Genomic DNA, 57,671 nt, shown 5'->3' with positions numbered 1-57,671 from the left:
TCATGGTTGATATATCCGAAGTATCCAAGACTGCTTTCCATGAAGTTGAGGATAACCTGCAATACTTCAGCATACATTTCATCATCCGGAATAGTGAGAAAAATATCAGCGATTTTGTTCCGGACAATCAACTCCTTCTTGGATTCCTCAAGCGCTTTTTCTGCCTGCCTGAGCACGGCAACATCTTGCTGTAATTGATTATTCATCCAATTACACAGACGATGATTGATAACATACTGGATGATAAAGAGAAAGGTGAGAACTGTCAGAATCGGTGCCGTGAGATGCCCTACCAGATAGATGATGACAACAGCCCCGATGAATGACAGCATGCTAAAAGGTTTGATAAAAATTTTACTAATCCTGTGGTTGTTTCCGTGGTCTTTTTTCATTGGTAAATTTCTGTCTTATGAGCCACACTTGAAATTCATCGAAGTCAGGAGCTTGATGAGCTTTTCTTTATTGATCGGTTTAACCATATAGTAATTAGCCCCCTTCCCGTTGATTGCTTTAACCATGTTATTTACATCATCGATTGCGGTAACCATAATCACTTTCACCCTGGACGGTTTTTTAATTCCCATGAGAGCTTCAAGCCTCCGTATCTGGCTGAGGGCTTCCATACCATCCACTTTTGGCATCATGATATCCATGCAGATCAGATCATATGGCTTATTTTCCTCCCAGGAGAGCCGGAAAGCCTGGACTGCTTCATCACCATCGACGGCAATATCACAACCGCCATATGGGGCAAGAGATTCTTTAAGAATGTGACGGCAAATAAAGTCATCCTCAACAATCAGCATCCTCATGATCCTGTATTCCTCCCTCTGCTTGATGCTTCCGGCACAGATTAACGGCTGTCCGGTTCAAAGTCCATATCCATCAGGGCATCGTCAGCGTGAATATGGTGGCCATTCCCTCCCTTTTGTTCTGCCCCTGTATTCTGTTCGGTACAAGCAGAGCTGATCTCCTGTACCAATTCCGCAGTTTTTTGATTGTCCGGCACAAGCGTGGTGACTATCCAATATGAGCGACAGGGGTTAAGGGATAATCTTCTCTACTCCCCGGGATCTTCCTGAACAACTGGGCATTGGCAGTCACCTTTTCAAAGAGGCGGGAAACTTCCTCCGGCAGCTTCTGGGTCTGTTCAGTTGCGAAGTAACCTCCCGGTGCCAGTGCCTTATGGAACATTTTTATCACTTCCACCCGCTCGGCATATTGAAAATGAAGCAGCACATTCTTGCATAAGATCAGGCTAAAGTCTTCTCCGATGGGCTGCAAAGAAAGCAGATCATGTTTCTGGTAACAAACCCGGCTTCTGATAGAATCAACGACTTTAAAATATTCAGTCTTTCCGGAAGGTTGAAAGTATTTGTCGAAGAATGCCTTCGGCATCCTTTGCAACTCCTTGCCTTGATAGAGACCTTCAGAAATAAGAGCCCCGAAGAGATTGCTGCCATCTACATCCGTTGCATCTATGTGGAGATTTCTGAAGGCAAAATGGCCCATGTTTTCAGCAAACATCATGGCCAGAGAATATGCTTCCTGACCCGTGGCACAGCCTGCATCCCAGATTCGGACGCGACTGCGGCCCCTGGCCCAGGGGGTCATGCACCTGACGATAAGTTCCAGGGTGTGCATATCCCGGAAAAAGTAGGTAAAAGCCATAATTCAGGTCAACACCTCATCTCCTCAGGTACAAAGGGGCAGAGGCAAGACAACTTTATGCCTTGCCCCTCTGTGCCTATGAGCGATTTACACGAACTCAAAATCACGGTCGGCAGGGTCTTGATGATGACCGTTTCCATTGGTCTGAGTGCCGGGGCTGATGGGGGGTGAGTGCTTGCCATTATCAGCCGATGCATATGCAGCGAAACTGGCATGAGGTGCATGAGCGGCACCGGGCTTATGGGAACCGGCAGATGCTTTATAAGCACTGCCAATATTGCTTTCCCTGCCTTCAGTCCCCATCCTGGCTGTATTACCGATCTTGAAAAAATTGACGGTGTTCCGAAGCTGCTCGGCCTGCGCGGCCATTTCTTCGGATGTGGAAGCCATTTCCTCGGATGCTCCGGCGTTCTGCTGGATCACCTGATCGAGCTGCTGGATGGCTTTATTGATCTGGGAAGCACCCGTATTCTGTTCATTGCTGGCTGAGCTGATCTCCTGGACAAGTTCCGCAGTCTTTTGAATATCCGGCACCAGTTTGGCGAGCATTTCACCGGCTCTTTCCGCCACTTCCACACTCGACGAGGACAGTTTGCCGATTTCACCTGCCGCTATCTGGCTTCGCTCGGCCAGTTTGCGTACCTCAGAGGCTACTACGGCAAAGCCTTTTCCGTACTCTCCGGCGCGTGCTGCCTCGATGGCGGCATTGAGGGCCAGAAGGTTGGTCTGTCGGGCTATCTCCTCGATGATCGAGATCTTGCCGGCGATATCTTTCATGGCAGTCACGGTTTCAGCCACAGCATGGCCGCTCTCTTTGGCATCATTGGCGGATTTGAGGGCGATTCTTTCGGTCTGCTGGGCATTTTCGGCATTCTGCTTGATATTTGCGACCATCTGCTCCATTGAGGAGGATACTTCTTCGGCCGAAGAGGATTGTTCGGTTGCCCCCTGGGATATCTGCTGCGTGCTGGAGCTCATCTGCTGGCTTGCGGATGCGACCTGCTCGGCAACTCTTTGGGTATCGAGGGCAAAAGTGGTCAGGTTATCGATCATTGTATTGAGGTTATTCTTGATCTCGTTGAAATCACCCCGGTAATCGTCGGTAATCTTTGCCGGGATATCACCTTTGCTGATGCGGTCTATATATTCGGCAGCCACATTCAACGGGCTGATCACTGCATCGAGAGTATCGTTGATACCCTGGATGATCCCCCTGAACTCGAAGTTAATCCTGTCAGTATCTCCACGGGCGTCCAATCGTCCATTGACCGCGGCTTCGGTTAACCGGCTGGATTCGGACAGGAGTGCCTTGATTATACCGGCAATGCTTCTGGCAAAGAACAGCCCAAGTAAGACCGCTATAATAGTGCCGATGACCATTGTCCCTATCAGGTACTTCCGAGCGGATGCCATGACATCATCAGCTTCTTTGGACGCTTCTTCGCCCTGCCGCAGATTTATGTCAATGAGTTTATCGAGCATGGCATGCACAGAAAGAAAGGATTTCCGGTTCTGAAGGTAAACCTCAAGTAACTGATTATCAAGCTCACCCACTTTCGAATTGTTCAGATCAACACCCCCGGCAACCAGTTTGTCCTTGGCTTGTGATAAGTCCATGAACTTCAGATGACCGCTCTTCCACTGGTCCCATTCCAGCATGAGCTGTTTCCACAGGTTATCCTCTTCCTGAGATTTGGGAAGGGAGTTATAGGCCTTTATGGCTTCATCGGCCTCTTTCCATGCCGTTTCAATCTCTTCGTAGGCAGCCCTGCGGATTTCAGTATCTGCCAACCTGCGGTTGATCAATGCAAGCTCTCCCTTGGCAATCCCTTTCTGTGCCTCGATCATGAGGAATATGTGCTCCACACTGGGCAGGCAGACATCCGCAAGTTCGTCCGTGCCTTCCATAACGTTATTCATGCCCCGATAGCCTGCCACGCCGATTATTATTGCAATGGCAATAATCACACAAAAGCTGATGACGATTTTCACTCCCAGTTTTACGTTCTTCAACATGGTTTCTCCGCTCCTTATGAAGTTTCCTGCACCCCACCCATCAGGCACATCCATTTACCAGAGCTCTCCAGCGCACCATCAGCTCTCATCCCCCCAGAACTGTCTCTTCCTAACTGCCTAAATACCTCCAGCCTATCTACCTGGGTATTTCCTCACTCAGCGCCTGCGCCAGCGCCTGCCGCCTCGCCCTGCGGCGCTGTCCCCTCTGCTGCATCCCTGGCAAACTGGAGTTCACTGCTGGAGAGCACTTTATCCATATCCAGAATCATCAGGAATTTGTCTCCCTGTTTACCCATCCCCTTCAGGAATTCCGTATCGAGGCCAAGCCCTATTTTGGGAGGGGGCTCGATCTGGTCCTGGGGAAGATCGAGGACTTCCTCAACCGAGTCAGCGAGACAGCCGATGGTAACCTGCTCTCCGCTGAGCTCTGTCTCGACAATAACCACGCAGGTGTCTACCGTTCGTTCGGTGGGTGTCATACCGAACTTGAGCCGCATATCGATCACCGGCACCACATTGTCCCGCAGGTTGGTGACTCCCATGAGGAAATCGGGCATGCGCGGCACCCTGGTAATAGTGGGGAAATCCAGAACTTCACGAACCTTGGCAATATCCGCGGCAAACAGCTCATTTCCCAGCGTAAAGGTAAGGTATTGATTGGAATTGCAGATAGTAGCCTGACTCATTGGTTTTTCCTCCCTGGTTCTCCTGGTTAGCTGATAACCTCTTCAAATTGACGAACAAGTTCCTGATCGAGCAATCCACGGGCAGCTTCATTTTTCAAGATATCAAAGGCCTCTTCCCTGGTTAATCGTTTCCGGTAGGGCCGGTCAGTGGTCAAAGCATCATAGATATCCGCTATGGCCATGATTCTGGCCACCAGGGGAATAACATCCCCTCTCAGGCCACTGGGATAGCCTGAGCCATTGAGCTTTTCATGATGATAACGGATAACGGACAAGGCGTCTCCCAACCTGTCCTTGAGGGGCAGGCAAATGGTAAATCCGACCTCCGGATGTTTTTCAATAGCTTTCCGCTCCGAAAGGTTCAGGGGGCCGGGTTTATTCAATATCGACTCCGGTACGCCGATTTTACCGATATCATGAAGAAAACCGCCGACCTTCAGGGCATTGAGCCCGGTGTCATCCAGGGCAATCCGCTTTCCCAGCAAAAATGCGTAGTTAGTGACCCGCTCATTATGGCCAATCGTATATTTATCTTTCGCTTCGATAGCCTTGGCTAAAGAGAAAATCACGTTTTCCTGGTTTTCCAGGTGATCGTTGAGATACTTTACCCGCAATAAGGATTTAACCCTGGCCACCAGTTCCGCTTTCTGGAAAGGTTTCCGGAGGTAATCGTCGGCTCCGACCTCAATTCCCGTTATCTTGTCCTGAAGCGTGTTCAGCGAGGTAATCAGAATGATGGGGATAAGCCGGGTCTTCTCGTCTCCCTTTAACCTGCGGCAGACTTCATACCCATTCATGTTGGGCATCATGACATCCATCAGGATCAAATCCGGCTTCTGACGCTGAACTATGGAGAGGGCCTGCATTCCATCTGAAGCTCTGAGGAAGAAATAGTTCAAGGGAGCCAGAACTTCCTCCATATAGAGGATGTCACATTTCATATCGTCAACCATAAGAATGGTTGCCTGGTGTTCTTGCGGCAGGCTGATGGAGTCCGTAAAAAGATGGCACTGATTCTTGCCCCTGATTTTTGCCTGAGACAGAGCTTTTTGGGCCTTGATAATCAATTCATCCCCGCTACCGCAATCGACAGGAAACGAGGCAATCCCTCCGCTCAGGGTAATGGTTTGTTCTCCTTTGGGACCTAAACCCTGGGACACCCGGTACCTGATTTCATCCATCAACGACAGTGCCTGCTGAGGGCCCATCTGCGGAAGAATGACAGCAAACTCGTCTCCTTTGTACCGGCAGGCGATATCGGTATTTCGAATGCCATGCCGTATGATCTCACCGGTCATCCTTAAAAGGGAGTCCCCCTGGAAATACCCATAGGCCATGTTATAAGATGAAAAGCCATTGAGGTTCAAGAAAGCCAGCGAGAGAGGATAATTGCCGGTTTTCGCTTTTCTTACTTCCTGATAGAGGATTTCCTGAAAATATGCATGGCTAAAAAGACCGGTCAGGTTATCGACTATATATCTGGTAAATGAGATCCGCTCTTGTTCTTGATTCATGGATACTCCTCTTTTCAGTCAGGAGTCAGGAGTCAGGAGTCAGGAGTCAGGAGCCAGAAGTCAGGAGTCAGGAGTCAGGAGCCAGGAGTCAGGAGTCAGGAGTCAGGAGTCAGAAGTCAGGAGTCAGGAGAAACAGTAGTCAGTGGTCAGTGGCCACTGATCAATAGTCAGCTACCGACAGCCAAGTGAATAAAGCAGCAATCCTGCCCTTTAACTTCAGGCTCTTAGGCTCCATTCTGAATTCTGACTCCTGACTCCTTTCTTCCTCAAAACAGCTCCACATTATCCCCCAGGGATTCCTCCTGACTTCCTGGAGCCTGCTCCCCGGCTTGATATTGGCTTTGAATCTCGTTCTGGTCCTGTTCCTGCCGGTTTTGAGCCTGGATATGGCCCTCGTTCTGATCCCGGCCATTGGCCCGCTGCTGGTCTTCGGCCTGCCGGTGGTCCTGCTGGTTTCGATCTTGATTATATTCGAATAATGTTTCCTGTAATGTTTCCTGCGAATTCTCTTTTTCCACACTGGCACCGAGGATTGCCTGCAGGTGGATCTGTCTTTCCTTTTCCATCGTGTAGTGATCATCGACCAGTTCCGTATCCGCAGTCTGGCCTTCCCGCCCGGATTGCTGAATATCCATGACAAAGTCCTGAATTTCGTTCCGGATGTTTTCCAATGCCTCCGTGCACAGCATGATTGTGGTCCGGAACATTTCATCAAACCGGATATCCCGGGCTACAGCCACAAGCCCGGAGGCAAGCTGGCTGTTCTTTTCACCAAGGAGCGAGATAAGTGCACTCAACTCGCGGTTCAGAGACTTCAGGCTGTGAGCATTGTCCATGGTCAGCCGGATGATCGAGGCTGCTTCATTCTTTTGTTCACTGAAAAGATTCAATGCCTTATCCATGTATTCGCTCTCTTTGATCAGGCTGGATATTTCCCGGCAGGCTTGTTCCGACAATTCACAGGAAAGGATGGCCTGCTGGTGGATTTCTTCAGCCAATACGGCAAAGGTCTGGCCTGATTCAAGGTTTTGGGCTGACTTGATGAGGGCATTGAGAGACAGGAGATTAATCGCATATCCCACCTTTTCCATTTCCTTCATGGATTTTTCAACCTGGACCGCAGATTGAATGGTTGGTTTTAACGCCTGAGATATTTCTTCCTCAAGCCCCTGACATTGATTGAGAATCGAGGCCAGTTGCGAGATCTCTTCCTTCAGCAGTTCTACTTTTCCCATTTCCCGGCTGTGAGTATTGTCCCGAAAAGCAGCAAACGATTCATCCTCCCGCTCCAGTTTGCCCGCAATCTCAGTCAGGCTTTTCCGGATTCTGGTACCTGCCTGATCCATTTCCAGGCTCACATTTTCCAGTTGTGACCTTTGGATGAGCAGGTTACGGCTGGCAGCGGGTAAATAGGCCAGCAATGATGTGGCCCCAGGGCTGGAGGGGTTTTTCAGCCTGTTCCCTGCTTCATCAAGGGCGTCATGGACATGCTCGATCTGTTGACGGCTGATATCATGAGATTGAAGGGAGAAAACGATTTCTCCAATCTCCCGTGAGATCTGCTGGGCACATTCAGCCAATCCGTTCATGGCCACCGAAGAAAGCTGAAATATCTCCTCTACCTCAGCCAGGGCTGACAGGATGGACTTCTGTGCCTTGGTAATCAATGTCTGGTAAATCCTTAACCTGTCTTTTATATGCTTGCGGGCCGAATTTACCAGTCTGGCAGATCGGGCAGTCTGAGAGAGCATGTTTTCAGTATGCTGGTTGATATGGGACCATATCTGTTCGACCTCATCGCCGAGAATCATGAACTCCTGACCCTGTTTTGTGTCAGTCCGGTTGCTTTCAATTTTGATGGAAGTACCCAGGATACTCAGAATGCGGGAGATCTTCTGAAAATCATCCTGAAGCTTGCTCACCTGATAGAGCCTTTCGCCAATCGGCTCCATATGCTGGACTGACCTGGCCATGTTTTCACTCTGCTCACGCAAGGTAGTTATTGCTCGCTCAAGGAGATGCCGGATATTAACCAAAATCGCATCATCCCCCGTACTGCTCAGTTTTTGCAGAGAGAGCTTGACCTGCCGGGATATCTGCCGGGAGGTCGAGGAAAACTCCTGTAATCTCTCTCCCAGCGAGAGGAATTCCCGCTCACTTCGAGAAGCCAGCATAAGCAGACCCTGGCTGACTTCCAACAGCCGGGTCCCACAGCGGGAGAGATGGCGGCGGAGCCGAAACCTTTTGAAAACCGTACTATACGTGAAGTGATGTAACCTGAGCATTAATCTTGACGCTCCCGCTCAAATATTTTGTCCAGAACAGCGGCCACCTCCGAAAAATCACTATCGATGGTACTCAAAAAGCGCGGCCGCAACGAATGCCCAATGGCAATGGTTTTACTTTCATGATCGGGGAGAATGACAATCAGACGCAGGTCACCGAACAAGTCACGAATGGAAAGAATATCCGAAAGATCCTCCCTGGTAGCAGCAAGAAGCACAACCACGGAGTGATTGATCATCGGCTGGCGAAGCCGGTGAGACAGGTGGCCGATAGTCCGGTAAACCTCTCGTTTCTCCTCTGGAATCAGGGCTTCGATGATCTTCTGAAGCCGCTCACCGGCTCCCTCTATCGATGTTGCATAGTAAAGCAATTTCATCAGGATAAACCCTTTGTTGAAATCAGTGGTCAGTGATAAGTTCTTACCTTCATAAGGCTATAGATCAAAAACTATGCCAAAGGGGAAAATAAAACATCGATTGCTGAAATTTCAAACTCTTACAGGTTCACAGACTGGCAAAAGGCAGGATGAGGAGTCATATCCGGGCAGGTATTTGTCCTGGAAAAGTGGAAAATGCCTAGGGGAAATAGGATTGATATCCTTGACATTACCAAAAATTACAAGGCATTATGGCTCCGTCTTGCAGAACAGGACTGGTGTCCTGTCGGACAGGACTTGCTCAATATACGATGTCCTGGTCCGACCCTGGAGCTGGAGCTCTGGCAATATTTCATTAAACAAGACTCCTGCCTCTTCACCGATACCATCCAGGATCAGGATCAGCGAAGATATTCTCGCGGTCCTCGCATTCCTGCAAAAAGGCCATGCTTTCGGCATCGATCGTCCGGTTCTGCTCCCAGACAAGGGCAAGGTGGACGAGTCGTTTAAAATCCTCGTGGTGCTCCACGACCCGCCGCTCTCCATGATCTTTCGTGCTGTTGGTGGTGATCATGAACTCCCAGTCGGAAGATTGCAGGATGAGCAGCTCACGGATGCACTGGCGGAGTATCCTCTGTACCAGAGGGTCCTTCTCTCCCTGAAAGCGGTTGGCAAGGTCGCGCATATCCTTTTCCGCACTGTAGATCCTTTCCCAGACCCACTCAATGGCCGGATTGATCCAGGTGCTGCTGTTGGCGTCCCTTCCCCAGGAAGATTCAGGCAGCTCAAGGGATTGGGAGGCAGCATATTTGGCTTGATATGCGGAACAGGTGAGGATATTCATTTCCGGATCGCGGTGGATCCACTTCAGCAACTGATAGAGCCAGGCAGGCCCTTCGAACCACCAGTGGCCGAACAGCTCGGCATCGAAGGCCGATACCTTTAATCCTGCCTGAGCGGTTCGTAAGAACTGGCTCTTGAGGGTCTTTTTGATGGACCATTTATAGTGGCCTGCCTGCCGCATGACGAGGTCCCTGGCAGCTTCAGGAAAGTAAATCTCTTTATAGGCCAGATCGAGTTTTTTGTCGGTAATCCTCCAGTACCGGTTGCCGCTCCCTCCCTGTTTTTTGTGGAATTCGAGATAATCGCGATCTCCCGGATAGCCGATCTCAAAATTCCAGATCTGTTCGGAAAGGCCGGTATCGCGGACAAAAAGGGTCATGGGAGTGTGCATCCCGCTGTTGTTATGCAGACAGTAGGTACTCCAGGGAATTTTGGCAACCTGGCTGGATGGGCTTTTCTTCAACTGTTCCTGATCGATGATAAAGTAGGAGATGCCGTTTTCTCCCAAAAATTCCTCGACTCCCTGGCGGAAGCGGGCTGGCTGGTGACGACGGTGGGTCAGAGGGTAAACCCAGTGGCAGGCTGGCCGGTAGCCGCATTCAGGGAGCCAGAAGCCCCTGGGGGATTGTCCGAAAAGCCGCTCATAGCTTGCCCTGGCCATCCGGACCTGGGCATTGATGCTCGCATCTTCTCCCAGGGCTGGCAGATAGCCGTGAGTGGCTCCGCAGGTAATGATCTCGATATGACCCTCATCCTGCAGGTGACGAAAGGCCTGAACAATATTTCCCTGATAGGTATCCTGAAACAGCCGGAGGGTTTTATAGTAGAATTTATGCCATAGGGTAGCCAGTCTCAGCATATGAGGATCATGGCCGGCAAAGGTTTTTCTGTCCTCCTGAGTAAAGCGGATTTTCCAGTCACAGTAATTCTGGAAACCCTTCACAAAGTAGGGGCTGCTGAGCTGCTCGGCCAACACCGGCGAGATATTGATGGTAATCTGCGGGGATACCCCTTCTCTGACCAGCCGATACAGGACATTCAGCAGCGGTATATAGGTTTCGGCAGTGGCCTCATACAGCCATTCCTCATTCAGGCGGTCGTGATGAAGAACATAAGGGATGTGGGAATGAAGGATCAGGACATAGGTGCCACAAAATTCAGTGCTCATACTCGTGCTCATGCTCATACAAAGTGCCTCTTGTGCCTCTGTGGTGTCCTTTTTCACCGATTATAAGAATTTCATCAGTATTGTATAGAATTAATCTTCCTTAGTCAACCCGTTATCGATAAATAAAGATTTACACCTTTCCGGTTTTCTGATAAGATATTTTATTCCCTTCAGCTCAATACCTGGAGTAACTTACCCGGAGTAAGTACCTGGAGTCAAATTCAAATTTCCAGATGGAATATTTTACCGAAATAGCATATTCTGACAGAATATGAGAGGGGAAATAACCATGGCTCAAGCGGTTTTTATTTTTGGCGGCTGCCGCAGCGGTAAGAGTTCTTATGCTGTTGAACGGGTAAAGGATTCTTGCCGCGTTACGTATATAGCAACCTCACGGATCCTGGACGGAGAGATGCAGCAGCGGGTTCACCGGCACCGGCGGAGCCGTCCGGAAACCTGGCAGACCATCGAGGCGCCATACCGGTTGAGTGAAGCCATTCAACAGGCCGGACCTGAATCGGAGTTTATTATTGTCGATTGCCTGACTCTCTATCTGTCCAATCATTTCCATGAGCATAGATCGCCGGAACAACTGGAGGATCAGGAGCGGTTCGAGGTCTGGCTCCGGAACGATATCCAGGGGCTTATGGCGGTCATCAGATCCGTTGCCGCCCGGCAGGTGCTGCTCGTCAGTAATGAAGTAGGCGCAGGCATCGTCCCGGTATCTGCAGGGACGAGGTTTTTCCGGGATATGTGCGGTTTGATGAACCAGTGGGTCGCCAGAGAGTCCGATGAAGTCATCAAGATGGAGGCTGGATTAGCCAACCGGCTAAAATAATCAGTAAAAGACATGCAGGATAGATCGAAGCTGGTCATGAAATATTTCGGGGGAGTAAATCGGTATCTGATGGCTGCGCTCTTTCTGCTTCTTCTGCTGCCGGGCACTCATCCACCGGCCTGGGCTTTCAAAGCGGAAATTGTGGACTTTACCATTACCCGGGGGAAGGATTATATCTATATCGATGCCCAGGTAAAGGGTGCCTTTACCTCAGGGATTAACGAGGCTATTGCCAGCGGTATTCCGACCACCTTCAGGTACTATCTTGAGCTGGTCAGTCCCCGTCAGTTCTGGTTTGATAAAAAACCGTACAAACGATTAATACAGCACAAGGTGGAGTACGATACCCTCAAGAAAGAATATCAGGTTACTCTGGACGATGGAATCGCTCCCCAGGTGAGGATTACCAGGGATGAGCGTGAGATGAAAAAATGGATGGCCGGTCTTGAATCATTCAAGTTTCTTCCTTCTCAGGAGTTATTACCTGCAAACAGGAACTATATGGTCAGGCTGAAGGCTGAAATGAAGTGCATCAAGATGCCGTTTCCGTTAAATTATTCATTTCCGTTGAATTATTTGCTATCATATCTTGTTTCGTTTTTAGATGTTGATACTTCCTGGGTTACCTCCCCGATACCTGCTGCCATATCAGATAAAGCGGCCCGGACCCGGCCCCTGATTCGACAAAGACCATCCGTAGCCCTGAGATCAAAGCTCAACTGAAAACACGATGCCTGCGGGCATTGTGATTATGATGGGAGAAATGGACAAGACCAAGGGTATTGGCCAACGGTGGAAGGCTATTATTGGCCTCCTCGTTTTGATTGTTTTTTTGACCGTAACCGAAGTGGTAATTTATCAGGTACGGGCTCAGATCAATATCGCTCACAATGTCCTGGTTCTGGTTGCCCTGAACCTCAATATCATCCTGCTGGTCATTACCATCCTGATGGTGCTGCGGAACCTGGTCAAATTGTACTTTGAGCGAAAGCAAAATGTGCTGGGAGCAAAATTCCGCACCAAATTGATCATTTCCTTTGTCGGTCTTTCTCTCATCCCCTGCGTGCTTCTTTTTCTGGTAGCCAGTAACCTTATTAATACCAGCATCGATAACTGGTTCAATGCCCAGAATGAGGAATACCTGCGCAAGGCGATGAAGGTGGCCCAGGTTTATTACAATACCGAGTTGGAAAATGCATTCGGCAAAACCCGCGAATTGAGTGAAACGATTACCCGAAAGGGTTTGATTCATGAGGGGAACCGGAGTGCATTGGTGCTTGCAGTCCAAAGCGTGCAGCAGGAATTCGCCCTTGGTACAGTCACGGTGTTCGGGGCCGGGGGGGAAGAGATCGTGCATCTGGATAACCCGAAAATTCCCCGCAGTCTTGCGAGCCGCCCGGTAAAAGACCTGGTTGCCAGGGCCCTGCGGGGACAGGAACATTCCACTGTCCGCAAGATCCGTCAGGGAGATATTATCGAAGGGGCTGTTCCGATTGCCTCCCAATCGGGGAAGGGAAGAATTGCCGGAGCTGTGGTTTTTTGTATCCTCGATCCTCACGGCCTGATGGAGGAAATCAGGGACATTAAAAATGCCTATGAAGAATACAAGCAGCGGAAGGTTTTTGAAACGCCGATCAAGAGCAGCTACATCATTACCTTTTTGCTTATTACCCTGCTGATTATCTTTTCAGCTACCTGGTTCGGGTTCTACCTGGCCCGCGGCATCACGATTCCCATTCAGAAACTGGCTGAAGGCACCCGGAAAGTAGCCCTGGGAAACTGGGATTACAAAGTCACGGTCCAGGCGGATGACGAGATCGGCATGCTGGTCAATTCTTTCAACAAGATGACGGACGAGCTTCACTCAGTTCACCGGCGGCTGCAAACCACCAATCAGGAGCTGGACCGCCGCAGGGACTACATCGAGACCGTGCTTGAAAACATTGCCTCCGGAGTCGTGACCATCGGCCAGGACGGTCATATCACCACCATCAATAAATCGGCTGCCAAGATGCTGCGACTCTCTCAGCAGGAGGTCATCGGTGTCCCTTACCGGGCCGTTTTCGACTGCCCTAAACTTCAGGGACTCTCCGTGCTGCTGGACAGTGTGGAGGAGAGAAAAAAGTCGATTACCGAGAAGGAGGTCCATCTTCAGGTCGGAGGAGCAGGCGTGCATCTTCTGGTCAGCATATCGGTTCTTCTCGATAAGGAAAATCATTACCGGGGCATGGTCTGTGCCTTCGACGATCTCACGCAGCTCATGAAAGCCCAGAAAGTGGCTGCCTGGCAGGAGGTGGCCCGCAGACTGGCCCATGAAATCAAAAATCCTCTCACCCCCATTCAACTGTGTGCCCAGCGGCTCCGAAAAAGGTTCTATGAAGGCGGTTCCGGTTATGGGGCAATTTTTGAAGAGTGCACCGAAACCATTATTCAGGAAGTGAATGACCTGAAAAACATGATCGACGAGTTTTCCCAGTTTGCCAGACTGCCCCTGCCCAACCTGAGACCGGAAGACCTGAATCATCTGATCGGCATGGTTATAAGCAGGTATCAGGAAATGTATCCCGATATCCGCTTCGAGCAGCATCTATCGGCAGACCTGCCCCTGGTCAACCTGGACCGAGAGCAGATCAAGCGGGTATTCATCAACCTGTTTGACAATGCAATCGATGCCATGTCCGGGCCCGGCGGCCCGGAAAAAAAATTGACCGTAGTAAGTATTTATGACCGCTCCTCGTCTAAAGTAAGACTGGAAGTAAGTGACAATGGAAAGGGGATCCCTCCGGAAGACAAAGAGAAACTCTTCATGCCGTATTTTTCCACCAAAAAAGAGGGGCGGGGACTTGGCCTGGCTATAGTGCACCGAATCATTGGTGATCATAACGGCCACATTACGGGAGAGGATAATATGCCCAAGGGAACAAAATTCATTCTGCTTCTCCCTGTCTGAGTGGTCAGTGGTCAGTGGTCAGTGGGTTCATACTCAGGAGAAGGGCAAAACTTTTGCTATTAGCGAAGCAAGTTGCTATTATTAATATTATGGGATCATGATTATTTTAGGCATAGAAACCGCCACCAGGACCGGCAGCATTGCCCTGGTGAGCGAAGATGAAGTTCTGGCTGAATATCTGATAAGCGGTATCAAAAGCCATGCCGAGCAGTTATTGAGAGGAATTGACCAAGTTTTGACTGATACGGGAAGATCGCTGGCCGAGTGCGCAGGAATAGCTGTGTCTATCGGACCCGGCTCATTCACCGGCCTTCGGATCGGAGTGAGCACCGCCAAGGCCCTGGCTTTTGCAGCCGGAAAGCCCATTGTGGGTGTTCCGACCCTGGAAGCCCTGGCCGCTAACCTTCCTTTTACTTCGTGTTCTATCTGTCCTCTGCTCGATGCCAGAAAAAAAGAGGTTTATACAGCCCTCTATCAATGGACTGAGGGGGAATTACAGGTACTTGTTCCGGAGAGAGCAGTTTCTCCGCTGGATATGATTAATCAGTTGGACCGATCGCGCAGGACAATTTTTATCGGAAACGGCTCAAGACTCTATGAGAGACTGATTCGAGAAGAATTCGGCAAGGAAGCCGAATTTTCTCCCCAATCCCATAATTGCCCCAGGGCATCGATCGTCGCCAGCCTGGGATTGAAACGTTTGACCCTTCAGCAATCCGACCGGGCCGAAACCCTGGTTCCAACCTATCTGCGGCCTTCGGATGCGGAAATACACTGGTCACACAAGCATAATAGCCGGAATTTGCCAACCTGAGGATATAATCAGGGACTGCAAACAGCGGGGCACAAAGGGAGGTGATTTGAGAGGTATTTACTGGTAGTTAAAGATAATTGAGGGTTGTGAGTCATCAATAAGGTCTAACAAATCATTTTCTCTGATTTATCTCAGGGGGGAGAAGAGGAAGAGAAACAGACGGAAAGGACAGAAAGTCGTGCGTATGAAAATGAACAGGTTTTTGAAGAATTTTTCCTTTGGTATGGTTATTCTGGCAGCTCTCTCAATGGTCAGCTTTGTTCCGGCAGCTCAGGCACAGTTGCTTGGCGGACTGAATCCCATGTATATGGGAACAATGGCCATGAACCAGATCATGATGGACCCCATGATGATGGGGCTCATGATGCCTCCTCTGACCATGGCCAATCCCCTGATGTCAGGGCTTGGAATGGTCAACCCCATGCCGATGGGCGGTTATGGTCTGGTCGGCCTGAGCCCGTATGCCGGTGCCGCCGGTTATGGGGCGTATAGCCCCTATGGGTATGGATATGGAGCTGCCGGTGGCTACGGATATAGCCCTTATGGCTACGGCGCTGCCGGTTATGGCTATGGCGGCTATCCCTACGGCTATGGCGGATATAGCCCTTATGGCTACGGCGCTGCCGGTTATGGCTATGGCGGCTATCCCTATGGGGCTACAAGCAGCTACGGCTATGGCAGCTATCCCTATGGCTACGGCGGATATAGCCCTTATGGCTACGGCGCTGCCGGCTATGGATACAGCCCCTATGGCTATAGCTCTTCGGCTGGCTATCCTTCATATTACAGCTCCACCATCGGCGCTTTCAGTCCTTACTATACCAGCGGTTATCCCACGAGCAGCAGCTCCTATCCTTATGGCTACAGCTCGTATCCCTATAGCAGCAGCGCTTACGCCTCGTATCCCTATACCGGCTATCCCGCGACTTCCGGTTCTTACCCCTACAGCTCCTATTATCCCTATACCAGCGGAACGAGCACCAGCAGTTATCCATACTAGTAAGCCGTTTTCTATTTCCGGCTTCAAAGGTGCTGGCGGATTAACCGAGATCTGCCAGCACCTTTTTCATTTTCCGGACAGCCTGCTCTTCGGGATAGGTGCCAAGGTCAATCCAGTGGACATCTTCTACCTGACGAAACCAGGTAAACTGCCGTTTGGCATAATGGCGGGTGTCTCTTTTCAGCAGGCGAACAGCCTCTTCACACGAGTATTGGCCTTTCAGGGCAGCCACGATCTGCTTGTATCCGAGTCCCTGGAGAGCGGTTGAATGCTCGGAATAGCCTGCATCGAGCAGCCCCTGTACTTCGGCTACCAGGCCCGCTGCAATCATCTGGTCGATTCTGGTTTCGATCCGGGTGTAGAGGTCATGGCGGTCCCGGAACAGGCCGATAATTTTCGTCCGGTAGCGGCTCTCCGGAAAGGAATGCCTCTTCTGGAGCACGGACAGGGGGATGCCGGTCTTCAGATAAACCTCAATGGCCCGGATCAGCCGTGGCTGATCCCGGTGGTGAAGCTTGCGGGCAGTTTCCGGGTCGATTTCCCTGAGCCTCTCGTGCAGGTAATACTCTCCCCGCATTTGGGCTTCCTGCCGAAGCTGCTCCCGCAGGACAGGATCATTCTCAGGTCCCTGGAAGATACCGTGGAGAACAGCCTTGAGATACAGCCCGCAGCCGCCGACAAGCAGAGGGATTTTCCCCGATTGCAGGACCTTCCTGATCGCCTCACCCGCCTCCCGCTCATACCTTCCGGCATTGTAGTGCTCAGCCGGAGATACAATATCGATCATATGATGAGGCACCAGTGAGCGCTCAAAGGCAGATGGTTTGGCTGTGCCGATATCCATTTCCCGGTAGATCTGCAAGGCATCGGCACTGATGATTTCCATATTCCCTGCCTGCGCCAGATTGATGGCCAGACGGGTTTTGCCAACGGCGGTTGGACCCAGGATGACGGCCAGAGGGGGTTTGGGGACGATCTTCAAATTTGGACTTTCCAATGCTCTCCTATCCCTTTAAGCCTTATCCCCGCAGGAAATATTTCTCCAGGAGTTTCAGGTCCAGTTGAATCGTGGTTGGCCGGCCGTGCGGACAGCGGAAGGGCATGGACGTTTCCCGCAGTCGATCGATCAGACTTCGCATTTCTTCCGGGCTCAACCGGTGATTGGCTTTGATAGCCGAAGAGCAGGCCATCCGCATCAGCAGGGCATCGTACAGGGCCTCCGGGTCGTTTTTCGGAACCTCCACAAGATCATTGAAGATTTCCTGGATAAGATCCCGGGGATCGGTTTTGGCAAGCAGCACAGGAACGGCCTTGATGACGAACGTATTCTGGCCGAAAGGCTCAAGGTCAAATCCCGCACCATGAAGCTGCGGGAGCACCCCTTCGGCTGGCCCGGCAAGATATCCCGGAACCTGAAAAGTTATCGGAACCAGCAGTTGCTGGGCATGGAGGGTTTTGGTGCGAAACTGCTGCTGCAGTTGCTCGTACCGGACCCGCTCATGGGCTGCATGCTGGTCCACGATGACCAGGCCCTGTCTGGTTTCAAACAGGATGAAGGAATTATTGATCTGCATGAAGTCACCTTCCGCAACAAGGAAACTCCGGGAGTCGCTGTTCTGGATGACTTCCTGAAAACCGCGCTGGTGCTCTTCTCCCCTGAACGCGGATTGCCCGGAGAAGGCAGGAAAAAGGCCCGCAATTTCGGTGCAGGGCTTTGGCAATTCCTGCTCCTGCCGGAGCAGGCAGGCAGGCTCGCAGGCCTGCAGGGGCTTTGGGAGTTCCCTCGATGAAGGCTTTTCATCTGCCGATTCCTCCATGCTCAGGTGAGGAAAGGATGGCAAGGGGGAATGGCAGGTTTCATCCCGAGCATACCTCTCTGCCGTGATCGAGATTCCGGGGACCGCTGTCCGGGAGGTTGACAGCCGCTCTTTCAGGAGACTGACTATCCCCTCGAAAATTTCCTGCTGATGGGAAAACCGGACTTCGATCTTGGCCGGGTGCACATTGACATCAACATGCTCGGGAGAAATCGTGAGAAACAGGAAGCAGACCGGGTAGCGGTCGCGGGGCAGAACGTGTTCGTAACCCTCGGAAATCGCTTTCAGAAGGATCGGATTCCGGACAAACCGGCCATTGACATAAGTATACTGACCGCAACGGTTCGGCCTGGTATAGGTGGCCTCCCCGATAAGTCCGAAAACCCGGCATGTTGTGAATTCTCCATTGATCTTCAGCAGGTGATCGATGATTTCATGACCATAGAGCTGCTGGATCCGCTCATCCAGGGTCAGGACTTTGGGCATGTGCCAGACGGTTTTCCCGTTGTGCCTGAAGGTAAAAGAGATCTGATGGTGGGCCAGTGCCTCCTGGTCCAGAATCTGGGCAATATGGCTGAATTCGACGGAATCGCTTTTCATAAACTTCAGCCGGGCAGGGACATTTTTAAACAGCGAGGAAACACAGACACTTGTCCCTACCGGAGCACCGATCTCGGAAACCCTGATCAATTTTCCCCCATCGAGAATCACCTGAGTGCCGATTTCAGTTCCCTGCTCTCTGGTGATAATCGTCAATTGAGCTACGGAGGCAATACTCGGCAAAGCTTCTCCCCGAAACCCGAGGGTATGGATTTTCTCAAGGTCCGCAGGCTCGCAGATCTTGCTGGTAGCGTGCCTTTCAAAGGCCAGCAGGGCATCATGGTATCCCATTCCGCATCCATTATCGATGACTTTGATTTCCTCTTTGCCATGCCGCTTCAGGTGTACTTCTATCTGGTCGCTCCCGGCATCGATGGAGTTTTCCACCAGCTCCTTCACGACCGAAGCCGGCCGGTCGATAATTTCCCCGGCAGCGATCATATTAGCCAGATTTTCCGGCAAAATTTTTATTCTTGGCATTGTGCAGCTACTTTTGTTTGGAGGCTCTATATTTAGAGGAGTCAGGAGTCAGAATTCAGGAGTCAGAATAAAAGCTTTCTTTTCTCCCGACTCCCGACTCCTGACTCCCGACTCCTGACTTCTGGCTCCTGACTTCTGAACCGGGGTTAATCTCCGGCAGGGGGCTGAAAAGAATAGCCTCCTAAATCAATGCCTGAGGGTGCAAAGATAGCGATATTATATTCTTTGGCTTTGCTTTCTTCTGCCGGCTCACTCCGAACAACAATCCCTTTAAAGGAAATTTTTGAGGGCAAGTGTGGATTTTGTTTTTGTGGCAGGAACAGGCTGACTTCAACATTGGTGAAAGGGGGGATATATTGATCCAGTTTGCAATACAATCCGAAACAACTGATGTTCTGAGTCTGGGAACTTTGCGATCTTTTGGCAATGGTTATGGGGAGAGTGACAAGTTCAAGGGGAATTTCTGCGGTGACCCGTCTGGTTGTCCTTCTATCGTTTGATTCGACCATCATAACAACAGCCCTCCGCTCGGTATTTTCTTCGTTGTACAAACCACGTTAATTACTTCGGCTTTTTTTCATAATACGGACGAACGATTCCTCTCCTCCTACCCCCCATGTCTTTTTGGAGATTGTCGAATATCCACTTGCCTTTCTCTTTCAACTCTCTCGAGCATGCATTCACGCACCCACACACCTCTCTTGGACGGATCAGTTGTATACTGTAAAATCACGTAGTGAAATGATATTTTTATCTCCAAATTTATAATTTATTACCTCGAAATCCACGAAATATTTTTCACTCGACCCTGTCTATTTTAATGACTGAACGGTTATTGTCAAGCTTTTTTAAGAGAGCCGGATAACCTCGCTGCCGGTTTTTTTCTGTACTGGTTTCCCCGTTGGTTCACCCCCACCTAACCTCCCCTGCCACAGGGGCTCCCTGCCTCAAAAGGGGGAGGGATTATGAGGAGCATTCGCTCCCTTATAGGGTAAACAACAGGAGGCTGCCTCTGATAAATTAAAACTGTCCGCCCCTGAACAAATACATGCGCCAGGGTATAAGTTGGTTTTATTCATGCAATTAATGTGGTACCGTCCTGAAGATTTTTTTCCAAATTGCTTTATTTTAGGCTATACTAACAACAGATTAATGGGAAGGCAAAACCATATCGGGTGAAGCAGCTTCTGAAGATTATTGAGAGAAACGACCATGATTCATGCTGCGATTGACCTTGGGACCAATGCCATCCGGTTCATGGTTGCCGAGGAACTAAACCGCGGGCAAATCCGCGTGCTGCACCGGGAGCGGATGGTTGTCCGGTTGGGGGAGGGATTTGGCAGGGAGAAAAAAATCCTGCCCCAGAGCCTCCGGCGGGCTGTCGAAGCGGTGAAGAGGTTTTCGGCTGAGGCGGCAAGTTTGGGGGCTGAAAAGGTTCGCCTCGCAGGGACCAGTGTCTTTCGGGAAGCCGAGAACCGGGAATCCGCCTGCAGGGTACTGCATCAGGAAACCGGCATTCCAGTGCAGGTCATTTCCGGGGAGATGGAGGCTGGCCTGGCCTCGTACGGGGTTATCAGGACTCTCGGCCTCCAGCCGGAAAATCTGATCATTACCGACATCGGCGGAGGAAGCAGTGAAGTCATTCACTTTCCTCCTGCTGACGGCTATCCTTCTTTTTTCAGCCTTCCCCTGGGTGCTGTCTGGCTTACCGAGAAATTCCTGATTCATGATCCTCCTGCGGCCTGCGAATGGGAAGAGATGGTCAGATATTGCCGGAGCATTATTGAGCAGAGTCTTCCGTCGATTTTTACCGATTCCCTGACCAGTTTTATCGGGACCGGAGGTACGGCTACCACCCTGGCCGCCATCGAGCAAAGAGCGTGCAGCTATGATCCTGACCGGATCAATAGCTTTGCCATTCCTTTAGCCAGCCTTGAAGAGCTGGCTGCCGGTCTTCGCTCTGTGCCTGTCCATGAGCGGGGGAAGGTTTGCGGGCTGGAGAAGGGCAGGGAGGATATTATCCTGGCTGGTGCGGCCATACTGCTGACTCTGATGAGAACCCTGAATATTACCCGCTTAACGGTCAGTGACGCGGGGCTGCTTGAAGGCATCATCTGGCATGAAATCAGCCCTTCTCCCTTTGTGGAAGTCTTCCCGTAAGTGACCGGGCACAGATCACGTGCCTTCTTCCCGTGCCTGGGAAAATTCCTCCGGGTACAGCTCCTGAAGGGCCTTTTCATAAGCCTCGTAATCTCTCTGGCTGAAGAGCACAAAGGTAATCGAATCAAAGTCATCCTGATGATCTTTGAGGTAGTCGAGGCAGGTCTCAAGAGCGATTCGGGATGCTTTCTCGATCGGATAGCCGTAAACGCCGGTACTGATCGAGGGGAAGGCGATGGTTCGAAGATTATGCTGTGAAGCCAGCCGCAGGCTGTTCAGATAGGCATTGTGCAGGATTTGCGGCTCTCCCTTTTTTCCGGTGACATAGATTGGCCCTACGGTATGGATAACAGAGCGGGCAGGCAGATTGCCTCCTGTGGTGATGACTGCCTCACCGGCAGGGCATCCGCCGATTTTCCGGCATTCTTCCATGATTTTGGGGCCGCCTGCCCGATGAATGGCCCCGTCTACGCCCCCTCCTCCCCGCAGGCCGGAATTAGCGGCATTAACAATGGCATCTACTGATTCTTCGGTGATATCCCCAACTTTCCATATTACGGTTGTCCTGTTGATGGTAAAGCTTTTCATAGAGCCTCCCGATGCTTATTTCCCCCCTCATAAGCCCTTTTTTCCTTTGGCAAAAGCGTAACGGAGAGATGGAAAATCCGCCTGTTCCTTTTGGAACATTATGCTTTTACATTTGAACTGATTTTGGAGCCTATTAAACCAGAAAATATTCGGGCAAGCAATAAAAAAATAAAAATTTCCAAAAAATCGTGCCGGAAAGTTGTGGGGAGGCCCAGTCCCCCCCCCGAAGGGTATGCCGGGCCTCCCCCAACCTGTTTTACTGGTGAGAATACCGATAAGAATACGGAATGGGTATAGGCGTCAATTTATACCATAGTTAATTCAAGGTACCTCCATTTCCCTGTACTTATCCATAAGGTTTTGTGGTAAGTCAGGATAGTGCATCTTATCTATGACGTGCTTGGGCAGCTTTCATAGCATAAGATTAGAAAACAGGGAATGGAGGTACTCCCCACAGAACTTCCGGAGTCACCAGGCTGAGATAGGGGATAGCGCCTACATATGATCCGAAGGCAGCGGTATAGGCATTGTTGGCAATCAAGGTCAACAGGTCAACATTCTGAAATGGCGGAATCAGAAGTTCATAGCCCAGTGGCAGTGTGTTCGGGACAATTACCCCACCTGGCAGGATATGGTCGGGAGGCGGGAAGGTGTTGAAGCCGGTCAGAGGATCAAAATAGTAGAGGCTGCCACCCAGGATTGCAGGAGCATTGTACAGAAACCAGGGATGCGAGTCCTCGATGTCCCAGATAAAAGAAGGCGTTACCGGCAGTACGGTCGAGCTGGTAAGTGAGCTCACCAGAGGTGTAGCCTTGCCCGTAAGGGGGTCTACAGGAGACAGTGTCTGAGTCCACAGTGGCCACAATACATTATAAGGAGGCATCGCCTGCCAGTACTGAGCAGTTGCTGATGAAGCCATGAAAAAACAAACTGCCATACCTAATACCAATGCACCCAATAAAAGTCGTGTTCTACGCATGATCGTTTCTCCTTAACCTTTCCTCATCTTGGAAACAATATTGATAAACACTAAATAAAAAACCTAACGATAGTACCATACTGCGAATGCGTGGTATAAATTGTCCTCCTTTCTTATCCAAAAAGGTTGCCTTTACCCATCCTTGATACAGCCACGCTCATGAGCGCGGCCAATTCGAGTTATTTCAGGGTTAATGCCTTGCTCTCTTATGGCTGGGGAAAGAAATTTTCCCTGATAAAATAGAGCACAGCCTCTTGAGGCGATACCCCCAGCTTGTCCGCATAACTATACATCAGGGCACCGAGATGATCGGCCTGGGTATCCTGGAGATAGAGAAGAGGAACTTCTCTGGCTATTTCGTAAAATTGTATGGCGTATTGTAAATAGTTATAGGTGTTGAACGCCTCCATCAGGGTTTGGTATCCGTTCCCGTAAGAGAAAGGGCTCATCAGGCTCAGGCCGTTTCCGAAATACCCGCCGCCATACCACGGAGACCATGATGTGAGAGAGCCTGAAAAAGGGTTCATTCCTCCCCATCCCAATCCTGCATGAGGATTGATGAATGCAGAGCCGCCCAGCCCCCCATAGCCATAAGCCTGGAATGGTGCCAGGTAATTATAATAACCGTAATAGCCTGAGAGGGGAGAAAATTGTGCCTCTGCCCAGCCAGGCAGCAAGCCTTCGGGAACAGCAGCCGCTATGAAAAGCATAATAACTGCAAAAAGCCATTTTGGAAAAAATTTCATTTACTCACCTTCCTCTTTTGATGTGTTGAATACAGTATTTCACAGGTCCCCCAAACCCCAATATCCACAATATTCTCAGTTGATGAGGAACATGTTGACTGTGAATATTTTTGGGGGAATCTTACAGCTTCAGGGTTTAATGCGGATTTATTTGGATGAGACAGGTCAGGATTTGATAATCGAGATCGTTACGATCTGAAGTGCTGGCGGAGGGAGCTTATTTTCCTGTGCAGGAGGAATGGTTTCGTCCTTCAGAAGAACCCTGCTCATTATCCTGAGCACAGGACAAGGTACTTCACAGCGGAATGGATTGACCCACCGCTCCAGGATCGGCAACACAACCGGCGGCCAGAAAAAATTTTCGATGAGGTTCTGCTGAATGAGATTCAGGTTATAGTTAACGATGCGTCTTAACCATTCGAGAAAGCATGAAAAGCGTCCGATAAGGTTCCTTCCGGCAGTAAAAATCCGGCGGGGAAAATGGCTTATGCTTTCCAGGATATTTTCCAGTTTCCGGGTTTCGGTAAAATCTGCGCAGACTTCCAGGAATTCACAAACACCGATATGGGTGCAGCGGATGTATTCCGGCGCATCCATAGTGCATAAAATACAGATTAAGCCTGCCAGTAATATCTGCAACAGGTGAGAAAGAATTTTCAATACCTTACAATCGAACAATCGCCTCATTCCCTATCCATTATTTCGACTCTGTGCTGGCCTTATTAGGGAAATAAGCCAGTGAGCCTTATATTATCCAGAGAAATTAATACCTGTTCGAGATTGATTTACCCTATCGGGACACTTTCATGGTATTTTCAATATCAGAGTTCGGAATTCCCTTCCTCATAAGGGAGATTGAGTTTATTTGCAGGACGGCATATAGTGAAGCAATTCTTATGCCATACAGTTCTTCCCTGTATTTCCTTCTTGCCAAAGATTGAATCTAAAATCAATGATCCATTAAAATCATATAATAAGCGATGAGAAAGGAAAGTTGCTTTCAAATAGCTCAACTACTATAGAGCGGAATCTTCCTGAGAGTTATGAAAATTTTTTCCATCTATTAGGAAAAAAGATTCACATATGATCGAAACCGAATGTGAATCACTGTTGACTTGACAAAAAACAGCCAATAGGGAATTATTATTCCATAATGGGCCACTTCCCTTTTTCTATCCAGCATAAGGAAGTTGAGGGTTTAACAGAATACATCTTCAAGGGTGTAAATTATTTTTAATGCTTGACTTTTCAGAGAATTTATTAGAGAATCTAGCTATCAGAAAACAGATCGCCAAAACAATCCTAGATGAGAAAGGGGGCAAAAAGAACAATGGGAATGATTATGGCAGTGTTAGGCGGTTTTTTAGCAATAATCCTCGGAATTATCGGGCTGATTTTCTGGTTCAGATATTTTCTTTACCTTATCGCGGGAAGCGTCCCCATGATTCTGCTTACTGGCGGCCTGATTGCCTTGTTTATCGGCATCACCGAAATAAAGGATACGATCAAGACTAAAGAGGAAGAGAGTGGCCGATTCGATTCATTCCGGGAAGAGCCGCGATCGGCTGAAAATTCAGGCCGCAGAAAAGAAGAAGATCGTGAAAAAAATGACTGATCAATTCCCTGAGTAAATCAGCCAGACGATTTTTTCTTGAAAAAGACTGACCATCCCCAAAGACAAGCGAGATTGTGGTGGTTGGTCTTTTTTTATGCCCATAGTCAGGGAGGAAAAGTTTCATAATGAAACTTTTTTACACACTCTCCCTTGACAAATCCATCCTCAATCTGTTATACACATCTTCATGGATTACACAACCCTCCTTAACCTAAAAAAGGAACCGTTTTCGATTTCACCTGATCCGAGCTTTTTCTACTATTCCAGGGATTACCAGGAATGTCTGCAACAACTTGAATTATCCATCCGGCTGCGCAGGGGATTGAATATCATCCTGGGGGATGTCGGGACCGGCAAGACAACCCTGAGCCGCGCTTTAATTCAGTTGTTTCAGGGATATGAAGAGTTCAGGTTCCATCTGATACTCGATCCTTCATTCAATTCCGAATATGAATTTCTCCTCTCGCTGGTAAAAATTTTCAATATCCCGGTCCCTGAGGAGAAAACCAGCCTGGCTTTCAAGGAAGCCATACGGACCAACCTCCTGAAAGAGGGACTGGAACGCAAGCGGGTCATTGTCCTGATCATCGACGAAACCCAGAAGATGGACTATCCCTTTCTGGAGCTGCTGAGGGATTTTCTGAATTTTGAAACCAATGAATACAAGCTGCTGCAGCTGGTGCTTTTTGGGCAGATGGAATTTCTGGACAAGATTCAGGGGAAGAAAAACTTTATGGACCGGGTCAATATGCTCTATTTTCTCAAACCCCTGAGCCTGGCTGATACCAGGGAAATGATTGATTTCCGCCTTCGGAAGGCGGGATATTTCTCCCGTCAGTCTCTTTTTACCCAGGAGGCCTATCAGAAGATTTACGAGTGCAGCCAGGGATATCCCCGAAAAATCGTCAATCTCTGCCATCATTGCCTGCTGCTCATGCTCATCAGGAAGCAGCAGGTAGTGGATAAGCAGATCGTCGAGCTGGTTGTCAAATCCCTCTTCCCGGACGCCGTATTTCCGGAACAGAGAAAGTTCAACCTTAAAAAGTTGTCAAAATTGGCTGCGCCTGCGGCAGCCCTGGCAGTTCTCGTTATCCTGGGTTTTTTCGGGATTATCCGCCACCGCAGTGCAACCGATACCGGTCAGGAGCAGGCCACTTCCAGCCGAAAGGCAGGACCGAGCGGCCTGTCACCTGTGCAATCCCCGCAAACCGGCTCTGTGCCGCAGCCAGGGTCTCTGCATACTGCCAGAGCCAGGTCTCAGGCAGTTCCATCTGACGCCCGGTCCGATTCCAATCCGGTCGGCCAAAACGATCTTCCACCCGTCGATGAGCCGATAAGAAAAGCAGACAACAAAAATTTCCCCGCTGATCACCGGAACCTGCCGGAGGATAGTGCCCCTGGAGAAATACAAAGGGCAGGATATCAGGTAGTGGTAGCCGGAAAGGGCGATTTTGTCTCCCGGATGGCCCTCAAACTTTACGGGTGTGAGAAAGTGACGGATAGTATCCTGGCATCCATTCACAAGGCCAATCCCCATATCTCAAATTTGAACCTCATCGAACCTGGCCAGAAGGTTTACTTTCCTGATCTCACCGCCGATGGAGGGAAATCGGAAAAAGGCTCCCGTATCTACGGTGTGCAGGTAGATTCCTTCCCGACCGTTGACCAGGCCCAGGGCTGCCTGAATAAACTGTCCTCGATCGGCAGACGCATCTATATCGAGCGGGAGAACCTTTCCGATCAAAGGGAAAGATACTCAGTCATCGTTGGCCCTTTTACTGACCTGACTCGCGCCTGGGAGACGATGGACAAACTGGAGAAAAAGGACTTCAACAACTCCCGGGTGATCGTAATCAGTCAGGATTGAAGAGAGCAGATGAAACAAGAGGAAAACCTTTCCGCCACGAACCAGTTGATCAGGTTCATTCGCGGAGGGGTCACCTGTGAGGAATTTTATAACCAATATCCTGAGGTGAAACCCGAGGGGAGATCGGTGATGGCTCTGTATGCTTTTCCAGCCCTGGCAGGGCTTATGCTCATCCTGATAGGATACCTGGTTTTATCCTGGCAGCTCAAGGCCGGCCAGTCACAGCTCGATATGCTGTCCAGAGACCTGGATGCCGGAGCAGCCGGAAATCTTTCTCCACAGGACATCGAGGCAAGGCAGGTATTCCTGGCGGGACAGGATGCACTCTACCAGGACCTTGTCGGCGAGAAACTCTCGATGAGCTGCATGCTCAAGGAACTGAGCCATCTCAGTCCGGCACTTGTCTTTTTCACCAGGATTTCCCTGAAGAGCCTGGCTCCTGTCCAGTCAGGCAATCGATCGGCAGCGGGCAAGTATCTGGTTCTCGAAGGCATGGCCATTCAAGCCGAGGTCTCTGACAGAAAAGGCGATTTCTCTGCATTTTTAGCCCGGCTCAATCAATCCTCCTTTTTTCAGAAAATGCACGTAAATTATCAGCGGGAAACGGATACCGATTACGGTCATGGATTGAATTTTATCCTGACCGGTAATTTGCAATAATTTGGATGCCCGCTGGGCATCCCTGATTACGGTATTTCATTCGACAGCCAGTTCCTCACACGAATTTTTCCAGAAAAATTTGGCTTAAAATATGAAAAAAGTACGGATTTTCATTCTTATTTTTCCTATCCTGCTTGTTGGCCTCTCCTGGCTGTTGTTTTCCCCGTATATAACGGAGATCCGTGAGGTCAGGCAAAAAATCCGGATGACCCGCAGCCGGATCGAAAGGCTTCGCCAGCTCAGCGGACAAGCCGAAGACATGGACAGAAAGATTGCCCTGTTTCAGAAAAATATTCAGCATCTTGTTCGCTACCTTCCCGGACAGGGGGAAATTGACAGCCTTCTGGGCGAGGTCAGATCCAAGGGGACAGATTATGGGCTGAATATGCTGAAAGTCGATTCCGATTATTCCTTCTGGCTGGGTGAGGCAGACTCATCCCAGGATGGTGCGATTTTGTGCTTTGAGCCTGTGCCGGTTCACCTTCAGGCGGAAGGGCAGCTTCCTGACCTGTGCAGCTATCTTGAGTGGCTGGAAGGATTACCCTATTTTCTGGGTATCGACAATGTGGACATTATCAGGCTGGAGGATAGCTCTTCGGTGTTTCCTCAGGTGCGGCTGACTATGTTTTTCAAGGTGATGAGCCTGTCACACCGGGGGAAGGAAGCGGCTGGCCGTTTTTTCAGGAAAACTGATCTCTACCAGCCTGTTCATCTTTCTCCCTCCTTGATAGCTGCTCAGAAGAACCTGCGGATTACCGCCCTGGAAAAAGACCTCTTTTCACCTGAGGGAGCCAGTGCTGAAGAAGGAGAGTATCAGCAGGGTGACGGGTCGCCATCGGGATTGGAGGATGTTGTGGTAGGGGAGGGGGACTCGGAGAAAGCAGGAGGAGACAGCGGCGCAGAAGAAAGGAACAGTAACCCCGAAACGGACAGCGGCCATCGGAGTGAGGAAGCCGTGACCTCGATAAGGGATCTTGACCTGAACGGCATCGTGAGCTATCAGGGGGAATATATCGCCCTGATCAATAATCGAAGGTTGAAAAAAGGGGAAACTGTAATCGGAATGGAGGTGATGTGGATTACCAAAGACAGCATCTGCTTGGCAAAAGGCAGTGAGAAATTTATCCTGCGCTTGAATCAATAAGCACTTTACCAAGAAGAGGGAACAATGCATGAGCACAGCTAAGGAGAAGAATCATCAGGTCTTGGCCGATGATCCGAAATTGGAAGACGAGATAGAAGAGGAAGAAGAAGGTGTCTCTCTGAATTATGTTATTTTCACTGCCATTATTGGCTTGTTGCTTTTGCTCAACTGGCTGGGAATTTTTCGAACCGTTCTGGGAATCGACACATCGATCATTCTGACCCTGATCGGCGGGTATAAAATCTTCTTTGGCGCGCTGGAGAGTCTTTTCAGACGGAAGATCTCGGTTGATCTGGCCATTGCTCTGGCTGCGATTGCCGCCCTCTCCATCAGGCAGTATCTGGCTGCCGCTGAAGTTATTTTTATCATGCTGGTGGGAGAAGCCCTTGAATCCTTTGCCGTTGACCGGACCAGGGGGGCTATCAAAAAGCTGATCGATCTTTCGCCGAAAAAGGCCCGGGTGATCAGGGAGGGGAAAGAGCAGGAGATCGAGGTTGAAAAGCTGACTGCCAATGACCATGTCATCGTCAGGCCCGGTGAGAGGATCCCGGTTGACGGTGAGGTTCTCTGCGGACGGTCTTCCGTCGATCAAAGCACGATTACCGGCGAATCCATTCCGGTGGAAAAGAGCACCGGAAGCAAGGTGTATTCCGGAACCATCAATCAACTGGGCTCTCTGGAGATCAGGGCGGACAAGGTCGGTGAGGATACTGTCCTGTCAAGGATCATTCATCTGGTGGAAGAGGCCCAGGCTCAGAAGGCTCCCATTCAGAAGGTGGCCGACCGGTATGCCAAGTTTTTTGTCCCGGTTATTATCCTGGTGGCTGCCATTGCCTACCTTATTACCCGAGATCTGGTGCGGTCGGTTTCCATTTTAATCATCGCCTGCCCCTGCGCTCTGGTCCTGGCTACTCCCACGGCCATTTTTGCCGGTATCGGGCGGATGGCCAGGGAGGGTATCCTCGTCAAGGGCGGGGCCTATCTTGAGGCCATGGGCAGAGTCAATCTGATCGCTCTCGACAAAACCGGAACCCTGACCCAGGGAAGACCCAGAATTGTCAGTATCATTTCCTTTCAAGGGTATTCAGAACAGCAGGTCCTCTCTTTGGCGGCCACGGCGGATCAGTATTCCGAGCACCTTCTGGCCAGCATTATCGTGGAGGAGGCCAGAAAAAAGTCACTCGATATCGGCCACTGTGACAAATTCCAGGTAAAGCCCGGGTTAGGGGTTGAAGCCGTTCACCAGGGGAATACCGTGCTGGTAGGGAACAGAAAACTCCTCGAGGAAAATGGCCTGGAATTCGACCCGGCTGCCCTGAAAGTCCTGGACGAAGTCGAACATAAGGGACAGACCATGATCCTGGTGTCCTGCGGGCAGAAGGTGGCCGGCGCCATCGCCATGCAGGATGAGATCCGGCCCGAAACTGTGGAGACGCTCCGGAAACTGAAAAAACTGGGTATCAGGCTTACCCTCCTGACCGGCGACAACGAGCTGGTAGCCAGGCAGATTGCCCGGCAGGCCGGCATCGATGAATATGCCGCCCATCTTTTGCCTGACGGCAAGGTAGCCAAGATCCGGCAATGGCAGGAGGAAGGATACACCGTGGCTATGGTCGGAGACGGAATCAACGATGCCCCCTCCTTAAGTACGGCCAATGTCGGCATAGCCATGGGCAATATCGGCTCCGATATTGCCATTGAATCCGCAGACATGATTTTTATGGCCGATGACCTGAGCCGCCTTGAAAATGCAGTTACCATCGGCAGAAAAACCGTGAGGACCATCAGGCAGAACATCCTCTTTTTTGCCGTTATCTTCAACGCGCTGGCAGTGGTGGCTGCCTCGACCGTTGCCTGGGTCACTCCAGTGGTGGCAGCCGTTGTCCACCAGATCAGTTCCCTTCTGGTAGTGGGAAATTCGCTGCGGCTTTTATCCGGAAAAATGAAAGCCATTCTGTCGGGCTGGGCGAGCGGGCTGGCGGGATGGTGGCGGCACCTTGTTCATGACTATCTTCACCATGTCTGGGAAGCCCACAAAAAGCCGATATGCAACGCTGCTCTTGCCCTGGTGATCGTGCTCTATCTGGCTTCCGGGCTTACCATGATCTCTCCCTACCAGCGGGGAGTAGTCCAGCGGTTTGGCCGCAAGATCACCGATAATCTGCAACCCGGCCTTCATCTGTTCTTTCCCTGGCCGATCGATAAAGTCACCAAAGTTGTTCGTACCGTCGAGCGGGTCGAGGTCGGATTTCGCCGAAACAAAAGCGTAGTCAGCCGGGTGGATCAGAAAACCGGGCAGGTGGTCACCGCCTATGAATGGGATATTCAGGACCGTACCGGAGAGTATCAGAAGAAGAGTGATGAGTCCCTGGTATTCACCGGAGACGAGAATTTCCTTGAAATGGACATGGTGGTCAAGTACGTGATCAGGGATCCTTCGAATTATCTGTTCAAGATCCGGGGGTTCCAGGACACCACGGACCTGGTGCGGTTTTGCGCCCAGTCAGCCATCCGGGAAATCGTCGGACGAAAAGGGGCCGATAATATCCTGACCGTGGACCGCAGTGAAATCGAAGCCCAGGTTTCCACGCTTCTCCAGCGGGAGCTTGACTCTCTTGACGCAGGCCTTCTGGTCGAGGGAGCGTATTTGCAGAGCGTGCATCCGCCGATTGAGGTGGCCGACGCCTTTCGGGCCGTGGTCAATGCCCATGAGGAAAAGAGCATGCTCATCAATCTGGCTGAAGGCTATCACAACGAGCAACTGCCCCTGGCCCGCGGCAAGGGGGAGCAGAATATCAGAATGGCCGAATCTTACCGTGACGAAATAACCAACCGGGCTGAGGGAGAGGGCCAGCGGTTTGTCAGCATGTGCAAAAACTATGATACCTTTAAAGATGTCACCTCGGTCCGGCTTTACCTTGAGACCGTGGAGAGCGTACTGCCGGGGATGAAAAAATTTATCCTCGACGAGCAGCGCAGTGGCCGCGAGGAATTGACAGTTTTTGGTTCCAAAAAAATTGAGACGCTCATCAATAATATTACCAGGGAATTTTTCCCTCGATCCAAACAGCAGAGTCTGAAGCCGTAATTTCCTCATGGAGGGATGTCAATGGAAAAGAAAACAAGAAAGAAGATCACCGTTTCATTCCTGATTCTCGTATCCTTAGTTTTAATCTTTTTAAGCATGTTTGTGGTTGATGAAACCCAGTACAAGATTGTCACCCTGTTCGGAAAGCCGACCCGCGTGGTTTCAAAGGCCGGATTGCACTTCAAGTCACCCATTCATACCACCATCACCCTGGACAAAAGGATGTTGATTTACAACCCGATACCCCAGGAGTACCTGACGCGGGACAAGAAAAACGTGGTGGTGGACAATTTCGTCTGCTGGAAGCTCATCGATCCTCTTGACTTCTACGTTACCGTCAATGATGTTGCCAAAGCGCAAACCCATCTCGATGACCTGGTGTATTCCGAAGTGTCGGCTGCTCTCGGCCGGTATGACCTGTCCTCTCTGGTTTCCACCAAACCGGGAGAGATGAAGATCACCGAGATTTTTCAGCAGGTCCTCGATAATTGCAGAAAGCGCGCCGAGAAGGATTACAGTATCAAGATTGCCAGCGTAAAGCTCAAACAATTGATTCTTCCCCAGCAGAACAAGCAGTCTGTTTTTGACCGGATGCGGGCCGAGCGGCAGAGAATCGCCAAACAGTACCGGGCCGAGGGAGAAGAGGAGGCCCTGAAGATCCGGGCAGCCACGGACAAGGAGACCAGAACGATCCTCTCCGAGGCCTACCGGACCGCTGAAATCACCAAAGGAGAAGGCGATGCCGAAGCGATCCGGATCTATGGTGATGCCTATGGGCAGAACGTCCACTTTTACAAGTTCCTGCGAACACTCCAGGCCTATCAGAAATTCATGAATGAGAAAACCACGGTGGTTCTGTCGTCAGGTTCAGATCTGTTCAAATTGCTGACTGAAGGACAGGTGAAGGATGCTGTCAGGACCGTAAGCTCTGGTAAGAACAGGAGCAAAGCCACTCAAACCGCCGGTGCTGCCAAAGCAGATAACCTGGCCAAAAAGTAGAGAGGCGGGTACTCAAGATGAGCACGACAAAAACTGTAACCAGATGGACGAAATGGATTCTGGGCATAGCCGGGCTTCTCTACCTGCTGTCCGGCCTGTTCCTGGTATCGACGAACGAATTGGGGATCAAGAGGCGCTTTGGCCGGGTAGTCAATGCCAGAGTGGCTCCGGGATTGCACTACCGATGGCCGTACCCGATTGAGCGGGTGGATAAGATCATGCCGCAGGAAAAAAAGCGGATCAGCGTCGGGTTTGAATTCGCCGACCAGGCCATAGGCCGGGCCTCGAATCCGACCCAGGGGGAATTCCTGACCGGCGACCGGAATATCATCAAGATGGAAATGGTCCTGCAATATTCCATTCTTGAGCCGGTTGACTACCTGTTTGCATTCAATGACCCGGCTAGCCTGATCAGGGATATGGCCAAGTCCAGCCTGACGAAAACCGTAGCCCGGATGAATGTGGACGATGTGCTGAAAGGGAACGGCAAGATAGCCATTCAGCGGGACGTCCTGGCTGATACCCAAAGCAGGCTGGATGAGCTGTGCCAGGGGAAACGGTGGGTGCAACTGGCCTCGATCAACCTGCAGAATGTCTACCCGCCCCTGGAGGTGGCCGATGCCTTCAAGGATGTGGCCGCAGCCAGACAGGACCGGGACCGGTATATCAACGAGGCCGAAGGATACCGGCACGAGAAAATCCCCCAGAGCAGAGGAGAAGCCGAGCGAATCATCCGTGAGGCTGAAAGCTACCGGAACGAGAAAATCAATAACGCCCAGGGAGATGCCCAGAGATTCATCGAGATGTGCGCTCAATACAACGGCAGCGAGCAGGTTACAACCTCCCGCCTTTTCCTGGAAACCATGGAACAGACCATGACCAAAATGCAAAAGGTGGTGGTCGATTCAGATAGTCAGAAAAAACCCTTTGATTTGAAAATCATCGACCTTGAAGAATGAAGCATGAAGAGTGACGCATGAAGAATAAAATCTTTTTCTCTATGATTGTGATTATCATCCTCATTGGAGTCATGTGGTTTACGGCACCTAAAACAGCCAAGGGACCCGATAAGATCGAGGACGTTATCTGGAAGATGTTCTCCGCAGCCAAGGCCGGAGATATTCAGCGATACCTTGAATGCTTTTCCGGCCCCTCCCTGGCCACCCTGGAGGAAAACCGGAAGCAGGGCACGGATACGGCTTTTCAGGACTATATCAAGCGGGATGTCCAGGATATCAAGGCCTTGTCGATCATCAACGGCCAGCAGGAAGATCCCCAGAAGGCAGTGTTTGAAGTGGAGGTGGTCTATTCGGACCGCAACGAGGCCCAGACCTTCTCCCTCCAGAAGGCCCAGGGAAGCTGGAAAATCACCGGCATTACCAGGCCGGTGATCAGCAAACAGCCGATTCCCTATATGGAGCAGGTGGTGAAGTAGAAAGAACTATGTGGTCACCCATTAAAGGGGCTGTCAGGTCTTGAATTGTGAAAAACTCATATTTCAAGACCTGACCCCGACCACTGGTTTCCGTCGCACGATACGATCTTGATATTTCTTTTGTAACTGTTCAAGATGCTCATAGTATTTCTGGGAATCGTTTTGGTATTCCGTTTCAATATCATGGCGGATCTTACGGATTTCCTTTATAATAGGATCCTGAAACATAACTAAGCCTCCATCAGCTCTTCCGGTGTACAGATAACCGGAGTTCTTATTCCATATCTGGAATTAATTTCTTCAAGTGTTACCCTTATCTTGGCATTTGCTATGTGGACACAATTCCATGAGACTAAAAAGTCCATTCCATATCTCGATGTCTCGATTTCCGGCAGATAAACCGGCTGATAATTACCATATTATAATTTATCTTTCTCTTACACATACAGCTTACTTTTTTGGAGAACATCTATCGCAAATAAAACAATGCGATATCTTGGTCCGACCCGATGTTGGATGTTGGCACGATGTTGGTCACTCATCCCCCATGCTCGTGCCCACCTCTCTGGCGGTCTTGACCAGGGCTGAGTCAGGGGGGACCAGTCTCAGGCGGTTGACAGCTTCGCTGAGAGGAACGGAGGAAATCTCCTGGCCGTGCAGGCAGGCCATTTGGCCAAAATGGCCCTTTACCGCCAGCTCCAGGGCTTTTACGCCAAAGCGGGTAGCCAGGATGCGGTCAAATGGGGTAGGGGTTCCGCCCCGCAGCAGGTGGCCAAGGACCGTGACCCGGGTTTCGATGCCGGTGCTGGTTTCGATCAGCTCTGCTACCTGCCGGCCGATACCTCCCAGGCGAATCGGATCGGGGCTGCTTTCGATTACCTTATCGACCGTCATTTCACCGCCTTTGGCCTTTGCCCCTTCGGCCACAACGATAATGCTGTATCTCTTTCCCCTTCTGCCCCGTTCCCTGATCTTGGCCGTAATACAGGCAGGATCGTACGGTATCTCCGGAATCAGGATAATATCCCCTCCGCCTGCAAGACCAGCATGGAGAGCGATCCAGCCCGCATATCTGCCCATGGTCTCCACGACCATGACCCGGTGGTGTGATTCAGCGGTAGTATGAATTTTATCAATGGCTTCCGTGGCATTCAGGACTGCCGTATCAAACCCGAAGGACAGGTCTGTGCCGGACAGGTCATTATCGATGGTTTTCGGAATACCGATAATATTCAGTCCCAGCTCATGGAATTTCCGGGCTGCGGTCAGTGTTCCATCTCCGCCGATGCAGAACAGGCAATCCAGTCCCAGCTCGTGGTAGTTTTTTAAAGCCAGGCTGGAAAGATCCCGGAAAATGGTTTCCCCCTCTTTTTTCTCCTCCGGCCACCGGAACGGATCGGCTTTATTCGAGGTTCCCAGAATCGTTCCCCCCCGGGTCAGAATCCCGGATACATCCTCGTAATCCAACCGTACGGTTTTGTTTTGCACCAGTCCCGCAAACCCATCCTTGATGCCGATAATCTCCATCCCGTAGTCCAGGATCGCGGGTTTTGCTACCGCCCGGATAGCTGCATTCAGGCCGGGGCAGTCCCCCCCGCCAGTCAGAATACCTACCTTGTGCAGAGAATGCTGAGTGGCCATGATTGCTCCTTGAATGAAATTAAATAGGAAAAAAAATTCATAACCGATAAGGAAAATATAAAACAGTAAGTTAACAATATTTCTTAAACCGTAAGTATGAAAACTATTGCACCGTCTTACTAATATCGGACGGTCCAGAATTGTACTATAGCAGCAAACGTCTTAGATTACAATAGCAATCGTCGAATAGGGGATAAGAGATGAACGAGGCATCGTTCTTGCAATATTAAAGAATGTCGTTCTTATGGGGGGTTGTAGTAAGGGGGGGTACGGATTGTTCCTGCGTACAGGTTATTCCTGCCAGTTTTGTATCTTCAGACCAATGGCTTTGTAAATGATACTCATACTCTATTTATATTGCAGCTCTGCACAGTTCCATAACCCTACTGATCGTCTCCAGGTTTCTCCCATCTGATGGAATAAGGTAAGTATCCCAGCCAGCATACGGCAATGACTTCTGTTGTGTCGTCGAGGAGTCATTTTATCGCCGCAGATTGATACTCGATAATGATACTCGGTAAGGACGAATAAACGAGACATCAGGGGGTGAGAGTATGTATGGATGAATCTCCCATGCATGAAGAGATTGAGTTAAGCAGTCCGTTGTTTAATGTGCAGTAGAGCAGTAGGAAAGAGTATAGCCAAGGGAGAGGATGCTATAATGGACCAGGCATATCCATTGAAAGAGAGTGAAGAGAGTAAGCTGTATGTTATTTTAAAGTACCTTGAAGTAGGGCCAGGATTTTTTGGAGGGATGTTCGAGGAAAACGATGACCCCAGCAGTGAACTCCTTGATCGTCCCTGCCCCTTTTGTGGAGCAGGCAATAGCGGCAGCAACCTCTGCATTGAGTGTTCGACTTCGGTTGGTCAGGAATGAAGCCATTCCGGGAGAATAAATTCCTGAAGAGAAGAGTAAATGACCGGATCCGGAAAGAATCTTCCCGGATCCGGTCTCTTCATACGAAAAAAGACTAGCTTTTATCAAGGGAGTAAAAATGGTTTACGGTTCTTTGCGCGCCATTCGTGAAAGTCCTGTGATTATCGTATACAATCCGGTCAGACCAACAATCGAATAAATCACTCTCGCGAGCGCAGGACCAAAAAGTGCATTAACCAGATTATAGTTAAAGAACCCAACCAGCCCCCAGTTCAGGGCGCCGATAATGAGCAGGGTTAAAGCCAGCCAGTCGAACCATGTAAATCTCTTCATTTTTGTATCTCCTCTTTAAACATCTCGAGGAAGAGGAAAAAAACCGTCTTTCTCCTCGAGAATCGTTGATCTCGCAGTTCACGACGCATGAGCATACTGCTCAAAAGCCACTGTGCAAGACTTAACTGGTTCGGTGGTTAATCGAAATTCCTTATGGACATAATGCCCTCTCTGCATTATCCTCCTCGTTTTCTCCTGCCAGTAAACCTTTCACTTACTCCCTCAAAAGGATGAATCGGCATCGTTTCATTTTTTTGACTACTGTTACCTTTTTCACTCTCGGTCATTCTCCGCGCCTGTGCGTCTGTGCGGGAGATCATTCTTCCATGTCTCGTTGTAATCCTAACTGACCGCGGATTTATCGCGACGTGTACTTTAGGGCAATCTTTTGTTCTTTGAGGACCGCTCTCAGCAGGTTTCCCTTGATAGCCGGGTTGGTCCGGGCCATTTCTGTCAGCCACTGCTTCATTCGGGCGCGTTGGGAAAAGCCTGCCTCGGAAAAAGGGCAGGGGTGAGGAACGGGAGCAAAGCCCTGGTCCTGGCAGAAGCGTTCAATTTCCTCTTCGTAGACATAGACCAGAGGGCGGATAACCGTAATTTCCTGACGTCTGGACACCAGACAGACCGGCATTTTCCAGAACGATCCCGCATAGAAAAGATCTAAAAGGAGTGTTTCGATAAAATCGTCGGCATGGTGGGCAAGGGCAATCTTATTGAACCCCTGCTGTTGGGCAAGCGTATACAGGGTTCCCCGTCGAAGCCGGGCACAGAAGGAGCAAAAATGAGGACCGGATAAATTTTTTTCCCGGATGATGTCCAGGATTTTTTCCCGTTTCAGGATGAAGGGTATATTTTTCCGGCTGCAATGGTCGGCAATCCGCGCGGTTTCAAACCCTTCGAACCCTTCATCGACCGTACCGGCGGTCAGGGAGAATTTAACCGGGGCTTTTGCTTGAAGATACAGCAATATTTCCAGCAATGCCAGACTGTCTTTCCCTCCCGAGAGGGCGACCAGGATATTGTCTCCGTCCTGAATCAACTGGAAATCGGCAATCGCCTGCCCGGTCTTGCGGCTAATATTATTTTTTCTTCTTCTGGAAATCAACCCGGACGACCTTGTGCTTCCTGTTTTCATCCCCGAATGAGGTCTCCTGCATCTCCTCGGTCGTTTTTGTAACCTCTGCGCTCTTTTCCGGGGTTGTATTTGCCTCCAGAACCTGCTGAGGCCCTACGATGAGCTGCGAATTCAATTCCGGGGAATAAATTGCCAGGATATCATCAGCAGGGATAAAGCACTTATGCGGCGTCTCCCCGAAGACGAGCTTAACGGAAATTCCATATTCATCCCAGGTGAAATTCATCCTGGTGTTTAACACCAGAACCAGCCCGTGTTCTCTCTCCTCAGGAAGAAACCCCCTGGTGCCTATCACGACATTTTCGGAATACTTGACTAAAAGATAGACCCTGCCAGCCATATTGAGTAATTCGTAGAAAGTGTGCTTCTTAAGCTCATTGAGCTGGAGCTGCAAATCGTCCTTTTCCATTGTTTTTCTCCCATGCCGATTCCCTTTACACCTTCTTCACCGGGTTGGCATTTCCGAAGTTGGTGACCACATAGGTGCCGCTTCGTTGATCGATACGAAGAGACACCAGGCCCCTTTTCTCTGCATCCTCAAGCAACTCGCTGAAATTCCGGTACCCGTGAGCTGACTCGCTGAAGGAGGGGCTTTTTCGCTTCATGGTATCCTTAATCATGGATGACCAGAGAATTTCCTTGTTCTCCCGCATCAGGGCAGCCACCGAGTCAATCAGCAATTGCAGTCCCTCCTGCTTGATCTTGGGCGTATTTTTCGGCAGCTTGGGAGGGCTGGCGTCCTTTTGCTCAAGATCTTCGTAGTAGATAAATTCATCGCAGTTGCCAATGAGAAGGGTAGAGGTTGATTTTTTCATCCCCAGGCCGATGACCCGCTTTCCGTTTTCCTTGAGCTTGGACACCAGAGGGGAGAAATCGCTGTCTCCGGAGACAATGACAAAGGTATCAATATGCTCCTTGGAATAGCACAGGTCCATGGCATCCACACAGAGACGAATGTCGGCGGAGTTTTTCCCGGTTACCGACCGCTTGGGGATCTCGATCAGTTCAATGGCATATTCATGAAGGCTGGCCTTATAATCGCTGTATTTCCCCCAGTCGGAATATGCTTTCTTGACAATGATTTTCCCCTTCTCCACCAGCCGCTCCAATATTTTATGGATATCAAATTTGGTCTTGGCACGCTGTTTTTTATCCCTATCCTGCTGAAAACCAAGAGCCAGATTTTCAAAATCGATGAAAACTGCCAGAGCATGATCCATCTGCTCGGTTTGGTTCATAATTACTTTTTCCTTCTTCTCCTAACATGACAATATTAAACTGCAATTCAGTCATATGCTGTCAGGCCCTTTTCGATGTCCGGCATGATCCTGAGCTATTTTGAGCTGCCGGAATATTTCCCGTGAGAACCGCTGATTCCGGCTCCAGCGAAACTTATCGGCCAAAATCCGCAGCCTCTCAAGGTCAACCTCCGGAAACTCCTCCTGCACCTCCTCAAGTGCCTGTTCCTCTTCGTCCTCGTGGAGAATCCGGTCCCGGAGGCGCTCCAGCCTCTGGCTGGTTACCGCCTGCTTCAGACTGGACTCATGGGCTTCTTCCAGAAAATCGAGCAGGGGTGCCGGTTCTGTCTCCCGCAGGAGCTTGGCCAGGTACTTGATCTGCCTTCGCCGGGCGTTGAACTGATCTATGCTTTGAGCGATCCGGATTTGCTCCCGGATTTCCTCTTCACAGGGAAGTTGTGAAAGGATCGAGCCTGGCAGGTCCGCCAACTCCCTGGCCAGGTCTTCCACCATCCTGGCCTCCCGCTTTTTCTGAGATTTCGTTTTCTGAAAATCCATGGAGTTTCCCTTAGTCTTAAAGAAGTTGTCAGATATCAGTTTTTTACTGGCCACTGATCACTGACCACTGACCACTATCTTCCCTTATTCCCCTTTCCGGAAAAATCCTTTCAGCGTATCTTTCAGCACGTCCTCGACCGGTTTTGGCTTGGCCGCAGTCCCTTCATTCGACACTTCCTTCGGCGATTGCTCCTGATTGCTCTCCCTGCCATCTTTTGGGGAGGACTTGTCAAAAAACCGCTGCCGGAGCTTTTCCTTGAGCTTCTCCTCCAGTTCCTCCCTGGCCTTCTCTTCTTCTTTCCAGAATTTTTCCTCCAGTTGCTTCTTTGCCTTCTCCTGCAATCCCTTACCTACTGCTGCCAGGTCAACCTTGAGAGCAGGCCGGGTCAGTGTTCCTCCAGCCTTGACCGGAATCATTATCCAGCCTTTGTCGTCGGTCACATATTGGCTGAGTATCTTGTTTCCCCGCGTGATCCGGGGCGATATCCTGACCATGATGTCCATGCTCAGGGAGCTGTCAAGGCCGATCGTCCCTTTGGGTTCGAGGACATAATCCTCCCTGGCCAGGCTGGAATCGAGGTGAATCTTTCCCTCTTCCACTGCAACCTTGCCCTTCAGGGTCTTAAATGCCAGTTCCGACCAGTCGGCTACCGGCAGCAGGGAGGAGAGAGACTTGCCCAGCTCGGTATTCCTGATCTTTCCGTCGGCAAGCTGGAAATTCCCGGTAAGATTCAGGCTTTGCCGGATCTTCGCCTTATCTTTCCCTTCCCCTGCCAGGTTGATACTGCTGGAGGCATTTCCCGAAAAAATGGAGGCATACTTCGGGGCCAGGGCCATGAGCACCTCCTGCACGGGCAGGGATTGGATGCTCAGCTTCGAGGAGTAGATGGTTTTATCGGTATCCAGCATGCCGTCGGCGGTAATAATGCCCTGGCCGGGCACTTCAGCCTTCAGGTTCTGCCACCTGAGGATGCCGTTTTGCAGCGAGTAGGCAAGATCCACGTTCTGCATGGTCAGGCTCTTATACGTGGCCCTGGCCAGATGGACTTTACCGGAAGCCGAGAGCTTCTCTTCAGGAGCACCGGCAGGAGCAGGCTCCTTCGGTGGGGCCTTTTCCTTTTCCCCTTCCGGTTGAGCGGTCAAAGCCTGCGTGCTGGCCAGGATTTCATCAAGGCTTATCCGGGGAGAAGTTACATCCATCTGCATGACCGGGGTTGTGCGGTAATTACTGATCTTCCCGTTCAGGGTCAGATCGGACCGGGGGAGGGAAGCGTTCAGATTTTCAACACCAAGCTCATTCTCGGTAAACTTGAGCAGCCCGTTGATCCGCGACACCAGGGAGGGATCGGCGGCCAAGGGCTGGATTTTGATCTGGCGCAAAAGCGCATCCCCCTGGTAGCGCAGGGAGGAGAATTCCGCCGGATTCCCCGACAGATTGGCGGTGATTCTGGCTGCGCCCTGCTGGAGCTTGACCCTGGTCAGCCAGGGGGAGAGGGCAGGGGGCAGTGCCTGGTATATCCTGGCCATATCCGGGATCTGAGACTCTATCTTCAGGTTCATGACAGGTTTCTCGAGATAATCGGAGATGGTGCCGGACAGGATTGTCTGTGAGCCAACAAGTGCAGCGGTCAGCTTCGGGATGTGCACTTTCTGCCGGTCAAACTGCAGATTGCCATCAATACGGGGCACCAGTGAAGCGTAAGGCTGATAGGCCACCTGCACCGCGGACAGCCGGGCCTGCCCGAACCAGGCAAGGGGGGCCTGAGCCTGCCCTCCGGCTTCTCCAGCTTTCCTGATGCTGGCCTGCAATCCAAGGATTTTCCCGCCCAGGGTTATTTTCTCCAGGGCTTTTGGCAGCAGGGAAGGAGGAACAGTTGTTTTGAGCCTGGCAAGATCAATCTCGGAAGCGGAGAGCCTGAGGTCAACCTGCCGGGCCGGAGTATTGAAGCTCGCTATCCGGCCAGTGACCTGGACGGGGATTTGTACAACCGAAAGGTTCATCCGCTCCACCTGTACAAGATGCTGGCTCATATCCGCCTTGAGAACATAGTCTCCCTTAAGATTAAGCCCCTGAACCGGCTCTTTTGAGGTGGTATCAGGATATATGAATTTCAGCTCGTCCAGGCTGATCTGACCATCCGCCTGAATCCTGCCGCCGGTGGTGTCCATCCCGGCTGCCGACATTATCCGGCTGGAAAGGTTGAGCCGTGAAGAGAGCACCGTGAGCGGTACGGCTTGATGGTAATAGGGCGAGAGGATTTTCAGGTCCAGGGAATCGACTTTCACCTGAAGGTCGCTCGTGTGCGATACAGGATCGACCTGGCCGGTAATATCCAGCCTGGCACCCCCTCTGCCCGGCAGTTCTGCCGAAAGGGTCACGGTCATGGGGCTGGTCGGTGAAATGTCCTCGGCAGTGAAATTGACCTTCTGCACAAGCAGCGATGAGGCCGGGTGGACCGATTGGTCGGTAAAAACGATTTCGCCATCCTCGATTTCAACCTCCGAAATGAGGGGCACAAAGCCTTGCGAGGGAGGTTCGGGTTCTTTCGGCTTTGTGCTCCCGGCACCGGCTTTGGCCGAAAGGTCACTGAAATTGAAAGCTCCCCGCTCATTCCTGGCAATCGAAATATGAGGCCGGACGGCAAGCACCTGGTGAATAATCAGCTTTTTTTTGAATAACGGCCAGAAAGCATATTTCAGGACAAACTCATCGGCTGTCAGGAACGGCCCGGAGCTGAAGGCAGGATTATCCTGGATGCTGACCTTTGAAATCTCAATCCCGGTGAGGATGTGGATCTTGACATCTTCTACCGCTATCTTTCTTCCCAGAGCCTTCTCAGCATAGGGCAGAACCAGCCCCTTTACCCGCTCCGAAGTAAGGTAAGCCTTAATGAAAATACTCAGGCCGATGAACAATACAGCCAGAGCGCCAAGAAAGAAAGCGGCGATTTTAATCCCTTTCTTCATGATGCATCAGCTCTCCTTTGCGGTGAACGCGGCGAATTGTTATTCAAAACAATGCTAGTATACCACCGACATGAAAATAACACAAAATCTTTTTTATAGATGAACCTTGATACACTGCGCGGTAACTATCAGACCACGTATCCCCCTCATCCTCATCAGGGCAGGATTTTTGGTTTGGAGGATGGTATCATGGCCGAGCAAGATCTGAGTCAGTGCAGAGAGCAAGCAGGATCAGTTATCATTGAAGATAAGGAAGCAGATAACGTAAAGCGGATTTTAACTATGCTGGAGAAAGCATGAGAGAGGATTTTGCGTCGCAACTATTGGCTCTTCCGTCTTCAGGGTGCTCCATGTCAGCAACTAACTTAATTCCTTCCTGTCCTTGGTGTCTCTTCGTGCTCTTCGTGTCCATAAAAAGGTATTTTTGTCTAAAGCCAGCACACCACTTACGGAAGAGCCCAGCTGTTTTAACCGGAATCAATATCCGCAGCTTGCTTTTGACTACGGTTTTGCATGAATCAGGTCATCAGATATTCGGAAGATATTCGGACTTGACGATGAATATTGCGCCGTTCACCCTATATTTATCTTTTTCTCAACCTTGCCATAGAGTGATCTGAGGCGTGCTCTTTGCTGCTCTACGCAGGGAGGAATAGAGGCCAGGTTTTCTCCGGGGTAAGGGGAATTTTGGGCAATAGCCAGGCAAAAGTCCATGCCGTGTTCGAGATTATAATAGAATTCCTGCAGGTAGGCGATCTCTTTTTCCGTGCAATCCTGATTGGAGATGAGTTTTTCAAAGTAATCCACGTACATGACGATTTCCTGAGCAAACATATGCGGGCGCTCGGATGGAACCAGGGAAGGCCTTCTTCCATAAATGTGGTCAACCATTTCCTTGAGTGTATACAGCCGCTTGAACCACACGATATTGGGACCTGGACAGATAGCCTGGGGAGCATGCTGTTCTTTGGCAATCCCCAGGGAGATCAGGGCCCCGTTTCCCAGGTGATCGCAAATACAGGCCTTCTCGACAACCCTGGCGCGAAGCCGTGCCTTTTCTTTCTCCGGAATTTCCATCCTGTCTATCTGGGCCAGTTTTTGAGTCTGGTATGTTCTGGAGGCCAGGCAAATGGGTGTTTCGGTAAATTCGGTGTTGGACACCAGGCAGCCTTTCGAGCAGGGTGAGCCGGGTGTGTCTCTGGCCGCCATTTCGCGGGTCCATACTTCCGATCCGGTCCTGCGGATAGTATTGAAGGGTACGCCGAGGGGTGAAATATCACTGATATAAAAGTCATCCTCTGTGGCCCGGATCAGAAGCTCACGGGTGGTATGATCGACAGGAGTGGCTTCAGGCACCAGCAAAAACGGGCTTGCCCAGCCTGTCATGTCCATGCCGAAGTCCTTCCTGAGCCTGCAGACTTCGCCGAATACCCCAATCCCGCCCTGCACACTGATGAGGGGTTTTTCGTTTACTGCCGACTCAGGATATTTCCATCCCTGACTCCGGTAATATTTCTGGATGAACGGCAGAAACTCCGCAGCCAGTTGCTCCCGCTTATCCTTAAATTCCTGGAGAAGGCACGGGAGCAGATTACCATTGGAAGGGAAGGCGTGACCACCGCAATTGAGGCCCGATTCGATGCGAAATTCGGAAATTTCCAGGCCCTTTTTGGCAAGGAATTTACCCTGAATCAGGGCAGAGCGAAAGTCGCTCACCTTGACGATGATTTTTTTCCTGATCCAGCCTGTCTTGTCCCGGTAAAAATCCTGGAACCGGGTAAGATAATTGAATAATTTCTGGTTGATTCCGGCTGAGAATACGATACACGATTCCAGAGCGCTGTTGGCGTAGCCTCTGAGCGCGGCTTTGGCATCGGTGAATTCCTCGCCGAGGCTCTTGCCCTCGGCGTCGTAAACCGTCCGGTCAAGTTTGACCATGATATTGACATCTATGGATCCGGGACGCATCCTGCCGGTCAAATCGTTTGCCAGAGCATCTCTCTCCGGTCCTTCATCCATGCCGAGCAGTCTATCATATTCTTTTTTCAGCGGGCTTTCATCGGGAAGGAGCTCAAAATACCTGCTCTTGTCATTGGCTGCGAAAAACGGCTGCTGTTTGATGGCCGCCATTTTGATCTGGACAATTTGCCATACAGTATCAAGGTAGGCGGTAATCCTTTTCGCCCTCCCGTCCACCTCGCTCCTTCCGAGGGGGGTATAACTCAGCCCGAACTTCTCGCTGTAGAACTTTCGCACTTTTTCCAGGAGGATGTCATCGACAAGTGATATGACCGAGGAAATACCGAGAGGAGCTAGCCGTATCGGTGTATCGACGGAATGGCCGGTCCCCATGACCGGAATATAGAAGGTATGCTCCAAACTGTTCATATGCTCAGGACCTTATTACAGGATAGCAATATCCTGAATAAGGTCCGCCCCTCATCCCTGTATCAGGCTCATGATGTAACTCTCTCAAAATCCCTTCAGGGGATTTTGGGTTATTTCCGGGTTGCATACCTGCACTCCTGGAAAAAAGGGCGGGTTATACCTTCTCAGCGATTGAATCCGTACAATTGATGCCAGACCTCTGTACTACCACCTCAACAGATTAGCGATTCCGGTGCAGGCAGGCAGATACTCATGATTGCTCATCAGTACGCAGACATGAGCCTCAAGGTAAAACCAATCGACCATCTCTTCCTTGCTAAGATTGAGAAATGGGCTAAGATCGAGAAATAGATTCGGTAATCCACGAAAACGGCCGGTAGTTTTTTCCATCCCCGAAGATACCCTTGTGCTCATTATGCCGGGCGAAGACATGAGAAGAAGTATCCGGGGATTAGCCATTCATGGAACTCTGGCCGTGAATCCTCATAATACCTGCAATGAGCCTCTCCTGTCAAGCAGATGTGACATTTGAAGATACGAAGCCGACGATTTTCAGGAATAACTTTATTATATTGAGAAATATATGTGAATGGTGTAAAATTTTTACATCAGTATGTGGTTTAAGCTGAATGGCACTTACATAAGAATTAGTAATTCTCCCGCAGAGACGCTGAGACGCAGAGGATATCATTGAAAAGTAAAAGTAAAATAAGTTCCTCCTTGTGCCTTTTTACTTTTTGCTTGCTTCCAGGCCGTTGACACATCGATATATCCCGACTTTCATCAGGACCTTGCCGGATTGGTTGTTCTCTGCGTCTCTGCGTCTCTGCGGGAGATCTTTTTTCCCTGTGTGCTTTGTGTCCTCTCTATATTATAAGCTTGGCTTATGTAAGTGCCATTCGGTTTAAGCTGATTAATAAAACAATACGATTTCTTGATCCGACCCCGGAGACGAGACGACGGAGATGCGATCCTATTTACCTCGTGTGCGCATCAATGTTTTCCGAATTCCAAGGGCCTGGCCTATGACGATTGAGCTTGTCTTTCATCTTTTTATAATGCTTCTCCCACTTCACCTTCTGCTCCTCGGTGAGCAAAGAATTCACTTCCTGGTGAAGTAATTCGAACTGCTCTTCGACCTGCAGGTAGACAGAGTCGATAATCTCTCTGAATCCGGCCACCCCTGTACGAACGATGATTTCCACCTGCTTGCGCTGCTGCGGTGTGAGATCAACTTTCCATGCGATCCGTCTGGTAATATGTTCGGCCATTTTATTCCCGGAGTGAAGGGCCTGAAACAGCATCGCATGCCCCATATAGTTAAGGATATGCCTGCACCGACGATCATACCGGAAAAGAGGATGGCAATTCCCCATACAAATGATTTCCAGCGCCGGGGGTGTTGATAATGGGATGGCCTCTGGAATCAGCCAGGCGCAAAAGCTGCTCCTGCTGCTCCTCAGTGAGTTGAATAATCCGATTTTTTTAGTCATACTTTTTCACTCCTCACACGGTTTGCAGGTGTATTGATGGTATTCACCCTTGACATACGGTTTTCAAATGAATTTACGGTACAGATCGATCCGTGACTGTATAACCTGTGAGTGTAAATTTTACCCGAAACTCTAGCTCTCCGGCAGCCCAAGGTGTTTTGGCTCGATCAGCCCTGACCGGCACAGTATCGCTGCCCGCTCGACGATATTGCGAAGCTCCCTGGCATTACCGGGAAAGCTGTAGCTAACCAGCATATCCTTTGCCTCCTGCGAAAAGCCGCTGATGCGAAGGCTTCGGCTCGCCCGGTAGGTTGACAGGAAATGCTCGGCCAGGGGGATGATATCCGGGCAGCGTTCCCGGAGGGGCAGGATTTTGATGGTAAATACATTCAGGCGGTAGAAAAAGTCCCTCCGAAACCGAGGTGAAACTATCAGCTCCTCCAGGGGCATACTGGTCGAGGCGATCACCCGGACATTAATGCCGGTTTCCTTCGATCCTCCGATCCGCCGCAGCTTTCGGGCCTCCAGCACCCGAAGGAGCCTGGCCTGGACTTGCGGGCTGAGGTCTGAGATTTCATCCAGAAAGAGGGTGCCACCCTCGGCCAGCTCGAAATAGCCTGCCTTGTCCGCGGCAGCACCGGAGAATGCGCCCTTGACATGGCCAAACAGCTCGCTCTCAACGAGGGATTCAGGCAGGGTCGGACAGTTTACGGCGATAAAGGGCCGGTCGTCGCCTGCGCTCCGGAAGTGGATCTCCCGGGCGGCAATCTCCTTGCCGGTGCCGGTCTCTCCGCTGATCAGAATGATCTCGCACCGGGCCTTGACTGCCAGATGAATCTGCCTGCGCACCTCGTCAATGGCCTGGCTGACTCCAACCAGATAGCGGTTTCCGAGGCGGATCTCCTCCGAGGCCTGCATGCCCCTGATGGTTTCCCGCAACCGACGCTGGCCCTGACGCAGGTAGCGGATCCGCATCGACTTTTCCAGCACTGCATCCAGCTCAAGCAATTTGACCGGTTTAGTGAGAAAATCCGCCGCCCCCAGTCTCAGGGCCTGAATGACGGTTTCCATGTTTCCGTGCCCGGTAATAATGACCGCAGACAGTTCAGGGCGGACCTCCCCCATGGCCGACAGCACCGAGAGACCGTCCATGCCCGGCATTCTGATATCGACAAGAGCAAGGTCATACTCTTTGGCCTCGATCAACTCCAAAGCAGTGCTGCCTTCCCAGGCATTTTCCACATGGTGCCCGCAGTCCCGAAGGTATGGTCCCAGGGTCTGGTGGACGATTTCCTCATCGTCAACCAGGAGAATGCGCAGAGAGGATTCCCCATTCGAAGCTATCCTCCCTGCTCTGAGATCAATCGGTTCCCGGAGAGGAATATAATCTGTTGTGACCTGTGATGAGGAGCCTGTCATGCTCTGATCTATGTTCATGCGTCCTTTTTCCTCCTCTTCCCTGGAGAGCTTACATCCCGATCGCAGCCCTGGCTAACGATGGGCCGGGCTCGATGAGATTAAAATGCTGTTTTAAAAATTTTTCATAGATGAGGTTTCTTATCTGGCAATATTCGTTGTTTCGCCGGATGGCTCCCGCCAGCTCAAGATGATAGATGATGTCATGGGTCCGTGAATACCGGATGGGTTCACCCCGTAAAATCTTCAAGGTCATCTCCTTCAGTATTTCATCTCCCTTGATCCTTTCCAGGGTAGTAAGGAGATTAATGTCCCCTCCGGTAATAATCTGGTCAACCTCCTGAAAATCGTCCTGGGTGACCTCATGACGGTCCTCCTGCCAAAGACGCTTGAAAATCCTGAAGCAGAGCATCTGGGTGAGGTAGGGATGTCCCATGGTCTCGTCGAACAACCGCCGGGCAAAGGATTCAGGCTGCGAGATCTGGTAATGGTGGAATATCCGGCTAGTCCACTCCCGGATCTCCTCAAAGGTGAAATCTCGCAGATAAATGACCTTGCTGATATTAAACGGCGAGGTTTTGCCATAGGTCAAAGAGGCAAGATCAGCCGATCCGCACAGGACCATAGTGTAAGCCTTGAAACCGGCTACCGAGAGCCGCTCGATAAAAATGGACCGGACGGTTTTGACAAATTCGATCATGATATCATGGGGAATGGCGTCAATCTCATCGATCAGGAGGACGAACTTTACTCCCTTATGCTCTCTGGCTTCGAATTCGATACATTCATCCGAACTCTGCGGCCCCAGCCTGGCCCTGGCTAAATCAAGGAGAAAATCCTTCAGGTCCAGGTTGGTTTCGACCTGTTTGTATTGCTCCCTGAGCGAGGCTGGCTGGATCTGATATCGGTTTGAAAGTGAGCTGATGATCTTGCGGGCAAGGTTTTTGTAAAAGTCCTGGTATTTGACCTTGACCAGATCCTCCAGGGTCAGGTAAAGCCCCTGAAAACCGGGTAAACTGGTGGCAATTTCCTGCATAAGCTGGAAAAGAAGGGTCGTTTTTCCTGTCTGCCGCGGTCCGACCAGAGCATAATAGGTATGATTGCTCACCCCTTTGATCATCTCGGTCAGCTCATCCTGCCGGGTGATGCTGATCAGGCCGTCGTACTCAGGATCCAACGGACCGGTGTACTTGAAGGGAATCGTGTTTTCCATTATGTACCTCCCTGAAAAGTTGTTTCAATAAAAGTTCCTTTTCCATGTTCTGGGCAAGAACCTGCGAGAAATAGGGCAGGCTGAACCGCAGACCCTGCTTTGTCCGGGAAAAAACCGAGGCAATAATCAGCCGGTCAATTTCTTCGGATAATTCCAGCATCGATAAATAGATATTATTTTGCCGCAGCTTTTCATCAATCAAAGAAGCGGGCATCTCCTGTCTTCCTGCCAGAAGCAGGGTAATGATTTTACCCAGAGGAGTAAGATTGGTAAAAAATCTGCTGAGCAGGTAATCCTGAAAGTCCGGATCCCTCTTTACCTGGGCCAGATCCGTCGGGTAGATCACCCTGCGCTTTTGAGAAGCGATCAGTTGGATCAGCCGTTTGCAGATGAACTGGATAAGGTTGGGAAAACAGGAGCTGATCTCGCAGATCTCTTCGACCAGGGCCTTTTCGTCCTGGAGGCGGATCCCCAGCTCCTTGATCGGCTCGGTAATCAGTTGAGCGGCTGCCCGCTTGTCCAGTGAAGAAAGCCTGATAAGCTCAAGATAATTGAACAGGGGTGATTTGATGTCCTTGGTCCTGATGGACAGTTCTTCATACCCGGCCACGATCAGGCTGATGGCATTTTCCTGTGACAGTGCCCGAAAGGTCTTGAACAGCAATTCATTCTGCTCCTTGTCGATAGACAAGAGGGTGTCGATTTCATCCAGGAAAAGGGCCAGCTTGACCTCTTTCTGGCAAATTTCATGAATGATTCTCTTGAAATCAGCCAGGCTGTCGATAACCGCCTTTCGTTCATGGCAGATGCCATCGATAATGGCCTGGCACAGGGTAAGAGGATCATAATAGGTGCTGCAATCCAGAAAAAGGGTCTTGATTTTGGTATCGTGGCAGATGAGATTACGGACTTTCAGCATCAGAGAGGTCTTGCCGAGCTGCCGGGACCCGATAATGGCAAAGCTTTTGTGCGACAATTGCCTCATGGTCTTGATTTCTTCGAGACGGCCGAAAAACATGCTGTCCACCGGCCCCATGGTCTCATAGGGCGAGAGATCGACAAAATCAACATAGTGCAGGATGACATCATCGATGAGTGCCTGGAGATAGTTGCTGGTGGCCAGAAAGATGCTCTTGAGCCGCTCCTGATCCAGAAGAACAAGGTCGAGCTTGGAGTTGGCGACCAGTTTCTCGAAAATGCCGGTTTCTTCCAGTTCGAGGACCATAAAGGTATTCGGGGCTGCATCGAGGTTGGCAATCACGCCGATCAGGGTCTGAAAGTCAGTTTCGTCGGGCTTGCAGGTCAGAGGAACAGCCAGGATCATACCAGCCAGCTTTTTGAGACGAAGGGCCGGTGTGTCGAAGCGGAAACAGGAAAGTTTGGGATACTCGATAATCTCGTTGACTGAAAAACCCAATAATTTGGCGAAATAGCGGACAAAATCGGCCAGGGCCGTCTTATTGATTTCACCCTTGCGGTCAATCAGCTTGGCCCATTTCTGCGATAAGGTTGCCAAAACCTTCCACTGTTTGAAATCAAGGCCAATAGTCTGTAAGAAAAGATCCATCTGTTTTCTGTGCTGGCAGGTGCGGTGCTGATGATAAAACAGCCTTAAGGGGACATCCTGCAAGATGGCTTCGGCATTCTCGCTGATGACCTGAAAGGGATTGGTCTTCTTCTTGATCCAGTCACGGAAAACCGAGATCGTAAAATTGTAGTGAATATCCCGGTCAGTGAATATTTCGTTCAGGATGGACTTTCTGGTCAGGTTCTTCAGGACGTTGGCCAGATGGTGACTGGAAACCAGAGGAGTGAACAAGCCGAGGTTCTTCTTGATATCCGTGATGGTTGCCCCGTAGGGATTGAGTCTGGCCAGAGAGGAGAGGACCACCTTTTCCCAGGCCAGGAACGTCTCCCAGGGATTGAGAAGCTCTGCCTCGATGGCCTCCATGATCCTGAAATACAGATCGGCCCAGTCCTTGTTGGTCAGACGGTTCTTCCTGGTCCTGTCAAGATAGGCTGAAATGATATTGAAGGCAATCTGAAGGTAGTGGGCATGGCTTCCGGTAATTTCAAGGATCCTGTTGACCACCTCCTCCCGGTCTTCGAGATCCTCCCCCAGTTGCCGGAACAGTTCCTGCTGGACGCTGAACCGGTCAACGAAGTTAACATCCTTGATCAGGGCATTGCTCAGAAAGGTATTTCCACTCTTTCGTTCGAGGTCGAAGTCATACGAGGAAGCGGTCAGGACAAAATAGCACTTGCCGGTATCGATCATCTCCTCGAAGAGATGGAAGACATCGTGGCTGATATTCTCGCTGGTAACCTCGGTTTGCAGACAATCGAAATCGTCGAACAGGATCAGGAGTATTTTCTCCTCCAGTTGAGCTGAAAGGCCCCGGAAAAAGGTCCGGAACACCTCCAGGCAATTGTCGGAAAAATCCGGTTTGGATGGGCAGGAAGGATAAATTCCTTTCCGGAAAAGCTCTTTGGTGATTTTTTCCGCAAAATCCCAGATAAAATCTCCCAGACTGTCGAGCCTGGCATAGTGGAGGTTGATATAGACCGGCAGATACCGCTCGCCGATAGCTCCGGAACTGATCTGCCAGAGGATATTCGTTTTCCCCGAACCGAGGTAGCCTACCAGGACAACCTTGTCCTTCCTATCCCGTCCTTCAAAGTTGACCTTGATGAGCCGCAGAATATCGTTTCTGGCGAAGGATAATTTTTTCCCCAGGATCTCGGATAATTCCCTGCATCGTTTAATGTAGGCATCCACTGTCTGGCGATCGATGAACTGATAAATATAGACATGATCATCCTGGGAACCCAGAATGATTTCCTTCTGTCCGTCACGGTTGATATCGGCACAGGCAAGGGCGGTAATGTTGGCAAAGGTCTCCACTTTTCCAACCCGGTTTCCCCTGGCATCCAGAACCAGGAGCGAGGCACCCTGGGTTGCGACCATGATCCGTTTGGCATCATGAATCTGCGATACCCAGATCCTGTTGATCACCTGATCACTGGATTGCAGCCACTTGATATTTCCCCTGGCATCGAGGGCATATATCTTCCAGCTCCGGGTGCCGATGATCAGATCGACATCCTCTTCCCGCAATGAATTAATGGCCCTGATATCACTTTGGAAATTTCTTTCCCAGCGCACTCCTCCTTTGCGGTCCAGTAAAAAGAGATGCCCATGCAGGGTGCTGACAGCTATCTCCGGATAGCCGTCGCGATCGATATCATCCGCAAAAACGCTTAAAACGCAGGTTCTGGTCTGAAAGCGCCACTTCTCCTGCCAGGAAGAATCAAGGTAGTAAACCATGCCATCCTGGGTTCCGATGACCAGACCATCGACCTTTCCGCGCCTGTCCTTGACCGGGTAAAAATCATTGACCTGGTTTGGAAAGCAAAATCTGCCCTTCTCCTCTCCATTTTCCGAGAAAAACTGAAAGGTCCCGTTAGCCTCGCCGACCACGACTTCAGGATGATCGTCATTGTCCACATCCTCGATGAAGATTCCCTGGACATAGGTTTCCGTTGACCGGTCCCATTTCAGCTTTCCCCGCTGATCGAAAATGTAGAGATGGTTGTTCCGGGAAGCCACGGCAATAATCGAGCTGCTGCCCTGGTTCAGGTCACCGCAGGTCAGCGAGCAGACATAGCCGTCGGTCTTATATTTCGAAACAAGGTCGATCCCCCGGTCCGCCAGGAACTGGAAATCGATCAGGGCTTCGTTCAGATTGCCGGTGATAAATTCCGTCTGGGCAACGTCGAAAAGATTAATGATCGCCTTGCGGTCGATCTGCTCCCACTGCTGGCTCAATCTCTGGAGATGATTAAAGATATCCCCTCTCCTGGTGGATGCGTTCAGGGCTATGGAAGACATTCCCTGAATAATCTTGAGACGCACTTGTTCATCCTGCTCGAAGGTCTCGGTCGAGAGTATCCTGACCACCAGGTCAGGGTTATATTCCGACAGGCTGACCATGCTCTTCACCGCAGCGGCCCTGACCTTGGGAGAGTGATCTTTCAACATGTTCCGCAAACAGAGCAGGATATTCTGGTTCAGGGAATGGCCATTGGCCAGGGTCACCAGCTTTTGAGCGGCAAACTGCCGAAGGTACTCATCCTCATCCCTGCTGAAGCTTTCCAGAACCTCCCATTCCTCTTTGCCGGTACTCAGCAGTTTGGTATAGAACTCATCGATCTTGTTGGCATAATGCCGCCAGTCGCGCAGCCGGTAGTAATAGACCATCCGGTTGCTCAAACCGGCAAAGAGATCGCAGAATTTCATCTGCTGTGAGAAGGGTGCACTGTAGATACTCCAGACATTATGGTCGGTCTTGTATTTCCACTCGTATCTTCCTTCGGCATCGAGCACGTACACGTAATCATCGCGGGTGCCGATAACAACTTCGAAACGGTTGTCAATATCAATGTCGCAGCAGTGAATCGAGTAGACGGAATCCTTGGTCCTGAACCGCCATTTCTCCCGGCCATAGTTATTCAGGGCATAGACACAGCAGGAATCGGAACTGACGATGATTTCATTGGTTCCGTCATTATCGATATCCTGGGCTATGACAGCATAGAGCGAACCGGGCTTTTTGACCCGGCGCAGAACCTTTTTCTCCTGATAATCCAGGATAATGACATCCCCCCGGTTGGTAATGGCTACCACACTCTCCTTATTCTCTCCGAGAGAGGCTACGCACAGACCGGTGACCCGGCAGTTGTCACCACAATAATATTTCCACTGAGTCCCATCCCCATAACCGAAAAAGTAGATATAGCCGTTCGAAGATCCGGCGATGACGATAGAGTCCTCTCCCTCGCCTCTGGCTACGGTCACCGCCTTCACCGGGCCGTCACACAGGTAATCCTTTATCAGGCCGCCTTCCGGATCGAGGATATAGATGTGATGGTCCTTTGATCCAACGACGATTTCCTCTGAACCGTCACGGGTCAGGTCCGAGGTGCACAGAGCCAGGATTTCATCCTGGGCACAGAATTTCCATAACAGCTCCTTATCAATGGACAGCGAATAAACACAACTGTCTTTCGAGCCGACGATAACCTGATTTTGCGGCTTATCGTGTCTCGTATAATGAGCAACGCAGAGGCTGGTAATCTCCTCTCCTGCTTCAAAACGCCAGACGAGATCGAGCTTGGTCTCAGCCAGGCGTAAAAGGTCTTTCAACGCCTGTCGGGGTTCTTTACCTGGGCAGGCATCATATTCCCTATCCGTGGTGTGCATTCTTTTCATTCCCTCCCTCTCCCCCCTCCGAGACCATGATTTTGATGTAAAATACCAGCGTGGTGATGATCAGGGCAATAGCCACTCCAAACATAAGCGTTCCCTGCGGGTCAGCCCATTCCAGGATATGTTCGAGAAAGGTTACTCCCATAACAGTAATAAGAATGCCAACCAGTTTCTCCTTCAATTGATTGACATCGTTGATGGTCAGCCATCCGGGAACCCGAATATCTTTCCAAAAGAGAAGATAGAGCCCGATAGCTGAAATAAAAAGGATTACGGCGATTAAATTGATTTCCAGGATCTCACAGATCACGGCATTAAAATTGTGCGGCACCGAAAAATGATGCCAATGGATGTCTCTTGCCAGGAACAGGAGAAAGCGCACGATGCCCATGGTAAAAGTAACAATGGAGGCTATGGCCAAAACCAGAACACCAACCATGATAAACCACATGTTCAGGCGCAGCAGCTTTTTGGCTATGCTTTTGGATGAAATGCTGAATCGTACTCCCGCCGTTTCTGTTCCCCTGTCTTTTCTTGCCGGACTTTCCGGCTCATTAACCGTTGATATTTTGGTTAAACTTCCTGGCTTGTTATCCATGGTAATACAATACCTCCTTCTGAATGAGTGGCCAGTGATCAGTGGTCAGTGGTCAGTGATCAGTGGTCAGAGTATAAAGACTGAAGACGGATTACTGATAAAGGTCGCTTTATGCGGCCTTCCGATGTTCTTTTTCCCAACCGGTGATCTCAACTTTTACCTCTTCAAAGTTATTCATCAGCCTTTTAATGTCAGCATGAAATCCATAACTATCCTTCCATGCCCCTGCCGCTTCACTTTTAATCAGGATTTGAAGGAGGATGTTGTCGGTTATAATCAGAATCCTTTTACCACCAATTCGCTCGGCCCTGGTGAGCCCAATGAATAATCCCGAAAAGTCCTTGAAGTTCTTGTCAGGCAACAGGGCGTTTTCCAAAACCTCATCGACAGTCCTCCCTTTCCCATCCATCAGGGAAACCTTGATGAAGGGGGGGCTTTTCTGCTGCGGCAATATGCTCCTGTCAACAGATGTTCCCAATCTCGGAGAGGAGTATCCCTTCCACTTCTCCCTCCTGAGAGGAGAGCCTCCACTATTCTCCTCCCCTTTGATGCAGGGAGCCCCTGTGGCAGGGGAGTCTGGGTGGGGGTGATGGTCATTATCAATCTTTCTCTCAAAAAAAGGGAAATGGGGAACATCTGTCTTATCAATACTGTCGTTGACAAAAATAAAAAGCTGCTCGTGCTCACTCATAAGGCTTATTCCTTTCTATTTCTCCATTGGGGAGCCTTATGCTGGAGAACCTTCTATCTGGAGAGCTTTATTGTCTGACTGGGATTTGCAAATTATCCGGGATTTTTCCAATTCATAGATATTACCGACAGTTATCCCTTTTTTAAGGGTACTTCAGGATGTTTATTCTTGAAACTTTGAAATACCTGGGGATTTACTTGAGCTGGGGATTACCTAAAAATCGAGGGCTTGGCTGACACGCCAGACACCTGCTGCCTTCATGTCATATCTCTGAAGGCACTTAGTACTGGCCGCCATAACCGCCTGTAAGTTTTATTTTTTTAGAGCCGTATCACCAAGATTTACGGTCCTCTATCACACTGGCTTACTATTTATGGCGGCCACTCCTAAGTATGTGCTGGGAAGAACAATTTTTTCTCCTTTGAATCATCTGTCCTCATGATCGGAACAGGGTGTTGAAAATTTACTCCTGGATTTTAAAATCCATATTGCCTGAGAACAAAACACCACCTACGCCTACTTAATAAGATCCCTAAAATAATGGCCATCTCTCCTTGCACCCCCCTTCGGCCCGCAGATTATAACTTTTTATAATCTTTCCCTCTGTATAGGCAAGAGATATGCCAGAATGGATGAGATCGTAAAACAATATGAGAAACAAATTGTTACTAAATGAATCGAGCTGGTGGACAGGGAAGATTGACCAGGGATTAGCAATTGTTGTTAGCAACAGTTACTAAAGATAAATGCCATGTGTCAGCAGGTACAAGAAAGGCACAAAGGTGAAATAATGGTAAATCATTTGCTTGACGTGCCGATAAGAATTATATAGAATTTAAAAGTATCGTAAGTAGCTTAAAACTATGGTGAAACTGAACTACTCAAGGTGGCGTTGAAATGATACCAAAGATTGGTCCATGAAGGAAAAATAAAGGGTAACAAATCAGGGCGTAGTTATGGATTCTTGAGAGAGGATATTGATAGATTCATCAGGAGAGAAACTGATAATCTAAAGGTGGCATCGAGATGAAAGTCAAAGAGAACATAAAAGAGGGCATGGGGAAGATAGCAGGGCCGATAATGGCAGCGGGTAAGTCAATTAAGCGGGTTACACTGGATGATATTTACACTGCCATTGAGAAAAATGCTGAGGACTTCAGGCAGAAGCAAGAGGAAAGCTCTCGATATTTCAACCAGCGGATAGATACTATAAGCCAGAAGATTGATGACTTGGGCGGTCAATTAAATCAGAAGATTGATACTCAAATAGGGCAGGTAAGGCAGGAAATTGGACAAGTAAACCAAAGAATCGATACCTTAAGCCAGAAGATTGATTCTGAGATCGGACAAGTAAACCAAAGAATCGATACCTTAAGCCAGAAGATCGATTCTGAGACCGGACAAGTAAACCAAAGAATCGATACCTTAAGCCAGAAGATCGATTCTGAGATCGGACAAGTAAACCAAAGAATCGATACCTTAAGCCAGAAGATCGATTCTGAGATCGGACAAGT

General features: G+C 50.1%; 50 protein-coding genes (1 of these 50 running past the window's edge). 18 read left to right on the top strand and 32 right to left on the bottom strand.

From position 1 onward, the window contains the following. The 7 genes from AB1611_07210 to AB1611_07180 all read right to left on the bottom strand — a co-directional run. Positions 1 to 392: the beginning of a PAS domain S-box protein gene (locus tag AB1611_07210; GenBank protein ID MEW6379380.1), read on the bottom strand. 3,514 nt of this gene lie to the left of the window's left edge; the window shows 392 of its 3,906 coding nt (coding positions 1–392); it begins with the start codon at positions 390 to 392; its stop codon lies off the left edge, out of view. Positions 393 to 407: 15 nt separating this feature from the next. Further along, positions 408 to 812: a response regulator gene (locus AB1611_07205; GenBank protein MEW6379379.1), complete on the bottom strand. Its 405-nt coding sequence runs from the start codon at positions 810 to 812 to the stop codon at positions 408 to 410. 41 nt (positions 813 to 853) lie between these two features. Then, on the bottom strand, positions 854 to 1,009 hold the full coding sequence (locus AB1611_07200) for a hypothetical protein (protein MEW6379378.1): 156 nt from the start codon (positions 1,007 to 1,009) through the stop codon (positions 854 to 856). 11 nt (positions 1,010 to 1,020) lie between these two features. Then, positions 1,021 to 1,671, bottom strand: coding sequence for a CheR family methyltransferase (locus tag AB1611_07195; protein MEW6379377.1), 651 nt, complete (start codon positions 1,669 to 1,671; stop codon positions 1,021 to 1,023). 87 nt (positions 1,672 to 1,758) lie between these two features. After that, the gene (locus AB1611_07190) at positions 1,759 to 3,687 is read right to left on the bottom strand and encodes a methyl-accepting chemotaxis protein (GenBank protein MEW6379376.1); all 1,929 of its coding nucleotides are present in this window, start codon (positions 3,685 to 3,687) and stop codon (positions 1,759 to 1,761) included. Between the two features lie 152 nt (positions 3,688 to 3,839). Beyond that, positions 3,840 to 4,373, bottom strand: a complete 534-nt coding sequence (locus AB1611_07185; protein MEW6379375.1) for a chemotaxis protein CheW — start codon at positions 4,371 to 4,373, stop codon at positions 3,840 to 3,842. A gap of 26 nt (positions 4,374 to 4,399) precedes the next feature. Next, positions 4,400 to 5,887 carry an HD domain-containing phosphohydrolase gene (locus AB1611_07180; GenBank protein MEW6379374.1) on the bottom strand — a complete coding sequence of 496 codons (1,488 nt, stop codon included), beginning with the start codon at positions 5,885 to 5,887 and terminating at the stop codon, positions 4,400 to 4,402. Between AB1611_07180 and AB1611_07175 the strand changes: the two genes are divergently transcribed. Further along, the gene (locus AB1611_07175; protein MEW6379373.1) at positions 5,886 to 6,026 is read left to right on the top strand and encodes a hypothetical protein; all 141 of its coding nucleotides are present in this window, start codon (positions 5,886 to 5,888) and stop codon (positions 6,024 to 6,026) included. The genes AB1611_07180 and AB1611_07175 overlap by 2 nt on opposite strands. A 127-nt stretch (positions 6,027 to 6,153) precedes the next feature. Here the strand turns inward: AB1611_07175 and AB1611_07170 are convergent, their stop codons facing one another. From AB1611_07170 to AB1611_07160, 3 genes are all read right to left on the bottom strand, one after another. Further along, positions 6,154 to 8,172 carry a methyl-accepting chemotaxis protein gene (locus AB1611_07170; GenBank protein MEW6379372.1) on the bottom strand — a complete coding sequence of 673 codons (2,019 nt, stop codon included), beginning with the start codon at positions 8,170 to 8,172 and terminating at the stop codon, positions 6,154 to 6,156. Beyond that, the gene (locus AB1611_07165; GenBank protein MEW6379371.1) at positions 8,172 to 8,549 is read right to left on the bottom strand and encodes a hypothetical protein; all 378 of its coding nucleotides are present in this window, start codon (positions 8,547 to 8,549) and stop codon (positions 8,172 to 8,174) included. Before AB1611_07165 ends, AB1611_07170 begins: the two co-directional genes overlap by 1 nt. A 376-nt stretch (positions 8,550 to 8,925) precedes the next feature. Next, positions 8,926 to 10,560, bottom strand: a complete 1,635-nt coding sequence (locus AB1611_07160; GenBank protein ID MEW6379370.1) for a 1,4-alpha-glucan branching protein domain-containing protein — start codon at positions 10,558 to 10,560, stop codon at positions 8,926 to 8,928. Positions 10,561 to 10,849: 289 nt separating this feature from the next. Between AB1611_07160 and cobU the strand changes: the two genes are divergently transcribed. The 5 genes from cobU to AB1611_07135 all read left to right on the top strand — a co-directional run bounded on the left by cobU (position 10,850) and on the right by AB1611_07135 (position 16,162). Next, a complete protein-coding gene (cobU, locus tag AB1611_07155) occupies positions 10,850 to 11,398 on the top strand; it encodes a bifunctional adenosylcobinamide kinase/adenosylcobinamide-phosphate guanylyltransferase (protein ID MEW6379369.1) in 549 nt (182 codons plus the stop codon). A gap of 12 nt (positions 11,399 to 11,410) precedes the next feature. Continuing rightward, positions 11,411 to 12,121, top strand: a complete 711-nt coding sequence (locus AB1611_07150) for a DUF4390 domain-containing protein (GenBank protein MEW6379368.1) — start codon at positions 11,411 to 11,413, stop codon at positions 12,119 to 12,121. A 40-nt stretch (positions 12,122 to 12,161) separates the two neighbouring features. Next, on the top strand, positions 12,162 to 14,348 hold the full coding sequence (locus AB1611_07145; protein ID MEW6379367.1) for an ATP-binding protein: 2,187 nt from the start codon (positions 12,162 to 12,164) through the stop codon (positions 14,346 to 14,348). Between the two features lie 97 nt (positions 14,349 to 14,445). Continuing rightward, positions 14,446 to 15,162: a tRNA (adenosine(37)-N6)-threonylcarbamoyltransferase complex dimerization subunit type 1 TsaB gene (tsaB, locus tag AB1611_07140; GenBank protein MEW6379366.1), complete on the top strand. Its 717-nt coding sequence runs from the start codon at positions 14,446 to 14,448 to the stop codon at positions 15,160 to 15,162. 190 nt (positions 15,163 to 15,352) lie between these two features. Then, positions 15,353 to 16,162 (top strand): hypothetical protein, encoded by an 810-nt coding sequence (locus tag AB1611_07135; GenBank protein MEW6379365.1) that lies wholly within the window; start codon positions 15,353 to 15,355, stop codon positions 16,160 to 16,162. A gap of 40 nt (positions 16,163 to 16,202) precedes the next feature. Here AB1611_07135 and miaA read toward each other — a convergent pair whose 3' ends face one another. The 3 genes from miaA to AB1611_07120 form a co-directional block, all read right to left on the bottom strand. Continuing rightward, the gene (miaA, locus tag AB1611_07130) at positions 16,203 to 17,159 is read right to left on the bottom strand and encodes a tRNA (adenosine(37)-N6)-dimethylallyltransferase MiaA (protein ID MEW6379364.1); all 957 of its coding nucleotides are present in this window, start codon (positions 17,157 to 17,159) and stop codon (positions 16,203 to 16,205) included. A gap of 22 nt (positions 17,160 to 17,181) precedes the next feature. Next, positions 17,182 to 19,059: a DNA mismatch repair endonuclease MutL gene (gene mutL / locus AB1611_07125; GenBank protein ID MEW6379363.1), complete on the bottom strand. Its 1,878-nt coding sequence runs from the start codon at positions 19,057 to 19,059 to the stop codon at positions 17,182 to 17,184. A gap of 146 nt (positions 19,060 to 19,205) precedes the next feature. Next, positions 19,206 to 19,571: a hypothetical protein gene (locus tag AB1611_07120; GenBank protein MEW6379362.1), complete on the bottom strand. Its 366-nt coding sequence runs from the start codon at positions 19,569 to 19,571 to the stop codon at positions 19,206 to 19,208. A gap of 700 nt (positions 19,572 to 20,271) precedes the next feature. Between AB1611_07120 and AB1611_07115 the strand changes: the two genes are divergently transcribed. Then, positions 20,272 to 21,219 (top strand): Ppx/GppA phosphatase family protein, encoded by a 948-nt coding sequence (locus AB1611_07115; GenBank protein MEW6379361.1) that lies wholly within the window; start codon positions 20,272 to 20,274, stop codon positions 21,217 to 21,219. Positions 21,220 to 21,234: 15 nt separating this feature from the next. Here AB1611_07115 and AB1611_07110 read toward each other — a convergent pair whose 3' ends face one another. The 4 genes from AB1611_07110 to AB1611_07095 all read right to left on the bottom strand — a co-directional run bounded on the left by AB1611_07110 (position 21,235) and on the right by AB1611_07095 (position 24,219). Next, entirely contained in the window at positions 21,235 to 21,807 is a 573-nt protein-coding gene (locus AB1611_07110) for an O-acetyl-ADP-ribose deacetylase (protein MEW6379360.1), read from the bottom strand. A 424-nt stretch (positions 21,808 to 22,231) separates the two neighbouring features. After that, on the bottom strand, positions 22,232 to 22,786 hold the full coding sequence (locus tag AB1611_07105) for a hypothetical protein (protein ID MEW6379359.1): 555 nt from the start codon (positions 22,784 to 22,786) through the stop codon (positions 22,232 to 22,234). A gap of 206 nt (positions 22,787 to 22,992) precedes the next feature. Next, positions 22,993 to 23,532 (bottom strand): hypothetical protein, encoded by a 540-nt coding sequence (locus AB1611_07100; GenBank protein MEW6379358.1) that lies wholly within the window; start codon positions 23,530 to 23,532, stop codon positions 22,993 to 22,995. Between the two features lie 165 nt (positions 23,533 to 23,697). Then, positions 23,698 to 24,219, bottom strand: coding sequence for a hypothetical protein (locus AB1611_07095; protein MEW6379357.1), 522 nt, complete (start codon positions 24,217 to 24,219; stop codon positions 23,698 to 23,700). Positions 24,220 to 24,862: 643 nt separating this feature from the next. Between AB1611_07095 and AB1611_07090 the strand changes: the two genes are divergently transcribed. The 8 genes from AB1611_07090 (at position 24,863) to AB1611_07055 (ending at position 34,340) form a co-directional block, all read left to right on the top strand. Continuing rightward, on the top strand, positions 24,863 to 25,147 hold the full coding sequence (locus AB1611_07090; GenBank protein ID MEW6379356.1) for a hypothetical protein: 285 nt from the start codon (positions 24,863 to 24,865) through the stop codon (positions 25,145 to 25,147). A gap of 187 nt (positions 25,148 to 25,334) precedes the next feature. Continuing rightward, complete coding sequence (locus AB1611_07085; GenBank protein MEW6379355.1) at positions 25,335 to 27,014, top strand: AAA family ATPase; 1,680 nt, start codon at positions 25,335 to 25,337, stop codon at positions 27,012 to 27,014. A gap of 9 nt (positions 27,015 to 27,023) precedes the next feature. Then, a complete protein-coding gene (locus tag AB1611_07080; protein MEW6379354.1) occupies positions 27,024 to 27,674 on the top strand; it encodes a hypothetical protein in 651 nt (216 codons plus the stop codon). A gap of 91 nt (positions 27,675 to 27,765) precedes the next feature. Beyond that, positions 27,766 to 28,818, top strand: coding sequence for a type 4a pilus biogenesis protein PilO (pilO, locus tag AB1611_07075; GenBank protein ID MEW6379353.1), 1,053 nt, complete (start codon positions 27,766 to 27,768; stop codon positions 28,816 to 28,818). 28 nt (positions 28,819 to 28,846) lie between these two features. After that, positions 28,847 to 31,906: an FtsH protease activity modulator HflK gene (gene hflK, locus AB1611_07070; protein ID MEW6379352.1), complete on the top strand. Its 3,060-nt coding sequence runs from the start codon at positions 28,847 to 28,849 to the stop codon at positions 31,904 to 31,906. A 21-nt stretch (positions 31,907 to 31,927) separates the two neighbouring features. Further along, positions 31,928 to 32,905, top strand: a complete 978-nt coding sequence (gene hflC / locus AB1611_07065; GenBank protein MEW6379351.1) for a protease modulator HflC — start codon at positions 31,928 to 31,930, stop codon at positions 32,903 to 32,905. A gap of 17 nt (positions 32,906 to 32,922) precedes the next feature. Next, entirely contained in the window at positions 32,923 to 33,864 is a 942-nt protein-coding gene (gene hflK / locus AB1611_07060; protein MEW6379350.1) for an FtsH protease activity modulator HflK, read from the top strand. Positions 33,865 to 33,905: 41 nt separating this feature from the next. Further along, on the top strand, positions 33,906 to 34,340 hold the full coding sequence (locus AB1611_07055; GenBank protein MEW6379349.1) for a hypothetical protein: 435 nt from the start codon (positions 33,906 to 33,908) through the stop codon (positions 34,338 to 34,340). Between the two features lie 534 nt (positions 34,341 to 34,874). Here the strand turns inward: AB1611_07055 and AB1611_07050 are convergent. Then, complete coding sequence (locus tag AB1611_07050; GenBank protein MEW6379348.1) at positions 34,875 to 35,981, bottom strand: 6-phosphofructokinase; 1,107 nt, start codon at positions 35,979 to 35,981, stop codon at positions 34,875 to 34,877. Positions 35,982 to 36,642: 661 nt separating this feature from the next. On the opposite strand from AB1611_07050, the gene AB1611_07045 reads away from it, so the two are divergent. After that, complete coding sequence (locus AB1611_07045; protein ID MEW6379347.1) at positions 36,643 to 36,858, top strand: hypothetical protein; 216 nt, start codon at positions 36,643 to 36,645, stop codon at positions 36,856 to 36,858. Positions 36,859 to 36,981: 123 nt separating this feature from the next. On the opposite strand, the gene AB1611_07040 is transcribed toward AB1611_07045, so the two are convergent. From AB1611_07040 to AB1611_07015, 6 genes are all read right to left on the bottom strand, one after another. Continuing rightward, complete coding sequence (locus tag AB1611_07040) at positions 36,982 to 37,191, bottom strand: DUF378 domain-containing protein (protein MEW6379346.1); 210 nt, start codon at positions 37,189 to 37,191, stop codon at positions 36,982 to 36,984. 358 nt (positions 37,192 to 37,549) lie between these two features. Next, positions 37,550 to 38,326: an ATP-binding protein gene (locus tag AB1611_07035; protein MEW6379345.1), complete on the bottom strand. Its 777-nt coding sequence runs from the start codon at positions 38,324 to 38,326 to the stop codon at positions 37,550 to 37,552. Further along, positions 38,271 to 38,735: a ClpXP protease specificity-enhancing factor SspB gene (locus tag AB1611_07030; GenBank protein MEW6379344.1), complete on the bottom strand. Its 465-nt coding sequence runs from the start codon at positions 38,733 to 38,735 to the stop codon at positions 38,271 to 38,273. Before AB1611_07030 ends, AB1611_07035 begins: the two co-directional genes overlap by 56 nt. A 25-nt stretch (positions 38,736 to 38,760) precedes the next feature. Further along, complete coding sequence (locus tag AB1611_07025) at positions 38,761 to 39,564, bottom strand: NYN domain-containing protein (protein MEW6379343.1); 804 nt, start codon at positions 39,562 to 39,564, stop codon at positions 38,761 to 38,763. A gap of 51 nt (positions 39,565 to 39,615) precedes the next feature. Further along, positions 39,616 to 40,122 (bottom strand): ribosome biogenesis factor YjgA, encoded by a 507-nt coding sequence (gene yjgA, locus AB1611_07020; GenBank protein ID MEW6379342.1) that lies wholly within the window; start codon positions 40,120 to 40,122, stop codon positions 39,616 to 39,618. 84 nt (positions 40,123 to 40,206) lie between these two features. Then, complete coding sequence (locus AB1611_07015) at positions 40,207 to 43,089, bottom strand: DUF748 domain-containing protein (GenBank protein MEW6379341.1); 2,883 nt, start codon at positions 43,087 to 43,089, stop codon at positions 40,207 to 40,209. Between the two features lie 99 nt (positions 43,090 to 43,188). Here AB1611_07015 and AB1611_07010 point away from each other — a divergent pair, with 99 nt between their 5' ends. Next, on the top strand, positions 43,189 to 43,389 hold the full coding sequence (locus AB1611_07010) for a hypothetical protein (protein MEW6379340.1): 201 nt from the start codon (positions 43,189 to 43,191) through the stop codon (positions 43,387 to 43,389). A gap of 273 nt (positions 43,390 to 43,662) precedes the next feature. Here AB1611_07010 and AB1611_07005 read toward each other — a convergent pair whose 3' ends face one another. From AB1611_07005 to AB1611_06970, 8 genes are all read right to left on the bottom strand, one after another. Continuing rightward, a complete protein-coding gene (locus AB1611_07005) occupies positions 43,663 to 45,477 on the bottom strand; it encodes a hypothetical protein (GenBank protein MEW6379339.1) in 1,815 nt (604 codons plus the stop codon). Positions 45,478 to 45,681: 204 nt separating this feature from the next. Then, a complete protein-coding gene (locus tag AB1611_07000; GenBank protein MEW6379338.1) occupies positions 45,682 to 45,891 on the bottom strand; it encodes a hypothetical protein in 210 nt (69 codons plus the stop codon). Between the two features lie 563 nt (positions 45,892 to 46,454). Then, positions 46,455 to 46,970 carry a hypothetical protein gene (locus AB1611_06995; protein MEW6379337.1) on the bottom strand — a complete coding sequence of 172 codons (516 nt, stop codon included), beginning with the start codon at positions 46,968 to 46,970 and terminating at the stop codon, positions 46,455 to 46,457. A gap of 132 nt (positions 46,971 to 47,102) precedes the next feature. Beyond that, the gene (locus AB1611_06990; GenBank protein ID MEW6379336.1) at positions 47,103 to 48,407 is read right to left on the bottom strand and encodes a sigma-54 dependent transcriptional regulator; all 1,305 of its coding nucleotides are present in this window, start codon (positions 48,405 to 48,407) and stop codon (positions 47,103 to 47,105) included. Positions 48,408 to 48,438: 31 nt separating this feature from the next. Then, entirely contained in the window at positions 48,439 to 49,599 is a 1,161-nt protein-coding gene (locus AB1611_06985; protein MEW6379335.1) for an AAA-like domain-containing protein, read from the bottom strand. Beyond that, the gene (locus AB1611_06980) at positions 49,553 to 54,871 is read right to left on the bottom strand and encodes an AAA family ATPase (GenBank protein MEW6379334.1); all 5,319 of its coding nucleotides are present in this window, start codon (positions 54,869 to 54,871) and stop codon (positions 49,553 to 49,555) included. The genes AB1611_06985 and AB1611_06980 overlap by 47 nt, the downstream gene beginning before the upstream one ends. Next, on the bottom strand, positions 54,846 to 55,466 hold the full coding sequence (locus AB1611_06975) for a YqhA family protein (protein ID MEW6379333.1): 621 nt from the start codon (positions 55,464 to 55,466) through the stop codon (positions 54,846 to 54,848). Before AB1611_06975 ends, AB1611_06980 begins: the two co-directional genes overlap by 26 nt. Positions 55,467 to 55,575: 109 nt before the next feature. Then, complete coding sequence (locus AB1611_06970; protein ID MEW6379332.1) at positions 55,576 to 56,157, bottom strand: hypothetical protein; 582 nt, start codon at positions 56,155 to 56,157, stop codon at positions 55,576 to 55,578. A gap of 1,026 nt (positions 56,158 to 57,183) precedes the next feature. On the opposite strand from AB1611_06970, the gene AB1611_06965 reads away from it, so the two are divergent. Then, positions 57,184 to 57,671, top strand: a 488-nt coding sequence (locus AB1611_06965; GenBank protein MEW6379331.1) for a hypothetical protein, incomplete at its 3' end; no start/stop codon positions are given.

The sequence above is a fragment of the bacterium genome, from assembly GCA_040755755.1.
Lineage (GTDB): Bacteria > SZUA-182 > SZUA-182 > DTGQ01 > DTGQ01 > DTGQ01.
This window is presented reverse-complemented; position numbering and strand designations above follow the sequence as displayed.

Excerpts from the sequence above, each read along its gene's own strand:
- AB1611_07080 (MEW6379354.1), top strand. The coding sequence starts at position 27,024 with ATGAAACAAGAGGAAAACCTTTCCGCCACGAACCAGTTGATCAGGTTC.
- AB1611_07115 (MEW6379361.1), top strand. The coding sequence starts at position 20,272 with ATGATTCATGCTGCGATTGACCTTGGGACCAATGCCATCCGGTTCATG.
- AB1611_07100 (MEW6379358.1), bottom strand. The coding sequence starts at position 23,532 with ATGAAATTTTTTCCAAAATGGCTTTTTGCAGTTATTATGCTTTTCATA.
- yjgA (MEW6379342.1), bottom strand. The coding sequence starts at position 40,122 with ATGGATTTTCAGAAAACGAAATCTCAGAAAAAGCGGGAGGCCAGGATG.
- AB1611_07190 (MEW6379376.1), bottom strand. The coding sequence starts at position 3,687 with ATGTTGAAGAACGTAAAACTGGGAGTGAAAATCGTCATCAGCTTTTGT.
- AB1611_06975 (MEW6379333.1), bottom strand. The coding sequence starts at position 55,466 with ATGGATAACAAGCCAGGAAGTTTAACCAAAATATCAACGGTTAATGAG.
- AB1611_07055 (MEW6379349.1), top strand. The coding sequence starts at position 33,906 with ATGATTGTGATTATCATCCTCATTGGAGTCATGTGGTTTACGGCACCT.
- cobU (MEW6379369.1), top strand. The coding sequence starts at position 10,850 with ATGGCTCAAGCGGTTTTTATTTTTGGCGGCTGCCGCAGCGGTAAGAGT.
- hflC (MEW6379351.1), top strand. The coding sequence starts at position 31,928 with ATGGAAAAGAAAACAAGAAAGAAGATCACCGTTTCATTCCTGATTCTC.
- AB1611_07180 (MEW6379374.1), bottom strand. The coding sequence starts at position 5,887 with ATGAATCAAGAACAAGAGCGGATCTCATTTACCAGATATATAGTCGAT.
- hflK (MEW6379352.1), top strand. The coding sequence starts at position 28,847 with ATGAGCACAGCTAAGGAGAAGAATCATCAGGTCTTGGCCGATGATCCG.
- AB1611_07135 (MEW6379365.1), top strand. The coding sequence starts at position 15,353 with ATGAACAGGTTTTTGAAGAATTTTTCCTTTGGTATGGTTATTCTGGCA.
- AB1611_07170 (MEW6379372.1), bottom strand. The coding sequence starts at position 8,172 with ATGCTCAGGTTACATCACTTCACGTATAGTACGGTTTTCAAAAGGTTT.
- AB1611_07050 (MEW6379348.1), bottom strand. The coding sequence starts at position 35,981 with ATGGCCACTCAGCATTCTCTGCACAAGGTAGGTATTCTGACTGGCGGG.
- AB1611_07195 (MEW6379377.1), bottom strand. The coding sequence starts at position 1,671 with ATGGCTTTTACCTACTTTTTCCGGGATATGCACACCCTGGAACTTATC.
- AB1611_06985 (MEW6379335.1), bottom strand. The coding sequence starts at position 49,599 with ATGGAAAACACGATTCCCTTCAAGTACACCGGTCCGTTGGATCCTGAG.
- AB1611_07165 (MEW6379371.1), bottom strand. The coding sequence starts at position 8,549 with ATGAAATTGCTTTACTATGCAACATCGATAGAGGGAGCCGGTGAGCGG.
- AB1611_07010 (MEW6379340.1), top strand. The coding sequence starts at position 43,189 with ATGAACCTTGATACACTGCGCGGTAACTATCAGACCACGTATCCCCCT.
- AB1611_07005 (MEW6379339.1), bottom strand. The coding sequence starts at position 45,477 with ATGAACAGTTTGGAGCATACCTTCTATATTCCGGTCATGGGGACCGGC.
- AB1611_06990 (MEW6379336.1), bottom strand. The coding sequence starts at position 48,407 with ATGAACATAGATCAGAGCATGACAGGCTCCTCATCACAGGTCACAACA.
- hflK (MEW6379350.1), top strand. The coding sequence starts at position 32,923 with ATGAGCACGACAAAAACTGTAACCAGATGGACGAAATGGATTCTGGGC.
- AB1611_06970 (MEW6379332.1), bottom strand. The coding sequence starts at position 56,157 with ATGAGTGAGCACGAGCAGCTTTTTATTTTTGTCAACGACAGTATTGAT.
- AB1611_07175 (MEW6379373.1), top strand. The coding sequence starts at position 5,886 with ATGGATACTCCTCTTTTCAGTCAGGAGTCAGGAGTCAGGAGTCAGGAG.
- AB1611_07085 (MEW6379355.1), top strand. The coding sequence starts at position 25,335 with ATGGATTACACAACCCTCCTTAACCTAAAAAAGGAACCGTTTTCGATT.
- pilO (MEW6379353.1), top strand. The coding sequence starts at position 27,766 with ATGAAAAAAGTACGGATTTTCATTCTTATTTTTCCTATCCTGCTTGTT.
- AB1611_07160 (MEW6379370.1), bottom strand. The coding sequence starts at position 10,560 with ATGAGCACTGAATTTTGTGGCACCTATGTCCTGATCCTTCATTCCCAC.
- AB1611_07040 (MEW6379346.1), bottom strand. The coding sequence starts at position 37,191 with ATGAAGAGATTTACATGGTTCGACTGGCTGGCTTTAACCCTGCTCATT.
- AB1611_07150 (MEW6379368.1), top strand. The coding sequence starts at position 11,411 with ATGCAGGATAGATCGAAGCTGGTCATGAAATATTTCGGGGGAGTAAAT.
- AB1611_07205 (MEW6379379.1), bottom strand. The coding sequence starts at position 812 with ATGAGGATGCTGATTGTTGAGGATGACTTTATTTGCCGTCACATTCTT.
- AB1611_07015 (MEW6379341.1), bottom strand. The coding sequence starts at position 43,089 with ATGAAGAAAGGGATTAAAATCGCCGCTTTCTTTCTTGGCGCTCTGGCT.
- AB1611_07035 (MEW6379345.1), bottom strand. The coding sequence starts at position 38,326 with ATGAAAACAGGAAGCACAAGGTCGTCCGGGTTGATTTCCAGAAGAAGA.
- AB1611_07120 (MEW6379362.1), bottom strand. The coding sequence starts at position 19,571 with ATGATGGTCGAATCAAACGATAGAAGGACAACCAGACGGGTCACCGCA.
- AB1611_06995 (MEW6379337.1), bottom strand. The coding sequence starts at position 46,970 with ATGACTAAAAAAATCGGATTATTCAACTCACTGAGGAGCAGCAGGAGC.
- AB1611_07000 (MEW6379338.1), bottom strand. The coding sequence starts at position 45,891 with ATGAGCACAAGGGTATCTTCGGGGATGGAAAAAACTACCGGCCGTTTT.
- AB1611_07145 (MEW6379367.1), top strand. The coding sequence starts at position 12,162 with ATGGACAAGACCAAGGGTATTGGCCAACGGTGGAAGGCTATTATTGGC.
- AB1611_07095 (MEW6379357.1), bottom strand. The coding sequence starts at position 24,219 with ATGAGGCGATTGTTCGATTGTAAGGTATTGAAAATTCTTTCTCACCTG.
- AB1611_07090 (MEW6379356.1), top strand. The coding sequence starts at position 24,863 with ATGGGAATGATTATGGCAGTGTTAGGCGGTTTTTTAGCAATAATCCTC.
- mutL (MEW6379363.1), bottom strand. The coding sequence starts at position 19,059 with ATGCCAAGAATAAAAATTTTGCCGGAAAATCTGGCTAATATGATCGCT.
- AB1611_07030 (MEW6379344.1), bottom strand. The coding sequence starts at position 38,735 with ATGGAAAAGGACGATTTGCAGCTCCAGCTCAATGAGCTTAAGAAGCAC.
- AB1611_07185 (MEW6379375.1), bottom strand. The coding sequence starts at position 4,373 with ATGAGTCAGGCTACTATCTGCAATTCCAATCAATACCTTACCTTTACG.
- tsaB (MEW6379366.1), top strand. The coding sequence starts at position 14,446 with ATGATTATTTTAGGCATAGAAACCGCCACCAGGACCGGCAGCATTGCC.
- AB1611_06980 (MEW6379334.1), bottom strand. The coding sequence starts at position 54,871 with ATGAAAAGAATGCACACCACGGATAGGGAATATGATGCCTGCCCAGGT.
- AB1611_07045 (MEW6379347.1), top strand. The coding sequence starts at position 36,643 with ATGGACCAGGCATATCCATTGAAAGAGAGTGAAGAGAGTAAGCTGTAT.
- AB1611_07110 (MEW6379360.1), bottom strand. The coding sequence starts at position 21,807 with ATGAAAAGCTTTACCATCAACAGGACAACCGTAATATGGAAAGTTGGG.
- AB1611_07025 (MEW6379343.1), bottom strand. The coding sequence starts at position 39,564 with ATGAACCAAACCGAGCAGATGGATCATGCTCTGGCAGTTTTCATCGAT.
- AB1611_07105 (MEW6379359.1), bottom strand. The coding sequence starts at position 22,786 with ATGCGTAGAACACGACTTTTATTGGGTGCATTGGTATTAGGTATGGCA.